At 69.7% G+C, this 57,671-nt stretch carries 49 protein-coding genes, 1 tRNA gene and 1 pseudogene (1 of these 51 running past the window's edge); 19 read left to right on the forward strand and 32 right to left on the reverse strand.

Translation table 11 applies throughout. The features are described 5' to 3' along the window. The 5 genes and pseudogenes from AWC19_RS24885 to AWC19_RS24905 all read right to left on the reverse strand — a co-directional run. Positions 1–862, reverse strand: a pseudogene (locus AWC19_RS24885) (hypothetical protein); the annotation flags it as partial. A 117-nt stretch (positions 863–979) separates the two neighbouring features. Then, on the reverse strand, positions 980–2,236 hold the full coding sequence (locus tag AWC19_RS24890; protein ID WP_085080768.1) for an aminodeoxychorismate synthase component I: 1,257 nt from the start codon (positions 2,234–2,236) through the stop codon (positions 980–982). A gap of 28 nt (positions 2,237–2,264) precedes the next feature. After that, positions 2,265–3,179 carry an RNA polymerase sigma-70 factor gene (locus AWC19_RS24895; protein WP_085080769.1) on the reverse strand — a complete coding sequence of 305 codons (915 nt, stop codon included), beginning with the start codon at positions 3,177–3,179 and terminating at the stop codon, positions 2,265–2,267. Next, positions 3,176–4,363 carry an NAD(P)/FAD-dependent oxidoreductase gene (locus AWC19_RS24900; RefSeq protein ID WP_085080770.1) on the reverse strand — a complete coding sequence of 396 codons (1,188 nt, stop codon included), beginning with the start codon at positions 4,361–4,363 and terminating at the stop codon, positions 3,176–3,178. Before AWC19_RS24900 ends, AWC19_RS24895 begins: the two co-directional genes overlap by 4 nt. A gap of 103 nt (positions 4,364–4,466) precedes the next feature. Further along, on the reverse strand, positions 4,467–5,261 hold the full coding sequence (locus AWC19_RS24905) for an FkbM family methyltransferase (RefSeq protein ID WP_085080771.1): 795 nt from the start codon (positions 5,259–5,261) through the stop codon (positions 4,467–4,469). A gap of 248 nt (positions 5,262–5,509) precedes the next feature. On the opposite strand from AWC19_RS24905, the gene AWC19_RS24910 reads away from it, so the two are divergent. Both AWC19_RS24910 and AWC19_RS24915 read left to right on the forward strand, forming a co-directional pair. Further along, entirely contained in the window at positions 5,510–7,375 is a 1,866-nt protein-coding gene (locus AWC19_RS24910; protein WP_085080819.1) for a putative bifunctional diguanylate cyclase/phosphodiesterase, read from the forward strand. Positions 7,376–7,386: 11 nt separating this feature from the next. Further along, positions 7,387–9,072, forward strand: coding sequence for a hypothetical protein (locus AWC19_RS24915; RefSeq protein ID WP_085080820.1), 1,686 nt, complete (start codon positions 7,387–7,389; stop codon positions 9,070–9,072). Positions 9,073–9,081: 9 nt separating this feature from the next. On the opposite strand, the gene AWC19_RS24920 is transcribed toward AWC19_RS24915, so the two are convergent. From AWC19_RS24920 to AWC19_RS24990, 14 genes are all read right to left on the reverse strand, one after another. After that, a complete protein-coding gene (locus tag AWC19_RS24920) occupies positions 9,082–9,738 on the reverse strand; it encodes a class I SAM-dependent methyltransferase (RefSeq protein WP_085080772.1) in 657 nt (218 codons plus the stop codon). Positions 9,739–9,765: 27 nt separating this feature from the next. Then, positions 9,766–10,869 carry a glycosyltransferase family 4 protein gene (locus tag AWC19_RS24925; RefSeq protein WP_245849313.1) on the reverse strand — a complete coding sequence of 368 codons (1,104 nt, stop codon included), beginning with the start codon at positions 10,867–10,869 and terminating at the stop codon, positions 9,766–9,768. After that, positions 10,866–12,359 (reverse strand): O-antigen ligase family protein, encoded by a 1,494-nt coding sequence (locus tag AWC19_RS24930; RefSeq protein ID WP_085080773.1) that lies wholly within the window; start codon positions 12,357–12,359, stop codon positions 10,866–10,868. Before AWC19_RS24930 ends, AWC19_RS24925 begins: the two co-directional genes overlap by 4 nt. Before the next feature lie 5 nt (positions 12,360–12,364). Beyond that, complete coding sequence (locus tag AWC19_RS24935; protein ID WP_085080774.1) at positions 12,365–13,861, reverse strand: tyrosine-protein kinase domain-containing protein; 1,497 nt, start codon at positions 13,859–13,861, stop codon at positions 12,365–12,367. 3 nt (positions 13,862–13,864) lie between these two features. Beyond that, positions 13,865–14,965, reverse strand: a complete 1,101-nt coding sequence (locus AWC19_RS24940) for a glycosyltransferase family 4 protein (RefSeq protein ID WP_211284996.1) — start codon at positions 14,963–14,965, stop codon at positions 13,865–13,867. An 11-nt stretch (positions 14,966–14,976) separates the two neighbouring features. Then, positions 14,977–16,074, reverse strand: coding sequence for a class I SAM-dependent methyltransferase (locus AWC19_RS24945; RefSeq protein WP_085080775.1), 1,098 nt, complete (start codon positions 16,072–16,074; stop codon positions 14,977–14,979). Further along, complete coding sequence (locus AWC19_RS24950; protein ID WP_085080776.1) at positions 16,071–17,324, reverse strand: class I SAM-dependent methyltransferase; 1,254 nt, start codon at positions 17,322–17,324, stop codon at positions 16,071–16,073. Before AWC19_RS24950 ends, AWC19_RS24945 begins: the two co-directional genes overlap by 4 nt. A gap of 271 nt (positions 17,325–17,595) precedes the next feature. Continuing rightward, entirely contained in the window at positions 17,596–19,614 is a 2,019-nt protein-coding gene (locus tag AWC19_RS24960; RefSeq protein ID WP_085080778.1) for a glycosyltransferase, read from the reverse strand. Continuing rightward, on the reverse strand, positions 19,611–21,083 hold the full coding sequence (locus AWC19_RS24965) for a flippase (RefSeq protein WP_085080779.1): 1,473 nt from the start codon (positions 21,081–21,083) through the stop codon (positions 19,611–19,613). Before AWC19_RS24965 ends, AWC19_RS24960 begins: the two co-directional genes overlap by 4 nt. After that, positions 21,083–22,588 (reverse strand): sugar transferase, encoded by a 1,506-nt coding sequence (locus AWC19_RS24970; protein WP_085080823.1) that lies wholly within the window; start codon positions 22,586–22,588, stop codon positions 21,083–21,085. The genes AWC19_RS24965 and AWC19_RS24970 overlap by 1 nt, the downstream gene beginning before the upstream one ends. A gap of 86 nt (positions 22,589–22,674) precedes the next feature. After that, positions 22,675–23,232: a dTDP-4-dehydrorhamnose 3,5-epimerase gene (rfbC, locus tag AWC19_RS24975; RefSeq protein ID WP_085080780.1), complete on the reverse strand. Its 558-nt coding sequence runs from the start codon at positions 23,230–23,232 to the stop codon at positions 22,675–22,677. Positions 23,233–23,263: 31 nt separating this feature from the next. After that, positions 23,264–23,926: a PIG-L deacetylase family protein gene (locus tag AWC19_RS24980; RefSeq protein WP_085080824.1), complete on the reverse strand. Its 663-nt coding sequence runs from the start codon at positions 23,924–23,926 to the stop codon at positions 23,264–23,266. Continuing rightward, positions 23,923–24,720, reverse strand: a complete 798-nt coding sequence (locus AWC19_RS24985) for a glycosyltransferase family protein (protein WP_085080781.1) — start codon at positions 24,718–24,720, stop codon at positions 23,923–23,925. Before AWC19_RS24985 ends, AWC19_RS24980 begins: the two co-directional genes overlap by 4 nt. 145 nt (positions 24,721–24,865) lie before the next feature. Next, on the reverse strand, positions 24,866–26,092 hold the full coding sequence (locus AWC19_RS24990) for a PPE family protein (protein WP_085080782.1): 1,227 nt from the start codon (positions 26,090–26,092) through the stop codon (positions 24,866–24,868). Positions 26,093–26,563: 471 nt separating this feature from the next. On the opposite strand from AWC19_RS24990, the gene AWC19_RS24995 reads away from it, so the two are divergent. Together AWC19_RS24995 and AWC19_RS25000 are read left to right on the forward strand one after the other, a co-directional pair. Next, positions 26,564–27,241, forward strand: a complete 678-nt coding sequence (locus AWC19_RS24995) for a TetR/AcrR family transcriptional regulator (protein WP_085080783.1) — start codon at positions 26,564–26,566, stop codon at positions 27,239–27,241. Positions 27,242–27,372: 131 nt separating this feature from the next. Beyond that, on the forward strand, positions 27,373–28,068 hold the full coding sequence (locus AWC19_RS25000; protein WP_085080784.1) for a TetR/AcrR family transcriptional regulator: 696 nt from the start codon (positions 27,373–27,375) through the stop codon (positions 28,066–28,068). An 11-nt stretch (positions 28,069–28,079) separates the two neighbouring features. Here the strand turns inward: AWC19_RS25000 and AWC19_RS25005 are convergent, their stop codons facing one another. Beyond that, complete coding sequence (locus tag AWC19_RS25005; RefSeq protein ID WP_085080785.1) at positions 28,080–28,637, reverse strand: serine acetyltransferase; 558 nt, start codon at positions 28,635–28,637, stop codon at positions 28,080–28,082. A gap of 596 nt (positions 28,638–29,233) precedes the next feature. Between AWC19_RS25005 and AWC19_RS25010 the strand changes: the two genes are divergently transcribed. Together AWC19_RS25010 and AWC19_RS25015 are read left to right on the forward strand one after the other, a co-directional pair. After that, a complete protein-coding gene (locus tag AWC19_RS25010) occupies positions 29,234–30,007 on the forward strand; it encodes a WecB/TagA/CpsF family glycosyltransferase (RefSeq protein WP_158090938.1) in 774 nt (257 codons plus the stop codon). Positions 30,008–30,081: 74 nt separating this feature from the next. Next, entirely contained in the window at positions 30,082–30,834 is a 753-nt protein-coding gene (locus tag AWC19_RS25015) for a class I SAM-dependent methyltransferase (RefSeq protein ID WP_085080787.1), read from the forward strand. Between the two features lie 60 nt (positions 30,835–30,894). Here AWC19_RS25015 and AWC19_RS25020 read toward each other — a convergent pair whose 3' ends face one another. Both AWC19_RS25020 and metG read right to left on the reverse strand, forming a co-directional pair. Continuing rightward, positions 30,895–31,257 carry a PAS domain S-box protein gene (locus AWC19_RS25020; protein WP_085080825.1) on the reverse strand — a complete coding sequence of 121 codons (363 nt, stop codon included), beginning with the start codon at positions 31,255–31,257 and terminating at the stop codon, positions 30,895–30,897. A gap of 140 nt (positions 31,258–31,397) precedes the next feature. Next, positions 31,398–32,948, reverse strand: coding sequence for a methionine--tRNA ligase (metG, locus tag AWC19_RS25025; RefSeq protein WP_085080788.1), 1,551 nt, complete (start codon positions 32,946–32,948; stop codon positions 31,398–31,400). A gap of 18 nt (positions 32,949–32,966) precedes the next feature. Between metG and AWC19_RS25030 the strand changes: the two genes are divergently transcribed. The 5 genes from AWC19_RS25030 (at position 32,967) to AWC19_RS25055 (ending at position 38,935) form a co-directional block, all read left to right on the forward strand. Continuing rightward, entirely contained in the window at positions 32,967–33,818 is an 852-nt protein-coding gene (locus tag AWC19_RS25030; RefSeq protein WP_085080789.1) for a TatD family hydrolase, read from the forward strand. Between the two features lie 165 nt (positions 33,819–33,983). Beyond that, the gene (locus AWC19_RS25035; RefSeq protein WP_211284995.1) at positions 33,984–35,111 is read left to right on the forward strand and encodes a resuscitation-promoting factor; all 1,128 of its coding nucleotides are present in this window, start codon (positions 33,984–33,986) and stop codon (positions 35,109–35,111) included. Further along, a complete protein-coding gene (gene rsmA / locus AWC19_RS25040; protein ID WP_085080791.1) occupies positions 35,075–36,019 on the forward strand; it encodes a 16S rRNA (adenine(1518)-N(6)/adenine(1519)-N(6))-dimethyltransferase RsmA in 945 nt (314 codons plus the stop codon). Before AWC19_RS25035 ends, rsmA begins: the two co-directional genes overlap by 37 nt. 40 nt (positions 36,020–36,059) lie before the next feature. Continuing rightward, complete coding sequence (locus AWC19_RS25045; RefSeq protein ID WP_211284997.1) at positions 36,060–37,031, forward strand: 4-(cytidine 5'-diphospho)-2-C-methyl-D-erythritol kinase; 972 nt, start codon at positions 36,060–36,062, stop codon at positions 37,029–37,031. A 269-nt stretch (positions 37,032–37,300) separates the two neighbouring features. After that, the gene (locus tag AWC19_RS25055; RefSeq protein WP_085080826.1) at positions 37,301–38,935 is read left to right on the forward strand and encodes a fatty acyl-AMP ligase; all 1,635 of its coding nucleotides are present in this window, start codon (positions 37,301–37,303) and stop codon (positions 38,933–38,935) included. Between the two features lie 102 nt (positions 38,936–39,037). Here the strand turns inward: AWC19_RS25055 and AWC19_RS25060 are convergent, their stop codons facing one another. Next, complete coding sequence (locus tag AWC19_RS25060) at positions 39,038–39,637, reverse strand: TetR/AcrR family transcriptional regulator (protein WP_085080793.1); 600 nt, start codon at positions 39,635–39,637, stop codon at positions 39,038–39,040. 77 nt (positions 39,638–39,714) lie between these two features. Here AWC19_RS25060 and AWC19_RS25065 point away from each other — a divergent pair, with 77 nt between their 5' ends. Then, positions 39,715–41,280: a phytoene desaturase family protein gene (locus AWC19_RS25065; protein ID WP_085080794.1), complete on the forward strand. Its 1,566-nt coding sequence runs from the start codon at positions 39,715–39,717 to the stop codon at positions 41,278–41,280. A 21-nt stretch (positions 41,281–41,301) separates the two neighbouring features. Here AWC19_RS25065 and pth read toward each other — a convergent pair whose 3' ends face one another. From pth to AWC19_RS25105, 8 genes are all read right to left on the reverse strand, one after another. Next, positions 41,302–41,877 carry an aminoacyl-tRNA hydrolase gene (gene pth / locus AWC19_RS25070; RefSeq protein WP_085080795.1) on the reverse strand — a complete coding sequence of 192 codons (576 nt, stop codon included), beginning with the start codon at positions 41,875–41,877 and terminating at the stop codon, positions 41,302–41,304. Between the two features lie 11 nt (positions 41,878–41,888). Beyond that, positions 41,889–42,539, reverse strand: coding sequence for a 50S ribosomal protein L25/general stress protein Ctc (locus AWC19_RS25075; protein ID WP_085080796.1), 651 nt, complete (start codon positions 42,537–42,539; stop codon positions 41,889–41,891). Positions 42,540–42,670: 131 nt separating this feature from the next. Beyond that, on the reverse strand, positions 42,671–43,540 hold the full coding sequence (locus AWC19_RS25080; RefSeq protein WP_085080797.1) for an oxidoreductase: 870 nt from the start codon (positions 43,538–43,540) through the stop codon (positions 42,671–42,673). A gap of 43 nt (positions 43,541–43,583) precedes the next feature. Then, positions 43,584–44,222 carry an LpqN/LpqT family lipoprotein gene (locus AWC19_RS25085; protein WP_085080827.1) on the reverse strand — a complete coding sequence of 213 codons (639 nt, stop codon included), beginning with the start codon at positions 44,220–44,222 and terminating at the stop codon, positions 43,584–43,586. Between the two features lie 158 nt (positions 44,223–44,380). Further along, positions 44,381–44,725, reverse strand: coding sequence for an arsenate reductase (glutaredoxin) (gene arsC / locus AWC19_RS25090; protein ID WP_085080798.1), 345 nt, complete (start codon positions 44,723–44,725; stop codon positions 44,381–44,383). Next, on the reverse strand, positions 44,726–45,706 hold the full coding sequence (locus AWC19_RS25095; RefSeq protein WP_085080799.1) for a ribose-phosphate diphosphokinase: 981 nt from the start codon (positions 45,704–45,706) through the stop codon (positions 44,726–44,728). A gap of 100 nt (positions 45,707–45,806) precedes the next feature. Further along, positions 45,807–47,306 carry a bifunctional UDP-N-acetylglucosamine diphosphorylase/glucosamine-1-phosphate N-acetyltransferase GlmU gene (gene glmU / locus AWC19_RS25100; RefSeq protein WP_085080800.1) on the reverse strand — a complete coding sequence of 500 codons (1,500 nt, stop codon included), beginning with the start codon at positions 47,304–47,306 and terminating at the stop codon, positions 45,807–45,809. A 103-nt stretch (positions 47,307–47,409) separates the two neighbouring features. After that, a tRNA-Gln gene (locus AWC19_RS25105) sits at positions 47,410–47,481 on the reverse strand. A gap of 153 nt (positions 47,482–47,634) precedes the next feature. On the opposite strand from AWC19_RS25105, the gene AWC19_RS25110 reads away from it, so the two are divergent. Further along, entirely contained in the window at positions 47,635–48,228 is a 594-nt protein-coding gene (locus tag AWC19_RS25110; protein ID WP_142281410.1) for a TetR/AcrR family transcriptional regulator, read from the forward strand. A gap of 117 nt (positions 48,229–48,345) precedes the next feature. Here the strand turns inward: AWC19_RS25110 and lysA are convergent, their stop codons facing one another. Continuing rightward, positions 48,346–49,686, reverse strand: a complete 1,341-nt coding sequence (gene lysA / locus AWC19_RS25115) for a diaminopimelate decarboxylase (protein ID WP_085080802.1) — start codon at positions 49,684–49,686, stop codon at positions 48,346–48,348. Between the two features lie 106 nt (positions 49,687–49,792). On the opposite strand from lysA, the gene mfd reads away from it, so the two are divergent. The 6 genes from mfd to AWC19_RS25145 form a co-directional block, all read left to right on the forward strand. Then, positions 49,793–53,452, forward strand: a complete 3,660-nt coding sequence (mfd, locus tag AWC19_RS25120) for a transcription-repair coupling factor (protein WP_085080803.1) — start codon at positions 49,793–49,795, stop codon at positions 53,450–53,452. A 155-nt stretch (positions 53,453–53,607) separates the two neighbouring features. Further along, a complete protein-coding gene (locus tag AWC19_RS25125) occupies positions 53,608–54,657 on the forward strand; it encodes a nucleoside triphosphate pyrophosphohydrolase (protein ID WP_085080804.1) in 1,050 nt (349 codons plus the stop codon). Positions 54,658–54,944: 287 nt separating this feature from the next. After that, positions 54,945–55,676, forward strand: a complete 732-nt coding sequence (locus tag AWC19_RS25130; protein WP_142281407.1) for a lytic transglycosylase domain-containing protein — start codon at positions 54,945–54,947, stop codon at positions 55,674–55,676. Positions 55,677–55,757: 81 nt separating this feature from the next. Beyond that, a complete protein-coding gene (gene eno / locus AWC19_RS25135; RefSeq protein WP_085080806.1) occupies positions 55,758–57,047 on the forward strand; it encodes a phosphopyruvate hydratase in 1,290 nt (429 codons plus the stop codon). 1 nt (position 57,048) lies between these two features. Continuing rightward, the gene (locus tag AWC19_RS25140) at positions 57,049–57,651 is read left to right on the forward strand and encodes an FtsB family cell division protein (RefSeq protein ID WP_085080807.1); all 603 of its coding nucleotides are present in this window, start codon (positions 57,049–57,051) and stop codon (positions 57,649–57,651) included. Further along, positions 57,644–57,671 carry the start of a DUF501 domain-containing protein gene (locus tag AWC19_RS25145; protein WP_085080808.1) on the forward strand. The gene runs 464 nt beyond the window's last position, so the window shows 28 of its 492 coding nt (coding positions 1–28); it begins with the start codon at positions 57,644–57,646; its stop codon lies off the right edge, out of view. Before AWC19_RS25140 ends, AWC19_RS25145 begins: the two co-directional genes overlap by 8 nt.

Genomic DNA, 57,671 nt, shown 5'->3' on the forward strand with positions numbered 1-57,671 from the left:
GTGGCAGCGCAGGCAGCGGCGGCGGGCCCGCGGGCAGCGGGGGCAATGCCGGTAGCGGGGGCAGCGCCGCCGGGGCGGCGGGCAGGGGCAGCGCCGGCAGCGGAGGTGCCGCCGGCAGCGCCGGCAGCGGAGGTGCCGCCGGCAGACCCGCCGGGATCGCCGCGGCGGCCCCGGGGACAGCTGCTGTCGCGGCGGCGAGGGTGGGCACGCCGAAGCCGGGGAAACTCACCCCGGGAAGTCCGATGTTGCTCGGCAGCAGGCCCGCGTCCTTCAGCCAGGCCAACGCGATGGCCGCGGACGTCACGGTGCCCACCGCGCTCGCTCCGAGCCCGACGACCGTGCCTCCCACGCCGACCACGCCCTGCACCACCGACAACGCCACGTTCGCACCCTGTTGGGCGGCGAATGCGCCGGCCACGCCGGGCAGCAGGACGTTGGGGTCCGGCAGCCCGAGGGTGCCCAGGTCCGGCACGCCCGCGCCGGGCAGGCCGGTCCCCAGGCCGCCGACGTCGGGCGCGCCGCCGCCGAGCGCCGGCGAGCTCACCCCGGGCACCGCCGCGGCGGGTGCACCGCCTCCGGCGGGCGCGGACGCCCCGGGGGCGATGACATCTCCCGCGTCGTTAACCGGCGCGCCTCCGCCCACCTGCGCGGCGGCAGGCACGGCGCCCACCTGGGGGGCCGGGCCGGACGCTTTCGGGGTCTCGGGCAGGAGCACCGAGGCCACTTTCTCTCCGCACGCCGCGCCGCCCGGGCCGCACCCCGTAACCGTCGGCGGGGACGTACTCACCGAGGTCAGGGGCGTAACCGCCAGCGTGCCGCCCAGTAGGGCAGACGCCGCGGCGCCCAGGACAGCGATTCTCATGACGGTCCCCTCCGGCAGTCGACGCGCGATTCGGCGCGGGTCAATGCCAGCAGCTTAGGCGTCCCCACCAGCTTGTGCTGGGGGTTAGCCGAAATTCATGGCCCGGGCGCCGATGTTTTACCCGGCCGACCGACTGGTGGCGGCCGCGACGCTGGGCAGCCCGACGATTGGGGCGGCCTTGTGTAGGCATTCGTCCCATTCCGCGCCGGGATCGGAGTCGGCGGTAATTCCGCCGCCGACGCCGAGCACGGCGCCCCCGGCGGCGTCGAATTCGACGGTGCGAATCGCGACGTTCAGCTCCGTCCCGGCGATCGGGGACGCCAAACCTATTGTGCCGCAGTATATTCCGCGACGATGGCGCTCCCATTGCGCAATGAGTTGGCGGGCGCGGTGTTTGGGTGTCCCGGTCACCGACGCCGGGGGGAAGGCCGCGTCGAGCAGCGCCGACATCGGGAGCTCGGCCGCTACCCGCGCCGACACCGTCGACACCAGGTGCCACACGCCCGGGGCACGCCGCACCACCAAGAGCTCGGGGACGGTCACCGAGCCGACGGTTGCCACCCGGCCCAGATCGTTGCGGACCAGGTCCACGATCATGATGTTCTCGGCGACCTCCTTGGCCGACGCGCGCAGCGCCGACGGCCAGGCGTCCAGCGGCAGCGTTCCCTTGATCGGGCTTGACGTCACGACCGTCCCTCGCCGGCGCAGGAAGAGTTCCGGGGACAACGAGGCCACCGCGCCCCACGGGCCGGCCAGGTAGGCCGCCCGGGCCGGGGAGGTGCGCGCGACGCCGTCGACGAAGAAGTCCAGCGGCGCCCCGGTGACCGTTCCGGTGAATTGCGTGCAGACGCAGGCCTGGTAGACCTCGCCGGCGCGGATCGCCTCCAGGCAGGCCAGCACGCCCTCGCGGTGGGCCGGCCGATCGGGCGCGCCCCAGTCGATCCGGCACTCGCGCGCCGGGGCGGGCCGTGCGGCCAAGGCCGCGGCCAGCCAGTCGGGCATCGGCGCCCCGGACAGGCTTTCGTACCACCACTGCCCGTCGCGGTCGCCGCGCAGCACGCAGTCGGTCCAGCCGCCGGCGGCCTCGGGGATCCGGTTTCCCCGCCCGTCGGCGCCGGGGTCGGGATAGGACAGATAGCCCACCCAGCCGCCGCCCACGGCCCGGCCACCGGCCGCCGAACCCGGTGGGACGGCGAAGGCGTCGCCGCCGCGCACCGGCCGCACCGCCACGCTGGGCGCGATCACCGCCCGCGCGCCGAACCAGTCACCGGTCAGCGCCGCGGGCGGCGGAAGCCCGAGCCGGCCGGTCGCGTCGCCGACCGCGCGCAGCACGCGGGATGCGGCGCCGAGGTCGCCAAGCGGCTCGATTCGCACCGCCCTAGCTTGACAGAGCCGCAGTCACCTAGCCGCGACTGATGGCCCGGGCGGTCGTCACAGCGGCCAGCTTGTCAGGGTTGCGCATCACGTAGAAATTGGTGATCTTCTCGTCGGCGATCTCCAGCGTGACCACCATCTCGAGCCGTTCGCCTTGGTAGAGCAGCACCGCCGGCGCGCTGTTGCAGTTCACCGTCCGCACGCGCACGGTCGCCCAGGCGTCGCGGGCCTTGCGCATCAGGCCGGCGATGGCCCTGGCCACCCGCTCGGCGCCCACCACCGGCCGGCGCGCCGCCGACACCTTGCCTCCGCTGTCGGCCATCCAGACGGCGTCCGGGGCGAGCATCGTCATCAGGGTTTGCACGTCGCCGCTGGCCGCCGTGGCCATGAACTGCGCGGTGATCTGAGCGGTGCGCTCAAAATCTTGCGCGTCGAATCGTTTCCGCCGCGCGCGAACGTGTTCGCGCGCGCGGTGCGCGACCTGGCGGACGGTCGACGCCGGCTTGCCCACCGCCGCACCGATTTCGGCGTAGTCGAAACCGAACACCTCGCGCAGCACGAACACCGCCCGCTCGTCGGGGCTCAGCGTCTCCAGCAGGACCAGCATCGCCATCGAAACCGACTCGGCGAGAACGACATCCGCCGAGGGGTCCTGCTCGTCGAGCAGCAGCGGCTCGGGCAGCCAGGGCCCCACGTACTCCTCGCGGCGGCGCGCGTCGGCGCGCAGCGCGTTGAGCGCCTGCCGGGTGACCAGCTGGGCCAGATAGGACTTGGTGTCGCGCACGCGCGCCAGGTCCACCTCGGCCCAGCGCAGGTAGCTGTCCTGCAAGACGTCGTCGGCTTCGGTCGCCGAGCCGAGGATCTCGTAGGCGATGGTGAACAGCAACGGCCGCAGCAACGTGAACCGTTCGGCATGCTCACCACCGCCCGACGAGCGGGTCATGGCAGCGCGACCCGCCGATCGGCCGGCGACTGCGCGGGCCGCTTGCCGCCCTTGAGCCAGTAGTAGGACCCGGGCTTGGCGGCCTCGCGCCGGATCGCCCACAGCGTGCCCTTGCAGATCGCCTCCTTGATCGAGGCCGCGACGCGACCGCCGAGCGCCACGTTCACCGGGGTGTCGTCGGTGCGCGCCAGCTGGAAGGTGCCGTGGCTGCGGCCCAGGCTGATGCACTGCCCGACGAACGCCTGGTTCAGCGCGGCGGGCGTGCTGCCGGCGATGCGGCTGAGCACGGTGTTGGCGGCTTGGGCGCCCAGCGGCCCGGCGGCCTGGCAGCTCATCCGCAGCGGCTGGCCCGAGGGCGCGGCCGCGTCCCCCGCGGCGACGATGCGCGGGTCGTCGATGCTGGTCAGCGTCTCGTCGGTGAGCAGCCGGCCCACGGAGTCGGTGCGCAACCCGCTGCGCGCGGCCAGGTCCGGCACCGCGAACCCCGCCGTCCACACCGTCGCCGCGCTCGGCACCACGGCGCCGTCGCTGAGCACCACCGCGTCCCAGCGCACCTCGCGGGCGGCGACGGATTCCAGCACGTTGACGCCGAGGGCGCGCAGCCGCTTGGCCACCGAACGGCGGCCCCGCGCGCTCAGCGACGGACCGAGAAGCCCGCCGCACACCAGGGTCACCGGGCGCCCCTGCTCGGCCAGCTCGGACGCCGTTTCGATGCCGGTCAGGCCGGCCCCGACGACCGTGACGGGCGAGGCGAGCGGCAGGTCGGCCAGCGCGTAGCGCAGCCGCTGCGCGCTTTCCAAATCGGCGACGGAGTGGGCGAGTTCCGCAGCGCCCGGCACCTGCGAGGGTGTGACCCCGGTGCTGCCGACGGCGTAAATCAGGTAGTCGTAGTCCAGCTCGGTGCCCGAGCCCAGCACGACGCGCCGGTCGGCGGCGTCGATGCGCTCGACGGTGTCGACGACCAGCCGGATTCCCTCGCCGAGCAGGGTGTCGTACTCCGCGGTGGCGGCGCCGGTGTCGCAGGCCAGCTGGTGCAGGCGGATCCGCTCGACGAAGACGGGCCGCGCGTTGACCAGCGTGATGTCGACGTCGGCGCGCCGGCGCAGGTGGTTGGCGGCCAGCGTTCCGGCGTATCCGCCGCCGACCACGACGACGTTGATTTTGGGGGCGCTCAGCTCGGTCATTACCAGTCTCCTTCTCACGGGTCTCGTGCCCTTGAGACACCGCGGCCCCGGCGCGCGTGACAGCTCGGCGCCGATTGTGAGCCGCCTCACGTGCCGCGGGCGGTCAGGACTCGGCGGGCAGGAAGACGAAGTTGTTGACGTAGACGCCGTGGGGGGCCCAGCCGTCCTCGCGGCCGCCGATGTTGGCCGGGTTCTGATAGCGGGCCGCGTCGAACTCGGCGACCGGCCGGCGGTCGTCGCCGATCTCGAAGTAGCCGTGGTAGCCAAGCCCGGTCAGCAACTCGGTGATCGCGGCGACGGCGCCCCGGTGGTGGCGTTCCTCGGCTTCCACCAGGACCGTCGGCCGGTTGCGCACCAGGGTGTCCGCGGCGCCGCGCAGCACGGCCAGCTCGTGGCCCTCGACGTCGATCTTGACCAGGCCGACGTCGTCGAGGCGCAGGTCGTCGAGGCGCCTGACGGGGACCTCGAGGCTTCGCACCGCCTCCCCGCCGGAGTCGGTGAGCGGGTTGGCCGCGTCGATCGTGCTACGCCCCGGGTCGCTCTTCACCACCCGCATGGTCGTCGTGCCGGATTGGTCCGAGAGCGCCACCGCTTCGACCCGCACGGCGGCGCCCACCGCGTCGAACATGGCGGCGAGGTCCCGCGCCTGGGCGGGACGCGGTTCGAAGGCGATCACCGATCGCGACGACGCCAGCATCGCGATCGTGAATTCGCCGACGTCGGCCCCGATGTCCAGCGAAACCCGGGTGGGATCGCACAGCGAGGCCACCAGTTGCACGTCCGCCCGCGACTCGCCCAGGCGTTGCAGGATCCGGTATCGGCGGCGCCAGAACAGGCGGGGCGCCAAGGCCTTTGCCGCCGGAGCGAGCCGTCGTTTGGCCGTGCGCGCGGCAGGCATCTGCGGTGGTCTCCCGTCTTAAGTTGGGGCGCAGGCCGTTCGGCCGCGGCGCGGTGGGGGCGGGCCGCACATGATACGCTTTCCCGCACGAATTCGTGACCTGCCCCGGGCCGGATACAGTCACGCACAGCATGGGGCTCCGCGGTGCGCATCGGTGTGCATCGAGGGGAATTTTGAAGACGAAGATCCCCTGATTGGGCCCCGGCCACGGCAAGCCCAATTAGGACATGTGCCCGTCGGAGGAGCCCGTGCCGCGCAGCCTGGATCTCGTCGTCACCTCGGTGGCCACGCAGCTGATGGAGGCCACCGGGTCCACCGCCACCCAGGTCAGCGAGAAGGTGCTCGCGCAGCTCGTCGAGCAGTTCGATCTGGACGCCGGGCTTCTGCGCCACCACGACCACGACATCCGGGCGTCGGTGCTGGTCGCCGAATGGCCGCCGCGCCTCGACGTTCCCGATCCCGATCCGATGGCCGTCGTCCACTTCACCAGCGCCGACCCCGTGCTCGCCCAGTGCGAGCACGGCCGGAAGCCGGTGGTGATCCGGCCGGACCAGAGCAGCCGCCTGCTGCCCCGCCTGATCGGGGGAGCCAAGCAGTCCGGCTCGCCGTCGGTGGCGGCCGCACCGCTGGTTTCCGGCGACACGACGACCGGGGTGCTCGGCTTCGTCAAGAACGGCGCGCGCAAGTGGAAGCAGGAAGAGATCAACACCCTGGAGGCGGTCGCCGCGCTCTTCGCGCAGCTTCAGGCCCGCATCGCGGCCGAAGAAAAGCTGCGCTACCTCGCCGAGCACGACGACCTGACCGGCCTGTACAACCGGCGGGCCCTGGTGGCGCACCTGTCGGACCGGCTGGCCGCGGGCAGCCCCGGACCGGTCGCCGTGTTGTACCTCGACCTGGACCGGCTCAAGCCGATCAACGACTACCTCGGCCACACGGCCGGCGACTGGTTCATCCGCGTGTTCGCGCAACGCATCCGGGTGTGCGCGGGGAACCAGAGCATGATCGCCAGGCTGGGCGGCGACGAGTTCGTCGTCATCCCCGACCAGCCGATGTCGACGGGGGCCGCGGAGGCCTTCGCGCGGCGGCTGGGGGCGATGCTGCGCGAGCGCCTGGCCATCGGCGGGCACATGATCACCCGCACCGTGAGCATCGGCCTGGCCGTAGGCATGCCGGGGCGTGACAACAGCACCGACCTGCTGCGCCGGGCCGACGAGGCCGTGCTGACGGCCAAGCGCGCGGGCGGCAACCAGGTCGCGCTGTCCACCGACGACATGTCGCTGAAAAGCGCCTTCCGCAACGACATCGAGCTGCACCTGCAGGGCGACATCGACAGCGAAGCGCTGCTGCTGCACTACCTGCCCGAGGTCGACCTGTGGACCGGCGCGATCGTCGCGGCCGAGGCGCTGGTGCGCTGGCGGCACCCGATCTGGGGGCTGCTGCTGCCGGACTCGTTCATCGGGGTGGCCGAATCGACCAATTTGGCCGGCGAACTGGGCCGCTGGGTGATGCGAAGCGCGTGCGCCGAATTCAGCCGGTGGCGCGCCAACGGCGTGGGGCAGAGCGCCATCCTGCGCATCAACGTCTCGCCGATCCAGCTGATCACCCGTGGCTTCGTGCGCAGCGTCGCCGACACCATCGAGGAGTTCGGCATCGACGGCGGATCGGTGTGCCTGGAGATCACCGAGCGGGCCGTGGTGCACGACATCGAGACCACCCGCAAGACGCTGGCCGAGCTCAAGGAGGTCGGCGTCCAGATCGCCATCGACGACTTCGGCACCGGTTATGCCGTGCTGTCGCATTTGAAGTCGCTCCCGGTCGACATGCTCAAGATCGACACCGGGTTCGTCCGCGACCTGGGCACCAACGCCGGGGACCTGGCCATCGTCCGGGCGATCATCGGGCTGGCCGAGGCCTTCGGACTGCAGCTGGTCGCCGAGGGGGTCGAAACCCCCGCCGCGGCACTGACTTTGATGCAGCACGGATGCCACCGCGCGCAGGGGTTTTTGCTATCCCGACCGGTGCCCGGCAACGCGATGGAGGCCTTGCTGGCCGCGCGCTGGATGCCGATGCCGTTCCTCGCCGACCGCGAGGCGTTGTCGCTGGGCGCGATCTGACCCGGGTGACGATGCTTCGATCCTGCAAAAGGGGTGCGCTGGCCACTGTCGTGACCTTGGCGTGCACGGCGCTGCTGCTGAGCGGATGTGCGGGCCACCCCAATCCGGGTCCGCTGTCCGCGATGGTCTTTCCGGCCATCCCGCCCACCGTCCAGGAGATGTCCAATCCGCTGCGCGGCCAGTACGAGGATCTGCTCAATCCCCTTTTCCCGCAGGGCAGACCGGCGCAGCAGCGGTACCCGGCGTGGCCGGCGTCGTACGACGCCAGCCTGCGGGTCTCGTGGCGGCAGCTGCAGCCCGTCGACCCGCGCACGCTGCCACCGGACGCCCCCGACGACCGCAGGTTCGACTTCAGCGTGATCGACGACGCGCTGACCAAGCTGCAGAGCCGCAACATGCGGCTGACCCTGCGCGTGTTCGCCTACAACTCCTGTTGCAACGCAAGCTATCCGGACAACACGAACATCGCCATTCCCGACTGGATGCGCTCGGCGGCCACCAACTATCCCGCGCCGCCGAACAGCCCCACCCCCGGCGTCACCCAGGTGGTGCCGAACTGGAACGACCCCAACTACCTCAACGCCTTCGGGCAGCTCCTGGCCGCCCTGGGCCGGCGCTACGACGGCGACGAGCGGCTCAGCGTGTTCGAGTTCTCCGGGTACGGGGATTTCAGCGAGAACCACATCGCGTATCTGCGCGACGTGTTGGGGGCGCCGGGTCCGGCGCCCGACGACAGCGTCGCCGCCCTGGGGTACTACAGCCAGTTCCGGGATCAGAGCATCACCAAGGCGTCCGTGCAGCAGCTGGTCGCGGCGAACGTGAACGCCTTTCCCCACACGCAATTGGTGGTCACGCCGCAGAATCCGGAGATCGTGCGCGAGATGCTCGCCGACGACGTGACGAAGAAGCTGTCGGCGCCGGTGGGGATCCGCGCGGACTGCCTCGGCGTCTATTCGCCGTTGCAGACGTGGGCCGAGTCCAACGATTCCCACTATGTGCGGACCAATGACCCGGTCGTCAACGCGCTCAAGCAGCGGCTGGGGTCCGCGCCGGTGATCACCGAATGGTGCCAGTTGCCCAACGGGACCGATCCGCGGTCTTACTACGAGAAGGGCCTGCACGACGTCGTCAGGTATCACGTGTCGATGACCTCGAGCGCCAACTTCCCGGACAGCGAGGCGACGTCCGCGATGGATCCCAAGCTGTATCTGCTGTGGGCGCAGGCCAATACCTCGGCCGGCTACCGGTATTCGGTCGAGGCGAGGCCGGGATCGCAATCCATAGAAGGGAAGGTCGCGACGATTTCGGTGGTTTGGACCAACTACGGCTCGGCGGCCGCCACCGAGCAGTGGGCGCCGGGCTACAAGCTGGTGGACTTCTCCGGCGCGGTGGTGCGCAGCCTGCCCTCGACCGTCAACCTCAAGACGCTGGTCCACGACGATTCCAGCCAGTCGCGCGAGGAGGCGGTCCCGGCGTCGTCGACGGAGTCCGTCCACGTCGACCTGAACGGCCTGGCGCCGGGGCACTACACGCTGCGCGCGTCGGTGGACTGGCAGCAGCACAAGCCGAATGCGTCGCACGTGGTGAACTATGCGCCCATGGCGCTGGCCCGCGACGGCCGAGACGGCGCGGGTCTGTATCCGATTGCCACGCTTGACATCCCGCGCGATGCGATGACGTCGGCCAACGCCAAGTGACGGCCGTGGCTACCCGCGTTTGATGGCGACCAGGGACTTGACCAGTCCGGCGAACCGCTCGTACCAGATGACCGAGGACGGGAAGTAGCGACGCATCTGCGAGATGCCGACCAGGTCGATCTCGTCGACCTGGTCCTGCGCGGCCTGGCGGCTGTACGTCCGGACGTGGCCGCGGTTCCAGCGCATCGATACCTGCACGCGCGCCTCGTAGGGCAGCCATTGGATGCCGGGGAACAGCCAGTGCGGTTCCACCGGAAAGTACCGGTACGGCGTCTGCACCCAATGCCGGTCCGCGAGGCGGTGGACGTTGTCGGCCAGCCGCTGACGTTGCACGTGGCCGCCGACGTGCTCGAGCAGCGAGTTGGAGAACACCAGGTCGAAGCGTTCAGCCGCAACGGTTTTCGGGAGGTCGCAGGCGTCTCCCCGCACAGCGGTGATGTGCGGGCTTGCCGATTCCATCGGCAGCATGTTCACGGTGACGACCGACCCGGGCTGCACGGGCGCGAGGCGCCACGACTCCGGTGTTCCGCCGAGATCCAGCACCCTCATGTCCGGCAACGACGGAAAGGTGGCGGCGAATTGCCGCCATCGTCGCGCGCGGGCGCGCCCCGACAGCGATCGGCTCGAGTTGACGTCGGTTGCGGTGTCGCGCAGCCAGTTCGACATCGTGTCACTCATACGGCCTCGTGTCCTTCATACGTTGATGCGGTCCCGACGCGCGAGATCGCGCCACAGCCCGGCCAGCGACTCGTGCCAGCGCGGAAGCGCGAAGTCGGCGGCGCGCTGCCGCGCGGCGTTTCCCAGCCGCGCGCGCAGGCCCGCGTCGGTGACCAGTGCGGTCAGCGCTTCGGCGATCTCGTGTGGTGCCCCGGGCCGCACCACGAGGCCGCTGCTCCCGTCGCTGACCACCTCCGCGATGCTGCCGACCGGGGTGGTCACGGGGGCCAGCCCCCGGGCCATCGCCTCCAGCAGCGCCATCGGCAGCCCTTCGTCGCGGCTGGGCAGCAGGAAGACGTGGGCCGCGCCGAGCAGCGCGTCACGGTCCGCCGGGTCCAGCCAGCCCGTGACGTGAATCGACCCGGCGAGACCGGCGTCGGCCACGGCGGCGCGCACCGCGTCGACGTCGCCGTCGCCGGCCAGTGTCACACACAGCCGCCCGCGGATCGTCTCGTCGAGCGCGCCGACGGCGGTGACGATGTCGTAGCTGCCCTTGCGGATTCCGAGCCGGCCCAGCGCCACCGCGTGCACGCGATCGGCGCCCGCTTGGTCCACGGGGGCATCCGGGATCGCAACGGCGTTGTGCAGCACGCTGATCCGGTCGCGCTGCAACCGCAGGCGCTCGGCATACTCGCCGACATGGCGCTGGCCCAGGACCACCCAGCGATCGGCCACGAGCATGCGGCGAACCAGCGCCTGTGCCGGCGCCGGTAACCGGTCGAACCAGCCGCCGAAGTCGTAGCTGTGCCCGTGCACCACCGCCGGCACCCCCGCCAGCCTGGCCGCCCACAACGGCACCGCCTTGCGGATCACGCTGCCGCCGTGAGCCAGGTTCACGTGCAGCACGTGGGCGCGGCCGCGCAGCAACAGCCAACTGGCGCAAAGCATTCCGCGCACGCCGACCAGCAGCTTCACCGGTCGCGACCCGTCCACATAGGTGGGCACCACGGTGACGCCGATCCGCTCGTCGGGTTGTGCGGCCATCAAGGCGGCCACGGTCGCCATGCCGCCGCGGCTGATGGCCGCGGCCGGCGCCGGGCCTATCACCAGCACCCGCAACGGGTTCCGGTCGGCGGTCACGAAAGCGCCGCCACCAGTCGGTGCCCGTCGGCCGCGGTGGCCTCGCCGGGCAGCGCGGTGCTGGCCTCGCGTAGGCCGGGGCGTCGCCGCAGGCGGGCGAAGGCCAATGCCGCCCCCAGCGCCATGCCGAGCGTCATGGCGTTCGCCGGATCCTCCGGCAGTGGGTCGACGATGCACATCACCAAAAGACCGGCGGACACCGCCGCGCTGATCTTCGCGGGCACCGACGAGCTGCGCAGCGCCAAAACCAGTGGGGCGAGGGCGAACAGCGCGAACGCCGACATGCCCACCGCGCCGGACTTGGCCAGCCACCACAGGTAGAAGTTGTGCGAATAGGTGGTGCCCAACGTGTTGGTGAAGCTGTCGGGGTCGTTGCCGAACGGCTCTTGATACGCGTAGCCCAGCCCGTGCCCGAACACCGGGGCCCGGGCGATCGCGCGGTTGAGGTTGGCGTCTTCGGCCAGCCTGGCCAGGGTCGAGGGGTCCACCGCGAGCGCATCGCTCGATACACCGCCCAGCACCCGGTGGCTGAATCCGGCGATCTGATCGTTGAGCCAGTCGCCGGCGGTGGAGTGCTGCAGCAAAAAGAGGGCGCCGGGGACGGCCGCGGCCAGCACCCCCGCGCCGATGATCAACAGCCTGGCCGCCCGCCGCAGCGACGACCAGCTCAAGGTGGTCGCGAACGCCACGGCGGCGGCAACTCCCACGCACAGCAAGGTATTACGGGAGAACGCCAGCACCGAAATCACCAAGGCCGGCAACCCCAAAACCAGGTACGACGACGGTTTGACCCGGCCGGCGATCTGAGCGGCCACCAGCGCTGTCAGCGTGGCGATCGCGGGGGTGAGGGTCGCGGTGATCACCCGGTTGGCGGTGTCCCCGGTGTCGGATTGCAGGCTCTCCAACCTGCCGGCCAGGCGCAGGCCCCCCGAGGAGCTGGCGATGGCCATGCCCGCCGAGAACCACAACGTGACCACGATCGCGTACCTCGACAGCCGCAGATGGCCGCCGTAGACGATCAGCATCGCCAGCACGAAACCGCCGACCATTTCGAGCAGGAAGGTCGCCTCCCGCACGATCACGGGGGCGCTGTGTCCGGTGGCAAAGCCGACTCCGGCGAAGTAGGCGACGGTCAAGACAAACATTGCAGGCAGCGCCCACTCGGAGAACCGCAGTCGCACGGCGGGCAGCAAAAAGCAGATCGCCAGCACCAGCGCCACGTGGTCGGCGAAAATCGTCACCGGCCCGACCACCTTGCCGACGTGCAAGCCTTGGGGCAGCGCGGCGAACGCCCAGAACAGCGCCAGCGTCACCATCAGTTCCGGCTTGATCCAATACACCACCACGCAGAACGTGAGCGCGATCAACATCACCCCGTGGGTCAGGTTGCGCGCCGACATCACGCCGAAGAGGAAGCAGCCGAACAGGAACGCCGCCAGCACGGCCGCCGACATCGCCAGGCGATGACGATTCCGCAAGTACCGGATCACGTCGGTCAGCTCACCTTCGTCCGGTAGGTGCGGGCCGCAGCCCTGGTGTGCCGAGGAATCCGGGCGTCGGTCAGCACCGTGCCGACGACGTCGGCGCCGGCCGCGCGCAGCGCCGCCAGCGCGTCGTTGAGTTCGTCCTCGGTGGTGCGGCCCGCGCGCACGACCAGCACCGTGGCCTGGACCGCGCCGCCCAGCAGGCCGGCGTCCGCGGTCGCCAGCACGGGCGGCCCGTCGACCACGGTGCGGTCAAAGGTGGCCGAAACCTCCTGCAGCACCTTGTCGAGCGCCTCGGGCAGGTAAGCGCTGCAGGGCAGCGTGTCCCGGCGAACGGCCCGCGCGGCCAGAATGAACAGTCTCGAAATGCCGGTCGGCTTAACGGCTTCCGCGGCGATGCCGGGGTTGGCCAACGCGTTGCCCAGCCCCTCTCCGGATTCGACCTTCAGCAAGCCGGCGATCACCGGTCGGCGCGTGTCACCCTCGACGAGCAGCACCTCTTCGCCGGTCTCGGCGAACGCCCTGGCCAGGTTGACCGCCGTCGTCGTGGTTCCCTCGCCGCCGAACGGCGCCGTCACCAGCACGCGGCGCGCGCCGCGGTCCATCGCCCGCAGCAGCCGTGCCCGCAGACCGCGGACCGCGTCGTCGAACGAGATGTCGGTGCCGAAACGCGGTGCGTGGCCGCGTTTTCCGGGAAGTTCGGCGAGGGTGGGCACGCCCGTAAGGAGCTCCAGCTTGGCGCGGTCGCGCACGGTGCGGTCGGTGGCCTCGCGGGTCAGCGCCACACCGGTGCCCAGCAGCAGTCCGGCCAATAGCCCCATCACCATGTTGCGGACGGGGGCCGGCTGGTAGGGGGCGTCCGGCACGCCGGGCTGCTCGACCACCGTCGCCCGCGCGACCGGAATCGGTTGCGCCGCGGGAGGCGGTGGTGTCTGGGCCGGCGCCGCCTGCGGCTCGGTCGGCGTCGTCTGCGCCGACTCGGGCTGTGTCGCCGATTGGCCGTCGGTGTCTTGGGCCGGTGCCGGTGGGGGCGGCGGCGCGGTGGGTGGCGGTGCCGCAGGCGGTTTCGGGTCGGCGCCGATGGTGCCGATCACCGCGGTGAACGTGTCGGCCATCGCCTTGGTCAACGTGGCGGCGCGACGCGGATCGGTGTCGGAAACCGAGATGGTGAACATCGTCGATTTCGGCGTGTAGCTGACGCGGGTCTGGCTGGCCAGGGCGTCGGCGCTGACGGGCAGATGAAACTGGTTGACCGCGCGTGCTGCCAGGGCGTGCCCGCCGGCGATCGCCGCATAGGACGACAGCCGCTCCTGGGCCGCCTGCGTTCCCTGGTAGACGTCGGCCAGGTTGGTTTCACCGGCGAACGAGATCAGCACGGTGGCCGAGGACTGGTAATGCTTGGTCTGCAGTCCGGTGATCGCGGCCGCGCCGGCCAGGCATGCCAGCAGCGCGCCGACGAAGAGCTTCCAGTGGGCCGTCAGCGTCCGGACGAAGGTGCGAAAATCCATCGACTAGTACCTTTCCGGGCGCTCGTCGGCGTTCTCGAGTTCACCCGAACCGGGTGATAAGCGCGTGGACCGCACCTCGGTGAGCACCTCGAACAACCGATCGGCGACCCGGTCCACGCTCAATCGCCGCGCGTAGTGTCGCGCGGCCTCGGCGCCGCGATGCGCGGCGGTTGCCGGGTCCGCGAGCTCGTCGAACGCGGCGGCCAGCCCGGCGACGTCGTCGACCTCGACCACGGGCCCGCCGGGGGGCTGGTATTCGGGGAGCGCGCCGATGGTAGACGCGATCGGCGTCACGCCCAGCTGCATGGACAGCACTTGCACGCCGCTTTGCGAGGCGCGCCGGTAGTGGACGACCGAACCCTTTGCGGCCGTGAGAGTTTCGACGACATCGCAATAGCGGTAGGTGCCGGAGCGCCACACCGTATGTGGCGGCAGCGCAACGCTTCTCAGGCTGATCGGCCCGTCGCCGATCAGCACCAGGTTGTCACCGCGCCAGCCCGGCCCGGTGACGTGGCGGTGCCATGCGCTCAGCACGACGTCGATGTTCTTGTACGGGTTGAGCCGGCCCACCAGCACGAAGTCGCGGCGTCGCTCCGGGCCGACCGGCGGGGGCACCAGGCTCACGTCGAGGTCGCTGGTGAGCGGCAGGATGTGCACCGGTGTCCCGGCCACGTCTCGCCGGGCGCCCACGGCGGAGGCGACGAAGCGGCTGTAGGTGATGGTCGCCGCCGAGCGGGCGCCCCAACGATCGAAAACGGCATGCTCGTACGCGGGCCGCCGCTCCTCGGCGTCGTGGGGAAGGTCGTCGTGCACCAGCTGCACGCGGGGGGCCCGCCCGGCCAACGCGATCCAGCGGGGGTCGCGGACCAGCTCGGCGATCACCACCTGCGCCCCGTAGTCCCGGACGCGGCGCCAGGCGGCGAGGCTGGCGGGCCAGGTGGCGGCGGTGCGGAACCGCGGATCGAGCACCAGCTCGTAGTCCCGGGCGGGGCCCGACTCCGGGTGCTGGTCGGAGGTCACCAGCAACACGTCGGCACCGCGCCGGCGCAGCGCCTCGGCCTGGACGCGGGCCAGCGGCCGCATCCAGGGTGAAAGCCACAGGATCCGAATCGAACTCACAGCGGCGGCCCGTTGCTATCGGTGCCCGGATCGATCGACCAGCGCCCCTCGAACTGGGGGAATGCCCGGCGGACCTCGTCGTACAGGTCGGGCAGGGTGAGCATGACGCCGTCCGGGTCGGCCTCGATGAGTTGTTCGGGCGAGACGATGGGAATGTCGGTGCCCGGAATCCTGCGTCCCTGCTTGCCCGGTGCGGCGTCGGCCACCGCGGGCAGCAGATGCCGATCGATCCTGGCGATGCTGAACAAGGCGGGTACCCGCGAACCGGCGCCGTACCCGTAGATGGTGCGCCCGCTATCGGCTTGCGCGACCAGCCAATTGCGCAGCCGGGTGGCGTGGCGTTCGGCCGCCTCTTGCAGGCGCCCGACGACCGCCGGCTCGGTGACGCCGAACTCCCATTCGCGTTCCAAAAGGTCGTTGGCCCGTTCGTCCGGTTCGACCCGGCCGTGCACCGCGGCCGCCAGGATGGTGCCGCCGTACAGTTCGAACTCCCACGCCGTCGCCACGCTCATCCCGACCGAACCGAGCAGCCCGGTCAGGGCGGTCAGCGAGTAATAACCGAAGTGGCCGTGGCGCAACGCGTTCCACTGCCCCTGGGAAACCATGGTCAAAAGCCAGGGGAACTGCACCAGCAACACCCCGTCCGGTGCGGTCGTCTTGGCGCGGAACGCAAAGCCGGACCGCTGGTTTGGGTCGTGCATGACGCCGAACGAGTCGAGCACCACGTCGGCGACGTCGGATTGGGAGAAGCCGCGCTCGGCGAGCAGCGGCAACCAGGTCCCACCGTGCGGGCTGCCGAACTCGCGCACCGTCGTTCCGCGCAGCCACCCGGCGTCGGCCACGCATCGCACCGCGTCGGCGGCCTGCTCGCGCAAAGCCAGCGGCTCGATGCCGCGGGGCTCCTCGGTCACGGTGTCGTCGCTGGCAAGCTGGGCCAGGCCGCAGCGGGCGCACAGGTCCATCGCGAGCCGGTGCGCCGACTCCTGCGGGCTCACCGGTTCGGTGGCCAACGGAAAGTGGTCGGCGGCGGGCACATCGCCCAAGTCGAGCACCCGGCGCAGCTCGCTGCCGCCACACCCCCGGCAGGTGCTCATGGCGTCGTGGCACGGCGCGGCTTGAGGCCGGTCGCCGTGTGCAGGGTCGGCAACGGAAACACCAACTGGCCGCCCCAGTCGGCGATGAACCCGAGTTGTTCGGTGAGCTCGGGCTCGAGGTTCCACGGCAGCGCGAGCACGACGTCCGGGCGATCCTGGGCGATGCGCTCGGGTTCGTGGATCGGGATCCGCGCGCCCGGCGTGAAGTGGCCGTGTTTGTACGGGTTGCGGTCCACCGTGTATTCGAGCAGATCGCTGCGGATGCCGCAGTAGTTCAGCAGGGTGTTGCCCTTGCCCGGCGCCCCGTAGCCGACGACGCGCTTGCCCTCGGCGCGGCACTGGAGCAAAAAGCGCAACAGCTCGTGGCGCGTCGCCTCGGTCTTCGATCGCAGCTGCAGATACCCGTCGACGCGGTGCAGTCCCGCCGCGTCCTCGGCGTGCAGCACCTTTTCGACGCGTCGTGTTGGCCGCCCGGCAATCTCGGCCGAGCGAGCCCAGATTCGCAGCGAGCCGCCGTGGGTGGGCAGCAGTTCCACGTCGACGACGGCCAACCCCGAGGTCGCCAGCGCGCAGATGGCCGAGAACAGCGTGTAGTACTGGAAGTGTTCGTGGTAGATGGTGTCGAACTGCGCGTACTGCACCAGGTTCAGCGCGTGGTGCACTTCGATGCTCAGCCAGCCGTCGTCGTCGAGAAGCCTGCGCAGCGAGCGCGTGAAGCCACGCAGATCGGGAATGTGCGCGTAGACGTTGTTGGCCACCACCAGGTTCGCGGGCCCGTGTTCGGCGCGGACCTTGGCGGCGAGCTCCTCGTCGAGGAACGCCGACACGGTGGGGACGTTGCGCTTGCGGGCGGCTTCGCCGACGTTCGCCGACGGTTCGATGCCCAGGCAGGGGATGCCGGCGGCGACCACGTGCTGCAGCAGGTAACCGTCGTTGCTGGCGACTTCGACCACGAGCGAGTCGGTCCCGAGCCCGAGGCGGCCGATGGCACCGTCGACGAAGTCCTTGGCGTGCTGCACCCAGGTGTCCGAATACGAGGAATAGTAGGCGTATTCGGTGAAGGTGTCCTCGGGCGTGATCAGCGCCGGGATCTGCAGCAGCAGGCAATCCTCGCACAGCCGCAGGTGCAGGGGATAGGTCGTCTCCGGCAGGTCGAGCTCATCGGCGGCCAGGATTTTTTCGCAGGGCGGGGTCGCGCCGAGATCCAGGACGCTGAGCAGTCGGTCCGAGTCGCACAGGCGGCAGTTCAAAAGACTCTCGATTCTTGGTGTCGCGGGTTTGCATGGGGACCTGGCGCGCCGGCGGTCGCCAGGGCGGTCCACTGGCCGTCCTCAGCGACGCCGAATGGGGTTGAGTCACTGGGCAATCCGGCCTCGCCCGGTCGCGCGGCGCGCTCATGCCGGCGCTGCGCCATCCGTCGGGCACCGGTGTGGATCAACTTGGCGATGTCGTTCTGAAACAGCCACAGGCTGTTGTGCCCGCCGCTCCTGCGAAAGGACTGCTTCCACGACGACCGGATGCTCATGCGAGCACCGCCTCGATCGCGTCGAGGTAGGCATCGGTCATCGCCTCAACCGTGTAATGCGACAGCAGCCGCTCATAGCCGCGCCGCCCCACCGCGGGCAGCGCGCCGGGGTCCGCCAGGACTTCGGCCAACCGCTCCCGCCACGCCGCCACGGAAGCCGGTTCCACGACGAATCCGGCCTTCCCGAAATCCAGAATCTCCGGGACGGCGCAAATCGCCGACGCCGCAACGGGAACGGCCCGCGCCATGGCCTCGAGAATCACCAGCGGGAACGCTTCGGAGCGGCTCGGTACGCAAAGCAGGTCGGCCGCGGCCAGCGCCGGCGCCGGGCCGGCCGACCACCCGCGCCAGCGCACGCGGTCGCGCAGCCCGGCCGGAGTCCGGGCCTGCAACCTCTCCCGGTCGGGACCGTCGCCGAAGATGGAAAGCTCCCATGGCATGTCGGCCAGGTCCGCCAGCGCCTCGATCAGCAGGTGCGGGTTTTTGTGCTCGACGATGCGGGACAGCATCACCAGCTGCAGCGGCTCGCCCGCCACGCGGGCCCGCGGAACGGGCTGACCGGGCACCGTGACGCCGTTGGGTGCGACGAAGCGCCGCCCCTTGAGCCGATGGTGGGGGATCAGCATGTCCCATTGCCGTTGCGCGAGAATGACGAACGCGTCGGCCCGGCTCATCGCGGCGGTCAACGGCCGCGAATAGATCGGTCGGTCGACTTCGGGGGGGACGTGCGGGGCGACCAACCAGCGCCGGCGCCGCCCGGCGGCGCGCCACAACGTCGCAAAACCCGTCTCGGTGTTGGTGTCCCCACTGATCAGCACGGCCGGGCCGTCGGGAATGTCGACGAGCGGCGCCCACCAGGGCTGGCGCACCACGCGGACGCTGTGGGGAATCTCTTTGATCAACGGGCCGAACCGCTGCATGCAGGCGATGGTGACCGGGTAGCCACGACGCGCCAATTCGCCTGCGAGCAGGGCCTTTTGGCGCTCGGCGCCGCCGTAGACCAGGCGGTTGGTGGTGATCACGATGGCGGGCTTGCCGGTGCTCCGGGCGGCGATGTCGCGCTTGCGCGTGGCGCGCTTGGACCGCTGTATCCGCTCCAACAACGTCGTGCCCGCCAGGTAGACGTCGGCGTGGTGAACGCTGTCTTGGCGCTCCAGCAGCAGTGCGGCGTTGGCGCGCAACAAGTCCAGGTTGCGGCGCCGCTCCGGGCTGGAGACTTCGCCGCCGTGCGCGGAGCCGTGCTCGGCGTGTCTCTTGGCGGCCGCGGGGTTGCCGTGGTCGACGACCAATTCGTCGGCCAGCAGGACGCGCCAGCCCGCGGCGGTGGCGCGGGTCTGCCAGTCGGTTTCTTCCCCGTAGAGGAAGAACTCCTCGTCGAACCCGCCGATCTCGTTCCACGTCTGCCGATTTATCGCCAGGCACGCCCCGGCCACGTAGCCGTCGATGCTTTGCGATTCGGTGGGCTGGCGCGGATACAGGTGCGACAAGGGCGTCCCTCGCAGCGCGACGGAATACCCGGTCGCGGCGACCAGGGCGCGGGTCAACGTCCGGCGGCGGGTCGCGATGTCCCAGGGCGCCGGCCCGGGTGCGCCGTTGTCGCGCACCAGCGGCGAGACCGCCGCGACCCCCGGCTGCTGCAGCAACTTTCGCGTGCGCTGCAACGGTCCCCGCAGCCGGGTGTCGGCGTTCAGCAGCAGCAGGTCGGCATCGTCGGGCGCGTGCTGTACCAACGCGTTGAACGCGGCGCCGAAGCCGAGGTTCCGCGGCCCGAGCACCCAGTGAACGTCCGGGTGCCGCGCGGCCAGTTCCTCGCGGCCCGGATACTCGTCACCGCTGTTCTCGTAGACGTAGACCGGCAATTCGGGCAGGTGTTCGGCGACGCTGGCCAGGCACTGCTCGACGAGGTCGTGGCTCTTGTAGGTCACGATCAGCACCGCGAGGGGGCGCTGGGCCCGCGGCGACGCGGGCACGGTGATCGGCCGTTTCAAGTACGCGCGGTCCATTTCGGTTGTCATGCCATCACCCGCTTTCGTAGCAACGAGGCCAGCTTCGAGCAGTTGACCGGGCCCACCGCCGCGTTGGTGACCAGGTATGCGGCCGCCGCGACGGCCACGACGACAATCACATGCCGACCGGACAACAGCAGCGCCGCCGCGACGGCCGCCGCCGTGGGCACCGCCAGACGGACGAAAAACGCGACCGGAGTGCGGTAGTCGCATTGCCGGCGCAGCCACCAACTGGCGACCACCATGCCGAACAGCTCGGTGCCCACCAAGGAAAGGGCGGCGCCCACCGCGCCGAGGCGCCCGTCGAGAACGACGTTCAGCGCGATGTTCAACCCGAGGGCCGCGACCGACAGCCGGAAGAAGAACTTCTGGTGGTGACAGGCGAACAACGCCTGGCCGAGGGTGCCGGTCACGAAGCGCAGTGCCACCGCGACGAAGAGGATCGCCAGCGTGGGCGCGCCGCGGCCGACGAACTCCCGATCGCCGAACAGTGCGATCAGGGGCCGGGCCAGTAACGCGCCGATGATCGCGAGGGGTACCGCCACGAAGTACATCAGCTCCACGCAGCGGCGCAAAAACCGGGCGAAGGCGGTGACGTCCCGTGCGAACAACTCGGTGGCCGTCGACAACGTCGCCTTGAGAAAGAACATCGAGACCACCAGCGTGTTGAACGCCACCACGTAGGCCAGGCCGTAGACCCCGACCTCCGAATGCGAGCTCACCTTGGACAGGATGACGCCGTCGGTGCGCCAATAGAGCACCCCCACGACCGTCACGCCGATCGGAAAAAGGCTCTCCCGCAACAGGTCTGCGACCTCGCGCGGGGCGAAAACCGGCCGCAAACAAACGTGGCGCGCCGCCGCGGTGCCCTGGATCAGCAGCTGCAGCGCCGGGGGGATGAGCTGCGCGACCGCGAACCAGACGACGTCGGCCCGCGTGGCGACCAGGTAGCTGACCATCGCCAGGGTCCCCAGCCGGCCCGCCACGTCGGACACGGCGACCGCCGAGAACCGGACGGTGGACAAAAAGACCGGCTCGAACCGCGTCGTCACCGTGAACATCAGCAGTTGGCCCGACAGCACCACGAGCATCGCCCGCACGTCGGCGCCGTGGTAGAGCAGCAGGCCAGAACCCACGGTCAGTGCCGCCAGCGGGACGCAATACATCAGCGACAGGCCGCTGTTGACGCGGACGAGTCGCTCGAGGTCGCCGGTGCCCGAGGCGACGCGACGCACGATCACCGTGCCGATGCCGAGATCGGCCAGGCTGGACCACAATCCGACGAAGGCGACGGCGATGGTGAGCTCGCCGTAGCGCCCGGGGCCCAAATAGCGGGCCGTCATCGCCACCGAGGCCACCGAGGCCAGCATCCCCAATGCCCGGCAAACCAGTTGGACGGAGATGGCGTGCGCGATCCGTGACCCGGACACGGAGGGGCCGCTCGGCGCCGCCTGCGTCGGCTCGACCGCGATGTCCATCAGTAGGCTCCGTCCCTGCTGAGCACGGCTTTGAGCGTGCGGGCGATGATCACCAGGTCGCCCGCCATGGACCAGTTGTCCACGTAGGACAGGTCGAGCCGGACCGAGTCTTCCCAAGAGAGGTCCGAGCGACCGCTGACCTGCCAGAGCCCGGTCACCCCCGGCCTCACCAGCAGGCGCCGCTTGACCTCGCCGTCGTAGTTCTCGACCTCGCGGCGTAACGGGGGCCGCGGACCGACCACGCTCATGTCCTGCTTGAGCACGTTGATGAATTGGGGCAACTCGTCGATGCTGAAGCGGCGAAGGATCCTGCCGACCGGAGTGACCCGGGGGTCCTGGCGAATCTTGAAGAGCACACCGCCCGCGCCCTCATTCAGGGGTAGCAGGTGTTGTATCTGGTTGTCGGCGTCCTCGACCATGGTGCGCAGCTTGTACATGGTGAACGGTTTGCCGTCGATGCCGATGCGTTCGGCCCGGTACAGCACCGGCCCCCGGCTCGTCGCCTTGATCAGCACCGCGGCGGCCAGCAGCAGCGGCGCCGTCGCGATCAGCGCGGCCAGTGAGAAGCAGAAGTCGAAGGATCGCTTCTGAAAACGTTGCGTCCCTTCGTATTGCGGCTTCTCGACGTGCAGGAGGGGGAAGCCGGCGAGCGGCCGCAGGGTCAGCCGGCCGCCCGCGACGTCGACCACCCCCGGCGCCACCACGAGGTCGACGTCCATGGTTTCCAGCCGCCACATCAGGTCGCGGATTCCGTGCACGCCGAACTGCTCCGTGCGCGTCACCGCCACGGTGTCCGCACCGCAGCGCAGTATCGCGGTCTCCGCGGCGGATTCGTCGCCCAAAATCGGGATCTGGCGGCCCTGCGTCGTCAGCGTTTCGCCGCGCGCCGGCCCGTATCCGGGAATGCACACGCCGACCACCACGTAGCCGTGGTTGGGATCGCGGCTCAGCTCGCGGGCGAGCTGCGTGACGCCCGGTCGATCCCCGATCGCCAGCACCAGCGTCTGGCATTCGCCCCGCGCGCGCTGGCGCCAGACGTATTTGCGCCAGACGTTGCGGCTCGTCAGCAACCCGATGGTGCCCGCGGGCAGCGCCACCGCCAGATAGCCGCGGGCCAGCTCGATCTTGGCCAGCAGCGTGACCATGGCGATGATCCCGAACGTCCAAAAGGACGCGCTGGCGATGCGGCGATATTCGTCGATCCCGGCTCCGACGATGCGCGCAGATCGCGTCTGCCACACCGAGATGGCCGAAAGCCACAGCGCCGCAAAGAGGACCGAAAACAGCGTCATCACCGGGCCGGGATATCCCGACGCGTTCGGCGAATCCCCGAACCGCACGAACTGCGCCAGCGCGACCGCCGCGCACACGATGGACGAGTCGGTGATGCGCAGACGAGCCGAGTACTTCTGGCGCCAGCGGGACACGGCTCTGGCGCGCGGCGCCGGCGCGGGCCGCCCCGGAACCTGCGCATGGCCGCCGTGGGCTCGCAGCGATGTCGTCATCACGGTCACCTTTTCGGCTGACAGTTACCGGATGGGCTGCAGCGGTGGGCGGTTCTCCGGGCGCGGTCGGCGCGTCGCACGCGACATCACGACGCCTCGCTCCCGACCGCTCCGGCCTCCGCCAAAGTGGGCCAGCTGGCGTCCTTTTCGGACATGACGGTCACCGGCAGCGGCCACTTGATGCCGAATTCTGTCTCGTTCCAACGGAATCCCTCCTCGCTGGACGGCACGTACTCGCCGCTGATCTGGTAGAGGACCTCGGTGTCATCGGTCAGCGTTTGGAAGCCGTGCGCCACGTAGGGCGGCAAGAACACCGCCCGGCGATTGTCGGCGCTCAGCTCCACCATCACGTGCTTGCCGTACGTCGGCGAGTCGGTGCGGACATCCACGGCGACGTCGGCGATGGCGCCGCGGATGCAGCGCACCAGCTTGGCCTCGGCGTGCGGCGGGGCCTGGCGGTGCAGCCCGCGCACGGTGCCGCGCGTGTGGTTGAAGCAGATGCTGGTCTGCGCGAGCTCGGAAATCAGCCCGTGTCGGGCGAATTCGGCCGCGCAGAAGGCGCGTGAGAAAAATCCGCGGTGGTCGCGGTGCGGTTCGATGTCGACGATCGTGACTCCCGCAACACTGGTGGGGGTGTATTTCATTCAGGCGCCCTTCTTGGTCTGCAGCGGTCGGTTAGTTGAGTGAATGCACGCCGTAGGGGCTCACGACCGCCTTCTCGCCGACGAAGGCTTCGGCGTAGCGAGCGCGGCACTGCACGCCGCGCACGCGCATCAACCCGAGGAACGCTTCGTCGTCGAACCAGTCACGACCCGATTGAGACGGATAGCACCGCGCGAGCAGACTCACCTTCCGATGGGCTAGCTCGGCCGGAATGTCCACGTACAGAGTGGGATTCAGCAGATCTGACTCCCACTTGAGGATCTCGTAACCCAGCACTAGATGCGCCCGGAACTCCGTCGGGATCAGCTCGGCGACCAGGCGGTGGTCCTGGTGGTAGTCGTGACGGTTCGGGCCGAGCACCAGGTCGGGCTCGCAGTGGCGGCGAAACTCCGCGATGTGGCCCTTGACCGCCCCCCAGTGGTCGGGCAGCCGGCCGTCGGGGAGATCGGCGACCGTCAACCGAATGTCGGCCCGCGGGAAGAGCTCGGCGAACGCGTTCTTCTCCTCGCTCTCGCGCTCGGTGCCGGCCCCGGTCAGGACCAGCGCGTGCACGACGACATCCGGGTTGTGATGCGCGATCTGCAACAGCGTTGCGCCGGCACCGATCATGATGTCGTCGCAATGCGCGCCGATGGCGGCGATCGAACTGATGCCGCCGGTGGTCAGCGGGATCATGCCGAGCGCCTCGCCGCGTCGGGCCGCTCCCACACCATCCACGGGCGCCGTCCCATGTTGTAGTCGGCGTCGAGTTCGGCGCGCTCCTTGAACGTGTCGGCCGGCCGCCAGAACCCGTGGTGTTGATATCCGAGCAGCCGGCCCGTTCCGGCCAGGGCCATGCAGGCGTCGCCCACGAGGTCGCCGTTCTCGGGGATGAGGTCGAAGATTTCCGGGGTCAACACGAAGTAGCCGCCGTTGACCCAGATCGGGAACTTGGCGATCGGCGCGATCTCCTTGACGTCGCCGTCGGCGCTCACGTCGACGCAGTGGAACGACGACTGGGGCGGCACGATGAGCATGGACGCCGCGGCGCCGCTGCCGACGAACCGGTCGATCATGGCGTCGAGCGGTGCGTCGGTGAGGACGTCGGCGTAGTTGGCGAGGAAGTATTCGTCGTCCCCGAGGTACTTGCGCACCCGGCGAAGCCGCTCACCGATCGGCGATTCCAGGCCGGTGTCGACGAAGGTGATGGTCCAGTCCGACATGTCGGAGTCGAGCAGTTCGACCTCGCCGGCCCGCATCACGAAGTCGTTGGACTCCATCTCGCGGTAGTTGAGGAAGAAGTCTTTGACCATCGCCTGGCCGTAGCCCAGGCACAGGATGAAGTCCTTGTGCCCGTAGTGCGCGTAGTAGCGCATCACGTGCCACAGCAGCGGGCGCGGCCCGACCATCTGCAGCGGCTTGGGCACCAGGTCGCCCTCGGCCGTGCGCATGCGCATCCCGTAACCGCCGCAGAAAAGTACGACTTTCATCACACCCAGCCCTTCCGGCGAAGGAACTCGCCACACCGTGCACCCTGCGGGTGCCGACCAAATCTCCGCTGGAAACCAAAAGCCGATACTTTTGGCATGTCGGGGTCGCGGCCGCAATCGGCCGTGTTTCGGCTCGCCGCGGCGCTCATATGACCGACGCCCCGTAGCCGCCGGACGGCGGTTGCGCCATGACCGTCGGTATCTGGCCGTAGCGGGGCCCGGGCGGATTGGGGCCCCCGCCCGCAGCCCGGGGCAGCCCGCCCAGCAGGCTCGGGGGCACGTTGCCGACGCCGCCGGGGCCGCCGCTCGGCAGGACCGCGCCCGCGCTGGTCAGGTGCGCGGTCGGGATGACGCTGGTCCAGCTCGCCGGCACCGACAGCGACCCCAGGCTGGCGGCCTGACCCATGCCGCCGACCACGCCCGCGCCCAGCGCATCGGCCGCGCCGGCGGCCTCCGCCGCGGCCGCCCCGGCGGCGTCGGCAACGCCCTGGGCGGCGGTCACCGCCATGCCCTGCAGGCTCTGGGCCATGCCGAGCACGCTGGACAACCCGTACAGCGGGGTCGAGGCCATCATCAGGTAGCTGGGCAGCAGGGACGGCAGGTTGCTTTCGAACTCGGTCATGAAGCCCGACAGCGACAGGCCGCCCGTGCCGGACGCGGCCCCGCCCAGCAAAGTGCTCAACAGCGGCGGGACGCCGGTGCTGGCGGCGGTGGCCGAGGCGGGGGTCGCCAGGGTCTGCAGCATCGAGGTCACCGACGACATGAGGGTGGACAGCGACATCTGCTCTGTTGCGGCGCCGGCGGCCTGGGAGGCCGCGCTGGACTGGGCCGCCACCCCCGCAGAATCGGTGACGTCGGGCGCGGGCGTGAACGTTGACAGGTCGGCGACCTCGACCGAATTCGCGGCGTACTCGTACATGGCCGCGGCGTCCTGGGCCCACATCTCGGCGTACGCCAACTCGGTGGCCGCGATCGCCGGCAGATTCTGGCCGAAGAAATTGGTCGCGATCAGCGACGCGAGCTGGACCCGGTTGGCGGTGATCACCTGCGGCGGCACGATCATGGCGAACGTGGCGTCGAAGATCTCCACCCCGAGCCGGGCGTGGCTGGCGGCCTCTTCGGCCCGCGCGGCGGCCCCCGTCGTCCACGCCACGTAGGGCCCGAACGCCGAGGCCATGGCCAGCGACGACGGACCGAGCCACCGTCCGACGGTCAGTCCCGAGACGATCGATCGATAGGCGCCCGCGGCGGCGCGCAGTTCGGCGGCCAGGCCTTCCCAGGCGGCGGCGGCGGCAATCATCGACCCGGGACCCGGCCCCGCGTACATCCTGGCGGAGTTGATCTCTGGTGGCAGAGCGCCAAAGTCGATCACGTGTCTACCCCTGCCGTCAGCGGCCCGTGGCGGCGTCGGCGAACGGGGACCCGGTGAACGAGCCGGAGCCGAACGTCGCTGCGTCGGCGAAAGCCGCCTGGAGCGTCGGGCGCGGTGCCCCCGGCGCCACAGACTAACGACCACATGGAGCGCCACTATACATACTTTTAGTTCGGAATGCGGCCGTGACATGCACCACAAGTATTTCCCGTCAATTATCTCGGCCCGGAGCGTTGAAGCCCGAGGGGCGAGGTCCGGCTGATAACCTCAAAGGCGGCCGTTATGCCACCCGAGACACCCGGTGAGCTTGGCTCTAGACCGCTGAAGAACCGATGTGTGTGCCCTGCTCGAGGAAGGCGCCGTGAACGTGAATCGGAACGATCCGGCCCGCGGTACGGGTCTCGGAACGACCAGTCGAATCGTTGCCACGACGCAATCGACCGGCCCCGGACAGTCGAGTTCGCGGTTCTGATGACAACCCACTCCACCGACGGACGGGCGGACGCCACCCGGCGACAGATCCTGCGGGCCGCCTCGCATCAATTCGCCCGGCGGGCCTACCACGACGTGGGCCTCGACGACATTCTCGCCGAAGCGGAATTGACCAAGGGCGCAATGTATTTCCACTTCCGTTCCAAGCACGCGCTGGCCGTCGCGATCATCGAGAAGCAGACCGCCCGCGGCAACGTAGCGGTGGAAGAGTTGCTCACGCGCGGGCTTTCGGGCCTGGAGACCCTCATCGATTTCTCGTATCTGATCGCCGTCGGCGACATCAAGACGGACGGGGTCAGGGCCGGGCTGAACCTGCTCGAGTCGGTCGGCCGGTCCGAGGGGTTGCAGAAAAAGCTCTTGGACGAGTGGGCCAAGGCGTTGGCCGGGGTCGTCGAGCAAGCCATCACCGAGGGCGACATCCACCAGCAGTGCGACCCGCTCGACGTCGGGCGCCTGATGGTGTCCCTGCACATGGGGCTGCGGCAAACCAGCAACCTCGAAGAACCGGAGCGGTTCCTGCGCGACCTCGAGAAGTGCTGGCTGCTGCTGCTGACCGGGATTTTGCAAGAGGATCGGACCGAATACTTCCGCCAATTCCTCAGGCGCCGCGCCGCGCTTGCCATCACCTCGACCGCGACGGGAGCGGACGCTGACTAGCGTGCCGCGCGAGGTCGCCGTGTCGGCCGCGCACCGGTGGTTGCTAGGCTTTGCCCTCTTTCCAGACAAGCTTGAGGATGTCGAGATTCGGGGTCTAAGCCGGTCCTCGGAACTCCGGAGGTGCAGAAGCGATGGCGCGCCAGGTTCGATCTGAAGCCACTCGGCGAAAGATCCTCGATGCCGCGATAGATGTGTTCGGCGAGGTGGGCTACGCCGCGGCGGGATGGAACACCATCATCGAGCGGACCGGGATGACCAAGGGAGCCCTGTACCACCACTTCGATTCCAAGGAATCCTTGGCGTCCGCCATCATCGAAGAGGGTTCCGAGGCAATACTTGTCGCGTTCCGCAACGTTTGTGGATCGTCGTCGCCGGCGCTCGAGAACATGATCCACGGGACGTTCACGATCGCGAACATGCTCGGCTCGGACAAAACGGCGCGCGCGGCGGAGCAATTGACCGCCGCCCTGAGCGGATTCAACGAGGCCGCCGGGAGGTTCTGCGCGAGCCTGGTGGAGCTGATGGCGGCTCAGGCCCGGCGGGCGACCGCGGAAGGCGACGTGCGTGAAGACTTAGACCCCGTGCTGATCAGCGAGTCGATCGTGGGGGCGATGTTCGGAACGCGCTTGCTGTCCAATGCGATATCGGCGATCGGCCCCGCCGAGGACGCGGGCGTGGTCGGCCGCGTCGGTGGAACCTGGGGACTGCTGCTGCCCGGCGTCGCTACCGACGCCTCCCTCGAGTACTTCCGGCAATTTCTTGCGCGCGAGTCGCTTCGCCATTCCCGCCCCACGGCGTCGTCGGGCGACGCCGCCAAGCCGAATTAGCGAAAAGCCAACTAGGAGTTGGAGACTGCGGCGCTTGGCGAATCCAGCGTGATTATCCGAGCGGGCGCACCGGCCACCACGGCGTCGTCGGGCACCGGCTTGGTGACCACGGCCCCGGCCAGGATGGAGGCGCGATCGCCCACGTGCACGTCGCCGAGCACCATGGCCATGGGATAAATCCAGACGCCGTCGCCGATCACCGGGACCTTTCCGCGGTTCTCCCCGATGGACACGCCTTGGTGGATATTGCAATTGGCGCCGATGCGCGCCTTGTGGTGGATCCACAGCGCGCCCGGGTGGGCCAGGCGAAGGCCGGGCCCGCATACGTTTCGGGGGACATACAGCCCGAGCCTTTCCCCGAGAAGTTTGGTCCGCAGCCGCAACCAGAATGCGATGGCGTGGCCCAGCGGTGTGTGGGCGGTGTTGGTCCAGTATTCGGATTTTCGCAGCATGCGCTGGAAATAGGCCGGCCGTTCCAGGAGCTGGTAGCGGAACTTCCACCGCTCGAGACCGTGCGCCCTCAAGTCCGCCGCCAGGTACGCTCTCAAGTCCTCCCGAGTCTTGATCACGGCGACGATCGTACTCTCGGTATACTTTTGAAGGAAGTAAGATACCCGTCGTTTACAGGGTGGCGGGCGCAGTTGCCGCGCGCCGCGCGCGGTGTCGGTGGCGACTCGGCTGGAGCGGCGCCGGCGGCCGCGCGCCGCCTTTCCGTCGCTTCGTTGGCTCGGCACGCCCGCCGCCGCTCGATGCGGCGAGGCGTTCGGGTTCGATCCGCAACGTTATTTGCCGCGCGGCTTGTCGCCGACCGCGTCCTAGCTGCGGATATTCAACGTCAGACCGATGACGCCCGTCGGCGCCCGGCGGGACGACCGCGCGCCGGGCGCGGGACGCGCCACCGCGCGGGCTGACGGTAAACGGGCCCCATGGGCGCCGTCCGCACGGCCGGCCTGGGGTGGGGGGGCGGGCCGGTGCGGTCTCGATCCCGCGGGTTCGCACCGATTGGCTTGACATACCAATCGCATGTATTATTGCACTCATGCCGACTAACAGTCTGTCCGAGGCGTCGCGCCCGGATCATCGTTCGGGCGCGGTCGGCGGCAAGCGCATCCAAGGCGGGCGGCGCGTCCCGGAGCGGCGGGGCCCGTACCGATTGCCCGGCAGCGTGCGGCTGGTCAACGAGGTGGTCAGCCGGGTCACGCTCGTTACCGACCTCCAGCAGGCGGACGCGTTGATCGCGAAGTGTCTGGCTTCCGAATCGCCCCAGATCGTTTCGTTCCTGAACGCACACGGAACCAACCTGTGCCGTCGCAATCGGCAGTTTGCCGAGTCGGTGTTGCGGTCGGACCTGATCTTGCGGGACGGCATAGGCATGCAGCTGCTTTTCAAAGCCTTGAAAAGCGACGCCGGGCTGAACATGAACGGCACCGACCTGATCCCGGAAATGCTGAACAAAGCGAAAGGGCAAACTCTCGGCATCTTCGGGACCCGGGAGCCGTTCCTGTCCGGCGCGGCCGAAGCGCTCCGGCGCGCGGGCCACGACGTCGTCGTGTGCGCAGACGGGTTTCGGGATCCGGCCTGCTATCTGACGATGATGGAGCAATACCGGCCAAGAATCGTGCTCCTCGCGATGGGAATGCCCAAGCAGGAAATCGTCGCCGTGCATCTCAAGGAGCACGCCACCTATAACCCGATCATCATCAACGGCGGCGCGGTCGTCGATTTCATCGCCGGCAAGGTCAAAAGGGCGCCACGGTGGATGCGCCGCCTGTACATGGAATGGGTCTTCCGCCTGATCAACGAACCGAGGCGGTTGTTCAAGAGGTACGTGATCGGGAATGTCGTCTTCCTGGTCCGGATACGAGAGATACGCAAGAGCTATGTACCGGTGCCAGGCCGCGAGGTTTGGCCGTCTACCAGCGAATGGCGGGTCGGCTAAGTGGTGTCATTCCGAACCATATGGATGACGGAGTTCGACGGCGTCGAAGCATCCCGTAGGCCCGCGGTGTCGCGATGACGGAAACCGAAGAATATGCGCGGCGGTACTTCGCCGAGCAAGAGGAATCCAACGAGGAGTACTGGCGGCGGTTCGGGACCACAGTCGACTGGGCCGGCAAACGGGTTCTGGAAGTGGGCTGCGGGCACGGCGCCATGTCGGTCGAGATCGCCCGAGCGGGGGCCACGGTGATTGGCGTCGACCTCGACGAGGGCCGCATCGCGTTCGCCAACGCAAACCTCGCGCGGCGATTCCCGAATCTGCTCGACCGGGTGACATTTCGCGCGGTCGACGCGGCCTCGCTTCCGGTGGATCAGAAGTTCGATGTCATCGTTTCCAAAGACACCTTCGAGCATGTCGGCGATGTCGCGGCGCTGCTGAAGGCGCTCGGCGAGCGATTGGTCCGGCCGGGCGGCCGCATCTACGCGGGCTTCAGCCCGTTGTACTACAGCCCCTTCGGCGACCACGGTCGGACGGGGCTGAAAGTGCCCTGGGCGCACGCCGTTTTGCCTCGGCGGTTGGTGTGTGCGGCCGCCACCCGGCACAACCGCCGTCGCGTCGACTCGCTGCTGGACATCGGCCTCAACGGCAATACGCCCGACCAATTCCGGGCGGCGTTCGCCGCCAGCGGACTACGGCTCGTCGATATCGCCTACAACCGGGGCGACAAGCGGCTGCTGCCGGTGCTCGAGAAGGCGCGCCAGCGGTTCCCGCGACTCGACAGGTTCACCACGGTCAGCATCTACGCCACTTTCGGCGCGGACTCCTGATCTGGAACGCGCTCTGCGGCGCCGCCGAAACCCTCACGGCTCGTTGAGGTTTCGGTCCGCTTAGTGCTCCTCTTCCCAGAGCTGCTCGGTGAGGTCCTGGAAAGCGGCGAGGGCGAACTGGTCGTCGGCGCGCAGCACCGCGGATTTGCTCATCAGGGCCCGCACCACCGAGCCGTCCTTGTGGGCCAGTTCTACCACCATGTTCGCCAGCGCATGCACGGTCGACAGCAGCGAGTCCGACCGCGGAGCCTCGTGGAAGATCTGCTCGAACCGAAGAGCGAGCACCTCTTCGGGTTCGAAGCCCACCATCTCGGCAAACGCGGTGTTGGTGAACAGGATGCCGCCGTCGTGTCCGATGGCGAGCACCGGAACGGGGATCCGTTCCAGCACGACCAACGCGGGCAACTGCTTCAAAGTGGTCATCGGCGAGTCACTCGGCTGCCGGTTCTGGCGTCGGTCGTCCACAGGCCGATTATGGACTATGGCATGGGCATGTTCGGACACTTTCACCCAGCGCGCCGAGATCCTCACCGAACAGGATTGCCGCGCAACTCAACTCCCGCTCATTTTGCGTCGGGCGGTTGGTAGCGCGGGAACACCCCGGAGGGCGGCGGCAGCACGGTGCCAGGGACCAGCCGCGCGGGAACGGCGGCGAACGTCCGCCGGTCCTCGGGTTGCCCCAGCAGGTCCAGCAGCTTGCCGGCCGACTCGGGCATTACCGGCTGCGCCAGCAGCGCCGCGATGCGCACCGCCTCGCAGGTGACGTAGAGGACGGTGCGAAACCGGGCCTGGTCCGCCTCGGACTCGCTTTTGCGCAGCACCCACGGCTGCTGCGCCGAGAAATACTTGTTCGCCTCGCCAAGCATCAGCCAGATCGCCTCGAGCGCCAGGTGCATGGCCTGGGCGTCGAAGTTGGCGCGCACCCGCTCCAGCAAGCCGTCGGCGGCCGCCAGGAGCGCGTTGTCGTCGGCGGTCAGCTCACCGGGTTCGGGCACCACGCCGTCGAGGTTCTTGGCCACCATCGACAGCGAACGCTGGGCCAAATTGCCGAGCTCGTTGGCCAGGTCGGTGTTGATCCGGGTGACGATCGCCTCTTCGCTGTAGCTGCCGTCCTGGCCGAACGGGACCTCGCGCAGCAAGAAGTAGCGCACCTGGTCCACGCCGAAGGTCTCGACCAGGGCGTCGGGCGCGACGCTGTTGCCCACCGACTTGCTCATCTTCTCGCCGCGGTTGAGCAAAAACCCGTGCGCGAAAACCCGTCGCGGCAGCTCGATTCCGGCCGACATCAGGAAGGCGGGCCAGTACACGGCGTGGAACCTGATGATGTCCTTGCCGATCATGTGCAGATCGGCCGGCCAGTAGCGGCGGAACAGCTCAGAATCGGTGTCGGGATAGCCCGCTCCGGTCAGGTAGTTGGTCAGCGCGTCGACCCAGACGTACATGACGTGATCGGGGTGGTCGGGCACCTTGACCCCCCAGTCGAACGAGGTGCGCGAGATCGACAGGTCGCGCAGCCCGCCGGAGACGAAGCTGACCACCTCGTTGCGGCGCACCTCCGGGGCGATGAAGTCGGGGTGGGCCTCGTAGTGCGCCAGCAGCTTGTCGGTATACGCCGAGAGCCGGAAGAAATAGGTCTGCTCCTCGGTCCAGGTCACCGGCGTCCCGGTCTCCACGGCGATCCGCGTCCCGTCCACGACCTTGGTCTCCGATTCGACGAAAAACCGCTCGTCGCGCACCGAGTACCAGCCCTCGTAGGTGTCCAGGTAGATGTCCCCGGCGGCCGACATCCGCCGCCAGAGCTCCTTGGACGCCTCGTGGTGGTCGGCGTCGGTGGTCCGGATGAACCGGTCGAACGAGATGTTGAGCCGCTCCTGCAGCCGCTGGAACACGTCCGAGTTGCGGCGGGCCAGCTCGGCGGTGGGCAGCCCTTCGGCCGCGGCGGCCTGCGCCACCTTCAGGCCATGCTCGTCGGTTCCGGTCAGGAAGCGCACGTCGAAACCGTCGAGCCGCTTGAACCGCGCGATGGCGTCGGTGGCGATGTACTCGTACGCGTGCCCCAAGTGCGGCGCGGCGTTGGGGTACGTGATCGCGGTGGTGACGTAGTAGGGCCTCATCGAGATTCACCCTATTGTGTGGCGGTGAGCTCCGACCGCTCTGGTAAACGAGAGGCGCCACCCGCACCCGAGCCGCTGGCCCCGCTGATCGACGCCCACACCCATCTCGACGCGTGCGGGGCGAGCGACGCCGCGGGCGTGCGCGCCATCGTCGACCGCGCCGCCGCGGTCGGGGTCGGCGCGGTGGTCACCGTCGCCGACGACCTGGACTCGGCGCGCTGGGTGACCCAGGCCGCCGATTGGGATCCCCGCGTCTACGCCGCGGTGGCGTTGCACCCGACCCGAGCGGACGCGCTCGACGACGCCGCGCGCGCCGAGATCGAGCGACTGGCCGCCCACCCGCGGGTGGTGGCCGTCGGCGAGACCGGGATGGACCTGTACTGGCCCGGCCGCCTGGACGGCTGCGCGCGCCCGGACGTGCAGCGGGACGCCTTCGCGTGGCACATCGACCTGGCTAAGCGGTGCGGGAAGCCGCTGATGATCCACAACCGCGAGGCCGACGCCGAGGTGCTCGACGTCCTGGCCGCCGAGGGCGCCCCCGACAGCGTGATCTTCCACTGCTTTTCGTCGGACGCCGCGATGGCCCGCCGCTGCGCGGACGCCGGATGGTTGCTCAGCCTGGCCGGAACGGTCAGCTTCCGCAATGCCCGCGCTTTGCGCGAGGCCGCGCCGTTGATCCCGCAGGGGCAGCTTTTGGTGGAGACCGACGCGCCGTTTTTGACGCCGCATCCCTATCGGGGGACAGCGAACGAGCCGTACTGCCTTCCTTACACTGTGCGCGCGCTGGCTGAACTGCTGGAGCGCCGCCCCGAAGAAGTGGCGGAGACATCGACCAGCAATGCCCGCCGGGTCTATGGGCTGGTCGCGTGATCGGCTCCGTCGAGCGGAGATCTTCCAACATCGTCGCGTCAGAGTTGCTCAACATTGGCCGGTTCGTTACCGTCTTGTGATCGAACGGCTGGGCCCTCGGGCTCAATTTGTCATTTCTGTGCTGAGTGGTTCGTCGAGTGGTTGCTGAGGCCGGGGTAACGCGCGTTGACTGTATTGACAAAACTTCATCAAACCCCTTCACCGATGTTGCGCCTCGTAGTTGGAGGCCTGCTGATAACGCTGGGGTTGGCGGGTGGATTCGCGGTTTCCGCATGCAAGACGGTGACGTTGACGGTCGACGGGATCGCGATGCGGGTGACCACCATGAAGTCGCGGGTGATCGACATCGTGCAGGAGAACGGCTACGCCGTCGACGAGCGTGACGACCTGTACCCCGCCGGCGACGTCCAGGTGCACGACGCGGCCAACATCGTGTTGCGGCGCAGCCGGCCGCTGCAGATCTCGCTGGACGGCCACGACACCAAGCAGGTCTGGACGACGGCCTCCACCGTCGACGAGGCGCTGGCCCAGCTCGCGATGACCGACACCGCCCCGGCCGCGGCGTCCCGCGGCAGCCGGGTGCCGCTGGCCGGAATGGCGCTGCCGGTGGTCAGCGCCAAGACCGTCCACATCAATGACGGCGGCGAGGTGCGCACCGTGCACGCGCCGGGGCCCAACGTGGCGGCGCTGCTGAGCGCCGCGGGCGCGCCGCTGCTGGAAAGCGACCAGGTGGTGCCCAGCGCGACGTCTCCGATCACCGACGGCATGGACATCCAGGTCACCCGCAACCGCATTCAGCGGGTCACCGAGCGGATCCCCCTGCAGCCGCCCGCGCGGCGCGTCGAGGATCCCGGCATGAACATCAGCCGCCAGGTCGTCGAGGACCCGGGCAGCCCGGGCACGCAGGACGTGACGTTCGCCGTGGCGACCGTCAACGGGGTCGAGACCGGCCGGTTGCCGATCGCCAACACGGTCGTCACGCCGGCCCGTGAGGCCGTGGTGCGGGTGGGCACCAAGCCGGGCACCGACGTGCCCCCGGTGACCAACGGGTCCATCTGGGACGCCATCGCGGGCTGCGAGGCCGGCGGCAACTGGGCGATCAACACCGGCAACGGGTATTACGGGGGGGTGCAGTTCGATCAGGGCACCTGGGAGCGCAACGGGGGATTGCGGTTCGCCCCGCGCGCCGACCTGGCGACCCGCGAAGAGCAGATCGCCATCGCCGAGGTGACCCGGGAGCGTCAGGGCTGGGGCGCGTGGCCGGTGTGCAGCGGAAGGGCCGGTGCAAACTGACCATCCGGCTCCTCGGTCGCACCGAGATCAGGCGGCTGGCCAAAGAACTTGAATTCCGGCCACGAAAGGCCCTCGGGCAGAACTTCGTTCATGACGCCAACACGGTGCGGCGGGTGGTGTCGACCTCCGGCGTGAGCCGGTCCGATCACGTCCTCGAGGTCGGCCCCGGCCTCGGTTCCCTCACGCTGGCGCTGCTGGACCGCGGCGCCACCGTCACCGCCGTGGAGATCGACCCGGTGCTGGCGGGCCGGCTGCCGCAGACCGTGGCCGAGCACTCGCACAGCGAGGCCAACCGGCTCGCGGTGTGCAACCGCGACGTGTTGACCCTGCGCCGTGACGAGGTGGCCATAGGCCCGGTGGCGCCGACCGCGGTCGTCGCCAACCTGCCCTACAACGTCGCGGTTCCGGCGCTGCTGCATCTGCTCGCCGAGTTCCCGTCGATCCAGACGGTGACGGTGATGGTCCAGGCCGAGGTCGCCGAGCGGCTTGCCGCCGAGCCCGGCGGCAAGGAATACGGTGTGCCCAGCGTCAAGGTGCGTTTCTTCGGAACGGTCCGCCGCTGCGGCATGGTGTCGCCGACGGTCTTCTGGCCGATTCCCCGCGTCTATTCGGGGTTGGTGCGCATCGACCGCTACGCGGCACCGCCGTGGCCGACGGACGAGGCCTTCCGGCGGCAGGTGTTCGAGCTCATCGACATCGCGTTCGCGCAGCGGCGCAAGACGTCCCGCAACGCGTTCGCCGACTGGGCCGGCTCGGGCAACGAGTCGGCGAATCGGCTGCTGGCCGCCAGCATCGACCCGGCCCGTCGCGGCGAGACGCTGTCCATCGACGACTTCGTGCGGCTGCTGCGGCGTTCCGGCGGGCCGCGCGAGCTGCCGCACGTGTCGGGGCACGCGTCCGTTAGCTGAGTAGGACCGCGCCTGTGGCAGCGATAGTCTGCTGCCGTGGCTGACAATGTCTGACGGCAACACCGCCGCGCAGTGGGTGCCGACCGGGTCGGTCACCGTACGGGTGCCCGGCAAGGTCAACCTTTATCTGGCCGTAGGCGATCGCCGCGACGACGGCTATCACGAGCTCACCACGGTGTTTCAGGCCGTTTCGCTGCTCGACGAGGTGACGGTCCGCAACGCCGACGTGCTGTCGCTCGAGCTCGTCGGGGAGGGCGCCGACAAGCTGCCCACCGACGAACGCAACCTGGCCTGGCGGGCGGCCGAGCTGATGGCCGAGCACGTCGGCCGGGCGCCGGACGTCTCGATCATGATCGACAAAGCCATCCCGGTGGCCGGCGGCATGGCCGGCGGCAGCGCGGACGCGGCGGCGGTCTTGGTGGCGATGAACTCGCTGTGGGAGCTCAACGTGCCGCGCCGCGACCTGCGGATGCTGGCGGCGAAGCTGGGCAGCGACGTGCCGTTCGCCCTGCACGGCGGCACCGCGCTGGGCACCGGTCGGGGTGAGGAGCTAGCAACGGTGTTGTCCCGCAATAGCTTTCACTGGGTGCTCGCCTTCGCCGACGGGGAGCTGCTCACCCCGAAGGTGTTCGCCGAGCTGGACCGGCTGCGTCGGGCGCCGCAAAGGGGCAAGGCTTTACCGCGGCTCGCCGAGCCGGGGCCGGTGCTGGCGGCGCTGGCCGCGGGGGATCCCGAGCGGTTGGCGCCGCTGTTGGGCAACGAAATGCAGGCGGCCGCGGTGAGCCTGGCGCCCAAGCTGCGACACGCGCTGCGCGCCGGTGTGGAGGCCGGGGCATTGGCCGGGATCGTCTCCGGCTCCGGCCCCACGTGCGCGTTCCTGTGCACCTCGGCGGCCGCCGCCGTCGACGTCGGCGCCCGGCTGTCGGGCGCGGGCGTGTGCCGGACGGTCCGGGTCGCCACCGGGCCGGTGCCGGGAGCGCGGGTGGTGCCGGGGCCGATGACCGAGAACTGAACCGCGTGTGAAATCCCGCTCAATGCGCCGCAGAGTTTGGCAGTTACTTAAGAGGAGTTTAAGATAGCGGGCGGTGACGAGCAGCGGTAAGCAGGACCACTCGAGATCTTTTCGTCCGCCGGGCAGCCCGGCGGACTCGTTGGCTCAGCACCGCTTCGAGACCGAACCGCTGCCCAACTGTGCTCGCGTGCCTGCTACAAACGGGCACCCAGCTGGCGGAATATGAGATCCCGGGCCTTGGGGACAATGCCGCAACCGAGGAGGCTTCTGTGAGCAGGTTTACCGAGAAGATGTACCGCAACGCCCGAACCACCACGACGGGCATGGTCACCGGTGAACCCCACGAGCCGGTCCGCCACACCTGGGGCGAGGTGCACGAGCGCGCCCGTCGCATCGCGGGCGGCCTCGCCGCCGCCGGCATCGGCCTGGGCGACGCCGTGGGCGTGCTGGCCGGCTTCCCGGTGGAGATCGCCCCGACGGCGCAGGGCCTGTGGATGCGCGGCGCCAGCCTGACCATGCTGCACCAGCCCACGCCGCGCACCGACCTGGCCGTGTGGGCCGAGGACACCATGACCGTGATCGGCATGATCGAGGCCAAGGCCGTCATCGTCTCCGAGCCCTTCCTGGTCGCCATCCCCGTGCTCGAGCAGATGGGCATCCAGGTCCTCACCGTCGCCGACCTGTTGGCGTCGGAGCCGATCGACCCCGTCGACGTCGGCGAGGACGACCTGGCGCTGATGCAGCTGACGTCCGGTTCGACCGGTTCTCCCAAAGCCGTGCAGATCACCCACCGCAACATCTACTCCAACGCCGAGGCGATGTTCATCGGCGCGGAGTACGACGTCGACAAGGACGTTATGGTCAGCTGGCTGCCCTGCTTCCACGACATGGGCATGGTCGGCTTCCTGACCATCCCGATGTACTTCGGCGCGGAGCTGGTCAAGGTCACCCCGATGGACTTCCTGCGCGACACGCTGCTGTGGGCCAAGCTCATCGACAAGTACAAGGGCACCATGACGGCGGCCCCGAACTTCGCCTATGCGCTGCTGGCCAAGCGGTTGCGCCGCAACGCCAAGCCCGGCGACTTCGACCTGTCGACCCTGCGGTTCGCGCTGTCGGGCGCCGAGCCCGTCGAGCCCGCCGACGTCGAGGATCTGCTGGACGCGGGCAAGCCGTTCGGCCTGAAGCCCTCGGCGATCCTGCCGGCCTACGGGATGGCCGAGACGACGCTGGCCGTGTCCTTCTCGAAGTGCAACTCGGGTCTGGTCGTCGACGAGGTGGACGCCGACCTGCTGGCCGCGCTGCGCCGGGCCGTGCCCGCCACCAAGGGCAACACCCGCCGGCTGGCCACGCTGGGCCCGTTGCTCAAGGACCTCGAGGCGCGCATCGTAGACGAGAACGGCAACGTGATGCCCGCGCGCGGCGTCGGCGTGATCGAGCTGCGCGGCGAGTCGCTGACGCCGGGCTACCTGACCATGGGCGGTTTCATCCCGGCCCAGGACGAGCACGGCTGGTATGACACCGGCGACCTCGGCTACCTGACCGAGGAGGGCCACATCGTCGTGTGCGGCCGCGTCAAGGACGTGATCATCATGGCCGGCCGCAACATCTATCCGACCGACATCGAGCGGGCCGCCTGCCGCGTCGAGGGCGTGCGGCCCGGCTGCGCGGTCGCGGTGCGCCTGGACGCCGGCCACTCGCGCGAGACGTTCGCCGTCGCCGTCGAGTCCAACGCCTGGCAGGACCCGGCCGAGGTGCGCCGCATCGAACACCAGGTTGCCCACGAGGTGGTGGCCGAGGTCGACGTGCGGCCGCGCAACGTCGTGGTGCTGGGTCCGGGCACCATCCCGAAGACCCCGTCGGGCAAGCTGCGCCGCTCGAACTCGGTCACCCTGGTCAGCTGATAGGCCGCTTTCCGCCGCCTTTCCCCGCCGCGAGCGTGCGCAGATTGCCACGGTTTGCCGGCGTGCCGCCGTACAGACACGCACGGTCGCGGTCGAAATCAATCACGCCAGCGGCGACAGTCCCGCGCGCACCAGGTCCAGGCAGCTGGCCGTAATCGCGCCGAGATCGTCGGCGCAGCCGTTGCGTCCCCACGTCTCCACCGCCACCACCAGGGCCGCGGCCAGGGTGGCGCCCGCGACGTTGGCACCCAGATCGATGTTTTCCACGTCGGGGTGGCGCCGCCGCACGAAGTCGGTGATGACCGCGGCGAACGACGACTGGACGACGCGCAGGTGGCCGGCGATCTGTTCCCCGGTGATCAGTTCGGCGCGGGCGAGCGCGGCCTGCCGAACCACCTCGATGTCGTGCGGGTAGCTTTGGACGCTGGCCAACACCGCCTCGAACAGCGACTCGGTGGGCGGGCGTCGCGCCAGCGCGTCGGCCAGCCACTCCACCCGGGTGTCGTAGTCCTGGAACAGCACGGCTTCCTTGGTCGGAAAGTGCCGGAAGAAGGTGCGCTCGGTGACGCCGGCTTCGCGCGCGAGCTGCTGCACCGTGACGTTGCCGAAGCCGTCGCTCGCGAACCTCTTCAGCGCGACCTGCCGCAGCGCCTCACGGGTCCTGGCGCGGCGCAGCTGGTGCAGGTTCGGCCGCTCGCTCATGCCTCGCATCCCATCACAGCCGGATCCGTCAGCGCTGACATGTTCACATTGTGTCAGTACTGACATATTCTCGGCCCATGACGGATTATGACGCGATCGTGGTCGGTGCGGGGCACAACGGGCTGACGGCGGCGGCGGTGCTGCAGCGCGCGGGGCTGCGCACGCTGTGCCTGGAGGCCAACAGCTACACCGGCGGCATGGCGGCCACGGTCGAGCTGATCGACGGATTCCATTACGAGATCGCGGGTTCGGTGCAGTTTCCCACCGCGCCCCAGATCAGCGAGGAGCTCGGGCTCGACACCCTGCCCACCATCGACGCCGAAATCCAGTCGGTCAACCTCGGCGACCACGGCGAAGAACCGATGATCTTCTACCGCGATCCGATCCGGCTGATGACCCACCTGGCGGAAAAACTCGGTGCCGACGCCGTCACGGGAATGGCCGAGATGATCGGCTGGAGCCAAGGCCCGGCCAAGGCCCTCGGCCGGTTCGAGGTGCGCACCCCGCCCAAGACCATCGACGAGATGTATGCCTGCGCGGCAAACGAATCCGAGCGCCGGGCCATCCACGAGATGCTCTTCGGCACGGCGATGGACCCCATCGACCGCTTCTTCCCCGACAGGGACAAGCACGCGGTGCTGCGCGGGATGCTCGCCTTCCTCGCCGTCAACTCCACCTATCGCGGGCCGTATACCCCCGGCAGCGCAACGTGTTTGGCGTTCGCGCTGGCCGTCCCGAACGACGGCGCGGCGATGATGACCAAACTCGAAGGCGGGATCGGGGCGCTGTGCAAGCACCTGCACGGGCTGTTCGTCTCCCACGGCGGCGAGGTCAGGTGCCGGGCGAAGGTCGACAAGATTCTGGTCGAGAACGCCGCGGTGACCGGCGTGCGGCTGCGCGACGGCTCGGAAGTCAGGGCGCCAGTGGTGATTTCCAACCTGTCGCCCGATTTGACGCTGATTGACCTCGTCGGCGTCGAGCACGTGCCCGCAGACCTGGTCAGCCGGCTGGGCGGGCGCGACCACCGGGCGTCGTTCGTGCAGATCCACTTCGCCCTCGACGGCCTGCCCGAATTCGCCCCGCCGTACGACTTTCTCAACGAACCCGGCATGCAGGGATCCGTCGGCATCTTCGGTTCGCCCGAAGAACAGCAGCGCCAATGGGAGGAGTGCAGGAGGGGCATCATTCCCGACAACCCGTCGATGGGCTTGCAGATCCCGTCCGTGCACGACCCGGCGATGGCACCGCCGGGCAAGCACGCGGCGAGCGCGTTCGCCTACGCGTTCCCGGTCGAGAGCAGCCGCGACCTTCATGGCCAGCTCAAAAACGTGATGGCGCAGAAGGTGATCGACAAGATCAGCCGCTACGCGCCCAACTTCCGCGACATCCAGATACGGCACATCACGTTCGCGCCGTACCACATGCAGACGATGTTCGCCGCCCCCTCCGGCGACTTCTGCCACGGCCTGCTCCATCCGGACCTGATGGGCCCCAACCGGCCCGGGCCCACGGGCTTCATCGACATGCCGATTCCGATCGCGGGGCTGTACCTGGGCGGCGCGGGATGCCACGGCGGCCCGGGCATCACGTTCACGCCCGGATACAACGCGGCGCACCAGGCGCTCGACGACCTCTCTCGATGACCGCGCGCCGGATCGTCCGACTCACCAGGCGTGGACGACGTTCTGCGCCGGCTCCATTCCCCGCTCGATGAGGAGCTCGGTGGCGTCGGCCGCCTGCTCGCAGATCGTCGGGACCTCGGTGCGCTCGGCGGCGGTGAAGTTCTCCAGCACGAAGGCGGCCGGGTCCTTGCGCCCGGGCGGGCGGCCGATGCCGATGCGCACCCGCTGAAAGTCCTTGCTGCCCAACGCCGATGCCACCGAGCGCAGCCCGTTGTGGCCGCCCTCGCCGCCGCCGAGCTTGAGCCGGATTCGGCCGAAGTCAAGGTCGAGGTCGTCGTGGATGACCACGATGTCGCCCGGGGCCACCGAGTAGAACTTCGCCAGCGGGCCCACCTGGCGGCCGGACTCGTTCATGTAGCAGCGCGGCTTGGCCAACACCACCGAGCGACCGGCAAGCCGGCCGCTGACCACCTCGGCGCCGGACCGTTTGTGCGCCTTGAACTTCGAACCGAGTCGCGCGGCCAGCAGGTCGGCGACCATGAACCCGAGGTTGTGCCGGGTGCGGGCGAAGTTGTCTCCCGGGTTGCCCAGGCCGACCACCAAAAGCGGTTCGGCCACGTCGGGGCCGCTTACTCGGACTCTTCGGCGGTCGCCTCGGGCGCGCCGGCCTCTTCGGCTTCCGCGGTCTCGGCTTCCTCAGCCGCGGCCTCGCCCTCGAGGTCCTCGGCGGTCGGCGCGGTCACGACGTTGACCACCAGCGTCTCCGGGTCGGAAACCAGGCTGATGCCTTTGGGCAGCGGGATCTGGCCGGCGGTGAACTGGGTGCCCGCTTCGGCGCCCTCGACCGAGACGACCAGCTGTTCGGGAATCGACAGCGCCTCGGCCTCGATCTCGATGGCGTTGGTCTCCTGGGTGACCAGCGTGCCGGGCGCGGGATCGCCCTCGACGACGACCGTGACCTCCACGGTGACCTTCTCGCCGCGCCGCACGACCAGCAGGTCGGCGTGCTGAATGGTGCGGCGGATCGGATGCAGGTCGAGGGCCTTGGTCAGCGCCAGCTGCTCCTTGCCGGCGATGTCGAGCGTGAGCACCGCGTTGGTGCCCGAGTGCCGCAGCACCGCCGCGAAGTCGTGGCCGGGCAGTTCCAGGTGCTGCGGCTCGGTGCCGTGGCCGTAGAGCACGGCGGGAATCTTGCCGGCGCGGCGGGCCCGGCGGGATGCGCCCTTGCCGGTTTCGGTCCGCACCGTGGCGGTGAGTTGGTTGACTGCCGACTTGGCCATCGTGTCGCTCCTCGGGTGCTCTGCCTGTTCGGGGGCACGGCGGGTCGCGACAGTGAGTCGGTCTCCGTCGATAACGGTGCTGTGTCAGCCACCCTCGCCGTGACGCCCGGCCAGGTTAGCGCATGGGCGGCTCAGAGCGGAAATCTGGTCCCGGTGAGCTGCTCGGACAGCTCCCACAGCGCGGCAGCAGCGGCGGGATCCCTGGCCCGCCGGCTGCGCCCGATCGGTTGGGTGCGGCCGAGATAGCCGAGGCGCGGGCCGACGAACGTGTCGCCGGGCAGGTTTTGCGACGCCGCGTAGAGGGTTTGCCGGGCCCCGTAGTCGGCATCGGTGGCCACCGCGCGGGTGACCGCCGACATCAGCGCGTCGCCCAGCTTGCGACCCGAGGCGCCCTGCAGGTTGGTGTGCGAGTAACCGGGATGGGCGGCCAGCGAGCGCAGCGGCGACCCGGCAGCGTCCAGGCGTCGCTGCAGCTCGCTGGTGAACAGCAGGTTGGCGAGCTTGGACTGGCTGTAGGCCAGCCAGGGGGAGTAGCGCCGGTTCGTGTAGTTCAGGTCGTCGAAGGCGATGCGGCCCGGCCAATGCGCCATCGACGACACGGTGACGACGCGGTCGGTGAGCTTGGGCAGCAGCCGGTTGGTGAGGGCGAAATGGCCCAGATGGTTGGTGCCGATCTGGCTCTCGAAGCCGTCGACGGTCAGCGCGTAGGGGGCGGCCATGATGCCGGCGTTGTTGATCAGCACGTCGGCCCGGTCCACGCCGTCGGCGAAGCGGCGCACCGACGACAAATCCTGCAGGTCGAGTTGCCGCACCTCGACGTCACCGCTCATGTGTCGCGCGGCGGCCTCGCCCTTGCCGGTGTTGCGTACGGCCATGATGATCTGGGCGCCCTTGGCGGCCAGCTCGCGGGCCGTCACGGCGCCCAGGCCGCTGTTGGCGCCGGTGATGATCACGGTGCGGCCCGCGAACGACGGCAGGTCTGCGGCGGTCCAGGTGGTCATGGCTGACCACACTAGTGGTCGAACTCGGGCTCGCGACGGCGAATTACTTTGCCGCGACGACAAACCCGCGGATGATCGATTCGATGTCGGTGGACTGCGCGACGGCCTGGTCGGCCAGGCTGGTGATGGTCAGCTGAACCAGGTATCGCTGCTTGGCGGGTGGCGATCCGGTGGCGATGACGATCCGGTTCCAGCTGTGCAGGCGCGTGCCGTCCAGGTCGTAGCTGCCCTGGATCTCCGACGAGGGAAAGCCGTTGTAGTCCGCCGTCGACGCGTCGAGCTGCTTGAAGTTCTCGAACAGCTGGGCGTCGTCGTTGCCGTGCTTGATGACCTGGGCCGGGTCGAAGTCGCCGCGCAACCTGAAAACCACCAGCCGCGCCGTCGGGTACTTGTTGCCCTTGGAGATGATCAGCGTCTCCGGCGTGATGTTCGGATTGGTATACGGCGACCAGCCCGGCGGGGTGGGTATCGAGACCGTCAGGTCGGTCAGGCTGGCCGGCGCCACCTGCTGGCCGGTCACCCCGATGCTCTGCAGGTACTGCGACAGCGGGACCGGCTTGGCCGTCGGGCCGGTGGTGGGCGCGGTCGTCGAGCTGTGCGTCAAAATCGACTGGTAGTCGGGGGGCTGCGGCGGCGCGCAGCCCACCAGAGAAAGCGCGACCGCCGCTGCCGCGGCCCCGATTGCCCGACTCTCCCCCGCAAGCGGGCGGTACCCCCGCCTCACGCCGTTCCGGCGCGCATCGTCGCCGGGCGGTGCCCCGATTGCCCGACTTTCCCCCGCAAGCGGGCGGTACCCCCACCTCGCGCCGTTCCGGCGCGCATCGTCGCCGGGCGGCCGTCTCACAGAATCTCGCGGACCGCGTCGATAGGCCGCGCCAGGCGAGTGCCCTTCGGGGTGACGACGAACGGTCGCTGGATGAGGATCGGGTGTTCGGCCATCGCGTCCAGCAGCTCGTCGTCGGTCGCGTCGTCGAGACCCAGTTCGGCGTACTGCGGTTCGCGCGTGCGCACCGCGGTGCGCACGTCGATACCGGCGTCGCGGATCATCGCGGCCAGCTCCGAGCGCGACGGCGGCGTCTTCAGGTACTGAACGATCGTCGGCTCAATGCCGTTGTCGCGCAGCAGATCCAGCGTCTTGCGGGAGGTGCTGCATTTGGGGTTGTGGTAGATGACGGTGTCGGCCATCTAGGCGTCCCCGTCGAAAAGCCCTGTGACTGAGCCGTTTTCGAACACGGCGCGAATGGTGCTGGCCAGCAGCGGCGCGATGGACAACACCGTGAGCTGGGGGAAGCGCTTTTCCTCGTCGATGGGCAGGGTGTTCGTCACGATCACCTCGCGGGCGCCGCAGGCCGCCAGCCGCTGGGCGGCCGGGTCGGACAGCACCCCGTGGGTCGCGGCGATCACCACGTCGCTGGCGCCGTCCTCGCGCAGCAGCTGCACCGCGCCGGCGATCGTGCCGCCGGTGTCGATCATGTCGTCGATCAGGACGCAGGTCCGCCCGGCGACCTCACCGACGACGCGGTTGGAGACCACCTGGTTGGGCACCCGCGGATCGCGGGTCTTGTGGATGAAGGCCAGCGGCACGCCGCCCAGCGCGTCGGCCCACTTCTCGGCGATGCGCACTCGGCCGGAATCGGGAGACACCACGACCATGTTGCCGTCGGGGTAGTTGTCCTTGATGTAGCCGGTCAGCAGGTTCTGGGCGCGCATGTGGTCGACGGGCCCGTCGAAGAAGCCCTGAATCTGGTCGGTGTGCAGGTCGACCGTCACGATCCGGTCGGCGCCCGCGGTCTTGAGCAGGTCGGCGACCAGCCGCGCCGAGATCGGTTCACGGCCGCGGTGCTTCTTGTCCTGCCGCGCGTAGGGATAGAACGGCATGACGGCGGTGATCCTCTTGGCGCTGCCGCGCTTGAGGGCGTCGATCATGATCAGCTGTTCCATCAGCCAGTTGTTCACCGGCGCGGGGTTCGATTGCAGGACGAACGCGTCGCACCCGCGCACCGACTCGTGGAAGCGCACGAATATCTCGCCGTTGGCGAATTCGCGCGCGGTCTGCGCGGTGACATGCACGTCGAGTTCTTTGGCCACCTGTTCGGCCAGCTCAGGGTGGGCGCGGCCGGAGAACAGCATCAGGTTTTTGCGATTATCGGTCCAGTCGTGGCTCACCGTGCTGCCCTCGCCGTATCGGGATCGAGATAGAAGATCGAACGCCCCATCGTACGTAGCGAATCGTACGGAAACGAGGCCGGGTTGCCGGGTAACGAATTCACGGTGTCGGTTCGGGGTCGGGTTCGACGTTGCCGCCCGCTGAGGCTTTCCCGTCCGCACGCGCCGTGGCCTCCTCCGCCGCGCGGGCCGCCGCGCTGCCCGGCCGCTTGCGCCGCACCCAGCCCTCGATGTTGCGTTGCGGCCCCGCCGACACCGCCAACGCACCTGGGGGAACGTCCTCGCGCACCACCGTGCCGGCGCCGGTGTAGGCGCCGTCGCCGACCGTCACGGGCGCGACGAACATGGTGTCCGATCCGGTGCGCACGTGCGAGCCGACCGTGGTGCGGCTCTTGGTCTCGCCGTCGTAGTTGACGAACACGCTCGACGCGCCGATGTTGCTGTGCTCGCCGATGTCGGCGTCGCCGACGTAGGTCAAATGCGGGACCTTGGTGCCGGCGCCGATGGTCGAGTTCTTGGTCTCGACGAACGCGCCCAGCTTGGCGTCGACGCCCAGCACGGTGCCGGGCCGCAGGTAGGTGAACGGGCCGACGGTGGCGCCGTCGCCGATCGACGACGACGAGCCGTGGGTGCGCACCACCGACGCGCCGTCTCCGACCGTGACGTCGGTCAGGGTGGTGTCGGGTCCTACGACGCAGCGAGCGCCGACGCGCGTGCCGCCGTGCAGCTGGGTTCCCGGATGGATGACGGTGTCGCGCCCGATGGTGACGTCGACGTCGATCCAGGTGGTCGCCGGGTCGACGATGGTCACCCCGGACAGTTGGTGGGCCGCGACGATCCGGCGGTTGAGTTCGGCCGCCAGCTCGGCGAGCTGGACGCGGTTGTTGACGCCGGCCACCAGCGCGCTGTCGTCGACGTGCTGGGTGTGCACGGTCTGGCCGTCGCCGCGGAGGATCGCCACCACGTCGGTCAGGTACAGCTCGTGCTGGGCGTTGTTGGCGCTCAGCCGGCTCAGCGCCGAGCGCAGCGCGGCGACGTCGAAGGCGTAGACCCCCGCGTTGACCTCGCGGATCTCGCGCTGGGAGGGCGTCGCGTCGGTGTGTTCGACGATCGCCGTGACCTCGTTGTCCTGGGTGCGCAGGATGCGGCCGTATCCCGTGGGGTCGGCGAGCGTCGTGGTCAGCACCGTGACCGCGGCCGAGACCGCGCCATGGGTCGCGATCAGGCCGGCCAGGGTGTCGGAGTCCAGCAGCGGCGTGTCGCCCGAGGTGACGACGACGATGCCCGCGTAGTCGTCGGGCAGGGCGGACAGGCCGCAGCCGACGGCGTGGCCGGTGCCCATCTGCCGGTCCTGCAGCGCCACGTCGATCCGCCGTCCCAGCGTGTCGGACAGCTCGGCGACGAGGGGGGCGATGCGCTCGTGGTCGTGGCCCAACACCACGACCAGATGCTGCGGCGCCACCTTGGCGATCGCGTGCAGCGAGTGCGACAGCATGCTGCGCCCGGCCAGGGCGTGCAGCACCTTCGGGGTGTCGGACCGCATCCGGGTGCCGGGCCCGGCCGCCAGGACCAGGACCGCGGTGTCACCGCGAGACGACATCAACTCTCCTTAACCCTCACCGCGAGCGTGCGTGTCGGTACGCCGACACGCCGTCAAGCGTGTCATTTTGGGCACGCTCGAGGCAAAGGGCGAGGCCTTCGGGCTCCGTCGCCAGGACTCGAACCTGAACTCTCAGAACCAAAATCTGATGTGCTGCCGATTACACCACGACGGATTGCGTGTCCACGGGGGTCCCCGCGCCAACAAGAGACTCTAGACGGTGCGCGGGCCGGTGGGGCGCCGCCGAACAGATACGCTGATTGACGTGGCCGTTCTGGACCGTGAGCCGGACAAGGCGGATAAGGAAGTGCGGGCGCCGCGCGCCCGCATGACGGGCAGCGAGCGCCGGCAGCAACTCATCGGTATCGCGCGGTCGCTGTTCGCCGAGCGCGGCTACGAGGGCACCTCGATCGAGGAGATCGCGCTGCGCGCCAACGTGTCCAAGCCGGTGGTCTACGAACATTTCGGGGGCAAGGAGGGCCTGTACGCCGTCGTCGTCGACCGCGAGATGTCGGCGCTGCTGGACGGCATCACGTCGTCGCTGACGAACAACCGTTCGCGCGTGCGGGTGGAGCGGGTCGCGCTGGCGCTGCTGACCTACGTCGAGGAACGCACCGACGGCTTCCGGATCATGATCCGCGACTCGCCGGCCGCCATCAGCTCGGGCACCTACTCCAGCCTGCTCAACGACGCCGTCAGCCAGGTCAGCTCCATCCTGGCCGGCGACTTCGCGCGCCGAGGTCTGGATCCGGACCTGGCGCCGCTGTACGCCCAGGCGCTGGTGGGTTCGGTGTCGATGACGGCGCAGTGGTGGCTCGACACGCGCGAGCCGAAGAAGGAAGTGGTCGCCGCGCACCTGGTCAACCTGATGTGGAACGGGCTGACCCATTTGGAGGCCGACCCCAAGCTGCAGGACGAGTAGTCCGGGTCGCCGCTTAACCCGCGGCGATCGCAAGCGCGGCGTAGCCGGGCGCAGCGGGTCGCCGCTTAACCCGCGGCGATCGCAAGCGTGGCGTAGCCGGGCGCAGCGGGTCGCCGCTTAACCGCAGTCGCGCAACAGCAGGTCGGCGGTCGTCTCGCGGCGGACCAGCGCGCGGGCCCGGCCGTCCCGCACCGCCACCAGGGGCGGCCGCCCGACCATGTTGTAGTTCGACGCCATGCTGTGGTGATAGGCGCCGGTGCAGGCCACGGCCAGCACGTCGCCGGGGCGCACGTCCGCCGGCAACTCGACGTCGCGGGCGATCTCGTCGCCCGCTTCGCAGTGCCGGCCGGCGACGGTGACGCGCTGCCGCGGTCCGACCGGGTGCCGGTTGGCCAGCGCGACGGTGTACTGCGCGCCGTACAGCGACACCCGCGGGTTGTCGCTCATCCCGCCGTCGACGGCCGCGAAGGTGCGGCCACCCGGCCGCATCTTCACCGAGCACACCCGATACAGCGTCACCCCGGCCCGGCCGCTGATGGCGCGCCCGGGTTCGACGACGATCCGGGGCCGCGGGAAGCGCTCGGCGGCGCAGGCCTCGTCGACCGCGCTCTCGACGACCCGGCGGAGCTCGTCGAGGTTCAGCTCGCCGTCGCCCGCGGCGTACGGGATGGCGTGGCCGCCGCCGATGTTGAGCTCGGTCAGGATGACGCCGTGCCGAACCCGGACGTCGGCCATGGCGGCGACCATCCGGCGGATCGCCTCGCCGTAAAGGGCGGCGTCGGTGACCTGCGAGCCGATATGGCAGTGCAGCCCGACCAGGTCGAGGATCGGATGCGCCAAAACCCGATTGACCGCGTCGGCGGCGTGGTCACCGTCGAGGGTGAAGCCGAACTTCTGGTCGCTCACGCCGGTCGTGACCGCGCGATGCCCGTGGATGTCGAGGTCGGGGGTGACCCGGAGGAGCACCGGTTGGCGCCGCGGCGCCAGCCCGGCGAGGTAGGCGATCTCGATGCAGGAATCGAGCACGATGCGCCCGGCACCCACGCGCACCGCGTCGCGCAGCTCGTCGGGCGACTTCGCGTTCCCGTGCACGACGAGGCGCGCCGGGTCCACGCCGCCGGCCAGCGCGACGGCCAGCTCACCGCCCGAGCAGACGTCCACGCCGAGGCCCTCCTCGCGCGCCCACCGCGCCACCGCCGTGGTCAGCAGCGATTTTCCGGCATAGATGACGTCGATACCGCGCAGAGCGCGGCGATACCGCCGGGCGCGGTGGCGGAAATCGGCCTCGTCGACCACGTAGGTCGGGGTACCGAACTCGTCGGCGATGTCGGCCAGCGGCACGCCGCCGACGCAGAGCCGGCCCTGTTCGTCGGACTGGGTTGTGACCGGCCAAATCCTGGAGTCGAAGCGCCGGGGTGCCGCCTGGCCGAGGGACGGCAACATGTCCAGCAATGTCATGAGTCCACCGTGCGCCCGCCCGGTCGCGAGTGCTGCTTTCCTTACGATCCCTTGACGGTGCCGGGCCCGATTTTGACGAATTGGGCGCACCTAGAATGGATTTATCATGACCGCACCGGGGCCTGTTCTCCCAGAAACCCCGATCGCGGGGATCGTGGACCTGGCGCTCAGCGCGCCGACCTTCCGACAGCTCGTCGACACCGCGGCCGCCCGACCGGGCGAACTGAACCTGGTCGGTCCGGCCAGCGCGCGGGTGTTCGTCGCCGGCGCGCTGGCGCGGCTGGGTCCGTTGCTCGTGGTCACCGCGACCGGGCGCGAAGCCGACGACCTGACCGCCGAGCTGCGCGGCGTCTTCGGCGACGCCGTGGCGGCCTTCCCGTCCTGGGAAACCCTTCCGCACGAACGGCTCTCACCCGGCGTCGACACCGTCGGGACCCGGTTGATGGTGCTGCGCCGGCTCGCCCACCCCGACGACGCACGGCTGGGCCCGCCGCTGCGCGTGGTGGTGACGTCGGTGCGCTCGCTGCTGCAGCCGATGACGCCGCAGCTGGGCCTGGTGGAACCGGTCACGTTGGCCGTCGGCCAGGAGATCGCGTTCGAGGACGTGATCGCCCGGCTCGTCGAGCTGGCCTACACCCGGGTGGACATGGTCGGCCGGCGCGGCGAGTTCGCCGTGCGCGGCGGGATCCTCGACGTCTTCCCCCCGACGGCCGAGCACCCGGTGCGCATCGAGTTCTGGGGCGACGAGGTCAGCGAGATGCGGATGTTCGCCGTCGCCGACCAGCGCTCCATCCCCGACATCGAGGTCGACACCCTGGTCGCGGTGCCCTGCCGCGAGCTGCTGCTCACCGACGACGTGCGCAAGCGGGCCGCGGACCTGGCGGCCCGGCACCCCGCCAAAGAGGGGGCCATCACCGGCAGCGTTTCGGACATGCTGGCCAAGCTGGCCGAGGGCATCCCGGTCGACGGCATGGAGGCGCTGCTGCCGGTCCTGCGGCCGGACGATCATGTGCTGCTGACCGATCAGCTGGCCGAGGGCACGCCGGTGCTCCTGTGTGACCCCGAGAAGGTGCGCAGCCGGGCGGCCGACCTGATCAAGACGGGCCGCGAATTCCTCGAGGCGTCGTGGTCGGTCGCGGCGCTGGGCACGGACGCGCCCATCGACGTCGGGCAGCTGGGTGGCTCTGGCTTCGCCGAGCTCGACGAGGTCCGCGCGGCGGCGGCCCGGTCGGACCATCCCTGGTGGACCCTCAGCCAGCTCTCCGACGAGTCGGCGGTGGAGCTCGACGTGCGGGCGGCGCCGTCGGCGCGCGGGCACCAGCACGACATCGACGGCATCTTCGCCATGCTGCGCGCGCACGTGTCCACCGGCGGCTACGCCGCGGTGGTGGCCCCCGGCGCCGGCACCGCGCACCGCGTGGTGGAGCGGCTCGGCGAGTCCGACACCCCGGCCGCGATGCTGGAACCCGGCGCGGCGCCCAAGCCAGGCGTGGTGGGCGTGCTCAAGGGCCCGCTGCACGACGGGGTGGTCATACCGGGCGCCAACCTCGTCGTCATCACCGAGACCGACCTGACCGGCAACCGGGCGACGGCCGTCGAGGGCAAGCGGCTGGCGGCCAAGCGGCGCAACACCGTCGACCCGCTGGCGCTGACGGCCGGCGACCTGGTGGTGCACGACCAGCACGGCATCGGGCGGTTCGTGGAGATGACCGAACGCACCGTGGGCGGGGCGCGGCGCGAGTACCTGGTGCTCGAGTACGCCTCGAGCAAGCGGGGCGGCGGCTCGGACAAGCTGTATGTCCCGATGGATTCCCTGGACCAGCTGTCGCGGTATGTCGGCGGGCAGGCTCCGGCGCTGTCCAAGCTGGGCGGCAGCGACTGGGCCAACACCAAGACCAAGGCGCGGCGCGCGGTGCGCGAGATCGCCGGCGAGCTGGTGGCCCTGTACGCCAAGCGGCACGCCAGCCCCGGGCACGCGTTCGCGCCCGACACGCCGTGGCAGGCCGAGATGGAGGACGCGTTCGGGTTCACCGAGACCGTCGACCAGCTGACCGCGATCACCGAGGTCAAGGCCGACATGGAAAAGCCGATCCCGATGGACCGGGTGATCTGCGGCGACGTCGGCTACGGCAAGACCGAGATCGCGGTGCGGGCGGCGTTCAAGGCGGTCCAGGACGGCAAGCAGGTCGCGGTGCTGGTGCCCACCACGCTGCTGGCCGACCAGCACCTGCAGACTTTCAGCGAACGGATGGCCGACTTCCCGGTGACCGTCAAGGGGCTGTCCCGGTTCACCGACCCCGCCGAGTCGCGCGCCGTGATCGAGGGTCTGGCCGACGGGACCGTCGACATCGTGATCGGCACCCACCGGCTGTTGCAGACCGGCGTGCGGTGGAAGGACCTGGGCCTGGTCGTCGTGGACGAGGAGCAGCGGTTCGGCGTCGAGCACAAGGAGCACATCAAGTCGCTGCGCACCCACGTCGACGTGCTCACCATGAGCGCCACGCCGATCCCGCGCACCCTGGAGATGAGCCTGGCCGGGATCCGCGAGATGTCGACGATCCTGACCCCGCCCGAGGAGCGTTACCCGGTGCTGACCTACGTCGGCCCGCACGACGACAAGCAGGTCGCCGCCGCGTTGCGGCGTGAGCTGCTGCGCGACGGGCAGGCGTTCTACGTGCACAATCGGGTGAGCTCGATAGACCGGGCCGCCGCGCGGGTTCGCGACCTGGTGCCCGAGGCGCGGGTCGTGGTCGCGCACGGGCAGATGCCCGAGGACCGCCTCGAACGCACGGTGCAGGGCTTCTGGAACCGCGAATACGACATTTTGGTGTGCACCACGATCGTGGAGACCGGCCTGGACATCTCCAACGCCAACACGCTGATCGTCGAGCGCGCCGACACGTTCGGGCTCGCCCAGCTGCACCAGCTGCGCGGCCGCGTCGGGCGCAGCCGCGAGCGCGGCTACGCCTACTTCCTGTATCCGCCGCACGTGCCGCTCACCGAGACGGCCTACGACCGGCTGGCCACCATCGCGCAGAACAACGAGCTGGGTGCCGGGATGGCGGTCGCGCTGAAGGACCTCGAGATCCGCGGCGCCGGCAACGTGCTGGGCGTCGAGCAGTCCGGGCACGTCGCCGGGGTCGGGTTCGACCTGTACGTGCGGCTGGTGGGGGAGGCCGTGGAGGCCTACCGGGCGGCCGCCGACGGCAAAACGGTCACCAGCCCAAAAGAGCCCAAGGATGTGCGGATCGACCTGCCGGTGGACGCGCACCTGCCGCCGGACTACATCGCGAGCGACCGGCTTCGCCTCGAGGCCTACCGTCGGCTGGCCGCGGCGTCCTCCGACGCCGAGATCGACGCCGTCACAGAAGAGCTCGTCGACCGCTACGGCGCCCTGCCCGAACCCGCCCTGCGGCTGGTCGCGGTGGCGCGGCTGCGGCTGCTGTGCCGCGCGGCGGGCATCACCGAGGTGTCGGCCCCGTCCGCGGCGACGGTGCGGTTGTCGCCGGTGACCTTGCCGGATTCGGCCCAGGTCCGGTTGAAGCGGATGTATCCCGCCGCGAGCTACCGCGCCACGACGTCCGCGGTGCAGGTGCCCATCCCGCGCGCCGGCGGCGTGGGCGCGCCGCGGCTGCGCGACGTCGAGTTGGTGCAGATGGTGGCCAACCTGGTGACGGCGCTGCAGGGCAAGCCGCAGCAAGATGTTGGTATAACCACTGCACCACCCCCAACGATGTCCGAGTCCGAGGAGGAGCGGCGCCGATGATCCGCGCCGGCGACGATGCAGCGCTAAGCGATGAGGAGGAGCGGCGCCGATGATCCGCGCCGGCGACGATGCAGCGCTATGCGATGAGGAGGAGCGGCGCCGATGATCCGCGCCGGCGACGATGCAGCGCTAAGCGATGAGGAGGAGCGGCGCCGATGATCGTCGTCTTGTTCGACCCTCGCCGCCCGTCGCTGGTGCCCGTCGAGGCCATCGAGCACCTCGCCGGCGAGGTGCAGTACACCGAGGAGATGCCGGTCGCGGTGCCGTGGTCGTTGCCCTCCGCGCGGCCGGTGCATTCCGGCGAGGACGCGCCGGTGCTGCTGTCGTCGGATCCCGACCACCCCGCCGTCACCGCGCGGTTGGCGGCCGGGGCCCGGCTGATCTCGGCGCCGGAGACACCGCGCGGCGAACGCCTGGTCGACGCGGTCGCGCTGATGGACAAGCTGCGCACCGCCGGACCGTGGGAGAGCGAGCAAACCCACGACTCGTTGCGCCGGTTCCTGCTTGAAGAAACCTATGAGCTGCTCGACGCGGTCCGCCGCGGCAACGCCGACCAGGTGCGCGAGGAACTCGGCGACGTGCTGTTGCAGGTCCTCTTTCACGCCCGCATCGCCGAGGAGGCCCCCCAGTCCCCCTTTAACATCGACGACGTCGCCGTCACGCTGATTCGCAAGCTCGGCAATCGAGTGCCCGGAGTGCTTGCGGGACAAACGATTTCGCTCGAAGAGCAGCTGGCGCAGTGGGAGGAGCGCAAGGCGGCCGAAAAGCCGCGCAATTCGGTGATGGACGACGTCCACACCGGCCAGCCGGCATTGGCCTTGGCGCAGAAGGTGATTCAGCGCGCGCAAAGGGCCGGCGTGCCAGCGGATCTGATCCCCGGCGAGATCACCTCGGTTTCCGTCTCGGCCGACGTGGACGCGGAAAGCGCGCTGCGTACCGCCGTTTTGGAGTTCGTCGACACCGTCCGCGGTGTGGAGCGCGCGGTTGCGGCCACGCGCCGCGGGGACAGCGTTCCGGAGGAATTCGACGTGGCGCCGCTCGGGGAGGTCACCGAGGCGGAGTGGCGCGCGCACTGGCCATCCGAGCAACCGGTGCCGGAAGGCCGAGCCCCCGCCGCCGAGGAACCGGCGGCCGACGACGAAGGGCCCGAGGAGCCGGCCGAACCCGCCGACGGCGGCTCCAAGCGGCGCGAGGGCCGCACATAGCCCGGCGCGGCGGGCCGCCGGGGCGTCGCCGATGCAGCCATCGCCCCGTTGTTTGCCGCTTGCGCCGGGTGGGCCCGCGTAATGTGGCGGTGATTTGCGAATCCGCGTGGACGGCATCGCTTCCACTTTGCTAGCCAAAATTGGCGGCAGCGAACCGATGATTAGCTGAAAACGGCGACGAATCGGCGGGCTTGGGCGCCAAATCGACGGGGTAGTTACGAAACGCGTGGGACGATGGTCGTGCTGAGGTTGTGCAGGGAAGTTTAGGGGAGCTTGTAGGAAGCATGGTGACGCCGAGACGTTGGTTGCGTGCTGCCGCGGTGATCGGGGCGACCGCCATGCTCCTGGCCTCCAGTTGCACCTGGCAGCTCAGCCTGTTCATCCCCGAGGGCGTCCCGCCGCCGGCCGGGGACCCGGTGCCGCCGGTGGACACCCACCTCAGCGGCCGCCCGGCGGATCAATTGCGGCAGTGGGCCGAGCAACGCTCCGCGGCGCTGGAGATTCCCGTCATCGCGCTCGAGGCGTACGCGTACGCCGCCCGGGTCGCCGAGGTGGAAAACCCGAAGTGCCGCATCGCCTGGACCACGCTGGCCGGCATCGGACAGGTCGAGAGTCACCACGGCACGTACCGGGGCGCGACGCTGTCGCCGAACGGAGATGTGAGCCCGCCGATTCGGGGCGTCCGGCTGGACGGCAGCGGCGGCACGCTGCGCATCGTCGACGCCGAGGAGGGCGCCGAAAGCGACGCCGCCGGCGTGGTGCGGGCGATGGGGCCGATGCAGTTCATCCCGGAGACCTGGCGGTTGTACGGAGTCGACGCCCACAACGACGGCGTCGTCAGCCCGGACAACATCGACGATGCGGCGCTGGCGGCGGCGGGCTATCTGTGTTGGCGCGGAAAGGATCTGGGGACGCCGCGGGGGTGGATCACCGCGCTGCGGGCCTACAACAACTCCGGCATCTATTTGCGGGCGGTGCGGGACTGGGCGACCGCCTACGCGGCGGGTCACCCGCTGTAGCAGGATGTAGCAGGCTTTACGCTAAGGGCGGCCCCGCGGCCCGCACCAGCTGACTAGGCAAACTTACCCAAGGAGAACCCAGTGCCGATTATCGAGCAGGTCGGGGCCCGTGAGATCCTCGACTCCCGCGGCAACCCGACGGTCGAGGTCGAGATAGCCCTGGCGGACGGGACCTTCGCCCGTGCGGCGGTGCCCTCCGGCGCCTCGACCGGTGAGCACGAGGCCGTCGAGTTGCGTGACGGCGGTGAGCGTTACGGCGGCAAGGGCGTGCGCAAGGCAGTGGAAGCCGTGCTCGACGAGATCGGTCCCGCCGTGATCGGGCTCGGCGCCGACGACCAGCGGCTGGTGGACCAGGCGCTGGTGGACCTCGACGGCACCCCGGACAAGTCGCGGCTGGGTGGCAACGCCATCCTGGGTGTCTCGCTGGCGGTGGCCAAGGCGGCCGCCGATTCGGCCGGGCTGCCGCTGTTCCGCTACGTCGGCGGGCCCAACGCGCACATCCTGCCGGTGCCGATGATGAACATCCTCAACGGTGGGGCGCACGCCGACACCGCCGTCGATATCCAGGAATTCATGGTCGCCCCGATCGGCGCGCCCAGCTTCGCCGAGGCGCTGCGCTGGGGCGCCGAGGTGTACCACTCGCTGAAGTCGGTGCTGAAGGCGGAGGGGTTATCCACCGGCCTGGGCGACGAGGGCGGTTTCGCCCCCGACGTGGCCGGTACCACCGCGGCCCTGGACCTGATCGGCCGGGCCATCGAGTCGGCGGGATTCAAGCTCGGCGCCGATGTCGCGCTGGCCCTGGACGCGGCCGCCACCGAGTTCTACACCGACGGCACCGGCTACGCCTTCGAGGGCACCACCCGCACCGCCGAACAGATGGCCGAGTTCTACGCGGGCCTGCTCGGCTCGTATCCGTTGGTGTCGATCGAAGACCCGCTGTCCGAGGACGATTGGGAGGGTTGGGCGGCCCTGACCGCGGCGATCGGCGACCGGGTGCAGATCGTCGGCGACGACATCTTCGTCACCAACCCCGAGCGGCTCGAGGAGGGCATCGAAAAGGGCGTGGGAAACGCGTTGCTGGTCAAGGTGAATCAGATCGGCACCCTGACCGAGACGCTCGACGCCGTCGCCCTGGCCCACCACAGCGGGTACCGCACGATGATGAGCCATCGCAGCGGCGAGACGGAGGACACCACGATCGCCGACCTGGCGGTGGCCGCCGGCTGCGGTCAGATCAAGACCGGCGCCCCGGCGCGCAGCGAGCGCGTCGCCAAGTACAACCAGCTGTTGCGGATCGAGGAGGCGCTCGGCGACGCCGCCCGCTACGCCGGCGATCTGGCCTTCCCCCGATACGTGCCGGAGACCAAATAGCTTGGCCGGCAAGCCCGATCCGAAGCGCCGCTCCCCGGCACCGCGCCCGGGGAAGGCGGGCGATTCGGCTCGGCGCCGCCGTTCCACCAAACCGACGCTGCAGGAGCGCGTCGTCGAACCCATCAAGCGCCAGGTCGCCGAATCGGTCGAACAGCGGTCCGACCAGCGGCTGGGTTTCACCGCGCGGCGCGCGGCGGTGCTGGCCGCGGTGGTGTGCGTGCTGACGTTGACCATCGCTGGCCCGGTGCGCACCTACTTCGCTCAGCGCACCGAGATGAACCAGCTGGCCGCGAGCGAAGCCGCACTGCGCAGCCAGATCGCCGACCTCGAGCAGAAGAAGGTCAAGCTCGGCGACCCCGCCTATATCGCGGCGCAGGCCCGCGAGCGCCTCGGCTTCGTCATGCCCGGCGACATCCCGTTTCAGGTCCAGCTTCCCCCGACCGCGGCGGTGCCCCCGCAGCGCGGGACCGACGCGGCCAAGCCGGCCCGCAACGACCCCTGGTACACCGCGCTGTGGCATACCATCGCCGACACCCCGCACCTGCCGCCGACCCCGCCGGCGGAGGCGCCGCCGAACCCACCATCCCCTTCCCCCGGTGGTTGATCGTGCCGACCTGGAAGCGG

The organism is Mycobacterium palustre (assembly GCF_002101785.1).
In the GTDB taxonomy this organism is placed as follows: domain Bacteria; phylum Actinomycetota; class Actinomycetes; order Mycobacteriales; family Mycobacteriaceae; genus Mycobacterium; species Mycobacterium palustre.

Coding starts and splice junctions, on each gene's coding strand:
- AWC19_RS24895 (WP_085080769.1), bottom strand. CDS start 3,179: ATGACCCGCTCGTCGGGCGGTGGTGAGCATGCCGAACGGTTCACGTTG.
- AWC19_RS24900 (WP_085080770.1), bottom strand. CDS start 4,363: ATGACCGAGCTGAGCGCCCCCAAAATCAACGTCGTCGTGGTCGGCGGC.
- AWC19_RS24905 (WP_085080771.1), bottom strand. CDS start 5,261: ATGCCTGCCGCGCGCACGGCCAAACGACGGCTCGCTCCGGCGGCAAAG.
- AWC19_RS24915 (WP_085080820.1), top strand. CDS start 7,387: ATGCTTCGATCCTGCAAAAGGGGTGCGCTGGCCACTGTCGTGACCTTG.
- AWC19_RS24920 (WP_085080772.1), bottom strand. CDS start 9,738: ATGTCGAACTGGCTGCGCGACACCGCAACCGACGTCAACTCGAGCCGA.
- AWC19_RS24935 (WP_085080774.1), bottom strand. CDS start 13,861: ATGGATTTTCGCACCTTCGTCCGGACGCTGACGGCCCACTGGAAGCTC.
- AWC19_RS24945 (WP_085080775.1), bottom strand. CDS start 16,074: ATGAGCACCTGCCGGGGGTGTGGCGGCAGCGAGCTGCGCCGGGTGCTC.
- AWC19_RS24960 (WP_085080778.1), bottom strand. CDS start 19,614: ATGACAACCGAAATGGACCGCGCGTACTTGAAACGGCCGATCACCGTG.
- AWC19_RS24965 (WP_085080779.1), bottom strand. CDS start 21,083: ATGGACATCGCGGTCGAGCCGACGCAGGCGGCGCCGAGCGGCCCCTCC.
- AWC19_RS24970 (WP_085080823.1), bottom strand. CDS start 22,588: ATGACGACATCGCTGCGAGCCCACGGCGGCCATGCGCAGGTTCCGGGG.
- rfbC (WP_085080780.1), bottom strand. CDS start 23,232: ATGAAATACACCCCCACCAGTGTTGCGGGAGTCACGATCGTCGACATC.
- AWC19_RS24980 (WP_085080824.1), bottom strand. CDS start 23,926: ATGATCCCGCTGACCACCGGCGGCATCAGTTCGATCGCCGCCATCGGC.
- AWC19_RS24985 (WP_085080781.1), bottom strand. CDS start 24,720: ATGAAAGTCGTACTTTTCTGCGGCGGTTACGGGATGCGCATGCGCACG.
- AWC19_RS24995 (WP_085080783.1), top strand. CDS start 26,564: ATGACAACCCACTCCACCGACGGACGGGCGGACGCCACCCGGCGACAG.
- AWC19_RS25000 (WP_085080784.1), top strand. CDS start 27,373: ATGGCGCGCCAGGTTCGATCTGAAGCCACTCGGCGAAAGATCCTCGAT.
- AWC19_RS25015 (WP_085080787.1), top strand. CDS start 30,082: ATGACGGAAACCGAAGAATATGCGCGGCGGTACTTCGCCGAGCAAGAG.
- AWC19_RS25020 (WP_085080825.1), bottom strand. CDS start 31,257: ATGACCACTTTGAAGCAGTTGCCCGCGTTGGTCGTGCTGGAACGGATC.
- metG (WP_085080788.1), bottom strand. CDS start 32,948: ATGAGGCCCTACTACGTCACCACCGCGATCACGTACCCCAACGCCGCG.
- AWC19_RS25060 (WP_085080793.1), bottom strand. CDS start 39,637: ATGAGCGAGCGGCCGAACCTGCACCAGCTGCGCCGCGCCAGGACCCGT.
- AWC19_RS25065 (WP_085080794.1), top strand. CDS start 39,715: ATGACGGATTATGACGCGATCGTGGTCGGTGCGGGGCACAACGGGCTG.
- AWC19_RS25075 (WP_085080796.1), bottom strand. CDS start 42,539: ATGGCCAAGTCGGCAGTCAACCAACTCACCGCCACGGTGCGGACCGAA.
- AWC19_RS25080 (WP_085080797.1), bottom strand. CDS start 43,540: ATGACCACCTGGACCGCCGCAGACCTGCCGTCGTTCGCGGGCCGCACC.
- arsC (WP_085080798.1), bottom strand. CDS start 44,725: ATGGCCGACACCGTCATCTACCACAACCCCAAATGCAGCACCTCCCGC.
- glmU (WP_085080800.1), bottom strand. CDS start 47,306: ATGTCGTCTCGCGGTGACACCGCGGTCCTGGTCCTGGCGGCCGGGCCC.
- AWC19_RS25110 (WP_142281410.1), top strand. CDS start 47,635: ATGACGGGCAGCGAGCGCCGGCAGCAACTCATCGGTATCGCGCGGTCG.
- lysA (WP_085080802.1), bottom strand. CDS start 49,686: ATGACATTGCTGGACATGTTGCCGTCCCTCGGCCAGGCGGCACCCCGG.
- mfd (WP_085080803.1), top strand. CDS start 49,793: ATGACCGCACCGGGGCCTGTTCTCCCAGAAACCCCGATCGCGGGGATC.
- AWC19_RS25125 (WP_085080804.1), top strand. CDS start 53,608: ATGATCGTCGTCTTGTTCGACCCTCGCCGCCCGTCGCTGGTGCCCGTC.